43 protein-coding genes and 5 pseudogenes (1 of these 48 cut by a window edge) are annotated in these 47,137 nt (G+C 70.9%); 5 read left to right on the top strand and 43 right to left on the bottom strand.

The annotated features are described in order from the left end of the window. Positions 1-160: 160 nt before the first annotated feature. Complete coding sequence (locus AC07DA_RS11095) at positions 161-319, bottom strand: hypothetical protein (protein ID WP_479126705.1); 159 nt, start codon at positions 317-319, stop codon at positions 161-163. Positions 320-557: 238 nt separating this feature from the next. On the opposite strand from AC07DA_RS11095, the gene AC07DA_RS11090 reads away from it, so the two are divergent. Next, positions 558-1,073, top strand: a complete 516-nt coding sequence (locus tag AC07DA_RS11090; protein WP_479126703.1) for a hypothetical protein — start codon at positions 558-560, stop codon at positions 1,071-1,073. Here the strand turns inward: AC07DA_RS11090 and AC07DA_RS11085 are convergent. The 5 genes and pseudogenes from AC07DA_RS11085 to AC07DA_RS11065 form a co-directional block, all read right to left on the bottom strand. Continuing rightward, a complete protein-coding gene (locus AC07DA_RS11085; RefSeq protein WP_479126701.1) occupies positions 1,015-1,509 on the bottom strand; it encodes a transposase in 495 nt (164 codons plus the stop codon). The two genes, AC07DA_RS11090 and AC07DA_RS11085, sit on opposite strands and share 59 nt — an antisense overlap. Further along, a complete protein-coding gene (locus AC07DA_RS11080; RefSeq protein ID WP_479126699.1) occupies positions 1,506-1,814 on the bottom strand; it encodes a transposase in 309 nt (102 codons plus the stop codon). The genes AC07DA_RS11085 and AC07DA_RS11080 overlap by 4 nt, the downstream gene beginning before the upstream one ends. Positions 1,815-2,724: 910 nt before the next feature. Then, positions 2,725-3,483, bottom strand: coding sequence for a hypothetical protein (locus AC07DA_RS11075; RefSeq protein WP_479126697.1), 759 nt, complete (start codon positions 3,481-3,483; stop codon positions 2,725-2,727). Between the two features lie 235 nt (positions 3,484-3,718). Beyond that, positions 3,719-4,078 (bottom strand): annotated as a pseudogene (locus AC07DA_RS11070) (transposase family protein); the annotation flags it as partial. A gap of 47 nt (positions 4,079-4,125) precedes the next feature. Next, positions 4,126-7,581, bottom strand: a complete 3,456-nt coding sequence (locus tag AC07DA_RS11065) for an NACHT domain-containing protein (protein ID WP_479126695.1) — start codon at positions 7,579-7,581, stop codon at positions 4,126-4,128. 212 nt (positions 7,582-7,793) lie between these two features. Here AC07DA_RS11065 and AC07DA_RS11060 point away from each other — a divergent pair, with 212 nt between their 5' ends. Continuing rightward, positions 7,794-7,958 carry a hypothetical protein gene (locus AC07DA_RS11060; RefSeq protein WP_479126693.1) on the top strand — a complete coding sequence of 55 codons (165 nt, stop codon included), beginning with the start codon at positions 7,794-7,796 and terminating at the stop codon, positions 7,956-7,958. On the opposite strand, the pseudogene AC07DA_RS11055 reads toward AC07DA_RS11060, so the two are convergent. Next, positions 7,915-8,543 (bottom strand): annotated as a pseudogene (locus AC07DA_RS11055) (TetR family transcriptional regulator). The gene AC07DA_RS11060 and the pseudogene AC07DA_RS11055 overlap by 44 nt on opposite strands. Before the next feature lie 108 nt (positions 8,544-8,651). Between AC07DA_RS11055 and AC07DA_RS11050 the strand changes: the two are divergent. Then, positions 8,652-8,886, top strand: a pseudogene (locus AC07DA_RS11050) (transposase); the annotation flags it as partial. Positions 8,887-9,178: 292 nt separating this feature from the next. Here the strand turns inward: AC07DA_RS11050 and AC07DA_RS11045 are convergent. From AC07DA_RS11045 to AC07DA_RS10925, 25 genes and pseudogenes are all read right to left on the bottom strand, one after another. Next, positions 9,179-10,546: a tetratricopeptide repeat protein gene (locus AC07DA_RS11045; protein WP_479126691.1), complete on the bottom strand. Its 1,368-nt coding sequence runs from the start codon at positions 10,544-10,546 to the stop codon at positions 9,179-9,181. Continuing rightward, the gene (locus tag AC07DA_RS11040) at positions 10,543-11,475 is read right to left on the bottom strand and encodes a hypothetical protein (protein ID WP_479126689.1); all 933 of its coding nucleotides are present in this window, start codon (positions 11,473-11,475) and stop codon (positions 10,543-10,545) included. Before AC07DA_RS11040 ends, AC07DA_RS11045 begins: the two co-directional genes overlap by 4 nt. Positions 11,476-11,536: 61 nt before the next feature. Next, positions 11,537-11,737, bottom strand: coding sequence for a hypothetical protein (locus AC07DA_RS11035; RefSeq protein ID WP_479126687.1), 201 nt, complete (start codon positions 11,735-11,737; stop codon positions 11,537-11,539). Between the two features lie 903 nt (positions 11,738-12,640). Continuing rightward, positions 12,641-13,093, bottom strand: coding sequence for a hypothetical protein (locus tag AC07DA_RS11030; protein WP_479126685.1), 453 nt, complete (start codon positions 13,091-13,093; stop codon positions 12,641-12,643). Positions 13,094-13,214: 121 nt separating this feature from the next. Continuing rightward, positions 13,215-13,985 carry a hypothetical protein gene (locus AC07DA_RS11025; RefSeq protein WP_479126683.1) on the bottom strand — a complete coding sequence of 257 codons (771 nt, stop codon included), beginning with the start codon at positions 13,983-13,985 and terminating at the stop codon, positions 13,215-13,217. Then, entirely contained in the window at positions 13,982-14,698 is a 717-nt protein-coding gene (locus tag AC07DA_RS11020) for a ParA family protein (protein ID WP_479126681.1), read from the bottom strand. Before AC07DA_RS11020 ends, AC07DA_RS11025 begins: the two co-directional genes overlap by 4 nt. 242 nt (positions 14,699-14,940) lie before the next feature. Further along, positions 14,941-15,507 (bottom strand): helix-turn-helix domain-containing protein, encoded by a 567-nt coding sequence (locus AC07DA_RS11015; RefSeq protein WP_479126679.1) that lies wholly within the window; start codon positions 15,505-15,507, stop codon positions 14,941-14,943. Then, the gene (locus AC07DA_RS11010) at positions 15,504-16,772 is read right to left on the bottom strand and encodes a helix-turn-helix domain-containing protein (RefSeq protein ID WP_479126677.1); all 1,269 of its coding nucleotides are present in this window, start codon (positions 16,770-16,772) and stop codon (positions 15,504-15,506) included. Before AC07DA_RS11010 ends, AC07DA_RS11015 begins: the two co-directional genes overlap by 4 nt. A 699-nt stretch (positions 16,773-17,471) precedes the next feature. After that, positions 17,472-18,962 carry a peptide MFS transporter gene (locus AC07DA_RS11005; RefSeq protein ID WP_479126675.1) on the bottom strand — a complete coding sequence of 497 codons (1,491 nt, stop codon included), beginning with the start codon at positions 18,960-18,962 and terminating at the stop codon, positions 17,472-17,474. Between the two features lie 6 nt (positions 18,963-18,968). Beyond that, on the bottom strand, positions 18,969-19,793 hold the full coding sequence (locus tag AC07DA_RS11000; protein WP_479126673.1) for an SAM-dependent methyltransferase: 825 nt from the start codon (positions 19,791-19,793) through the stop codon (positions 18,969-18,971). A gap of 38 nt (positions 19,794-19,831) precedes the next feature. After that, positions 19,832-21,091, bottom strand: a complete 1,260-nt coding sequence (locus AC07DA_RS10995; protein ID WP_479126671.1) for a cytochrome P450 family protein — start codon at positions 21,089-21,091, stop codon at positions 19,832-19,834. Positions 21,092-21,093: 2 nt separating this feature from the next. Continuing rightward, the gene (locus AC07DA_RS10990) at positions 21,094-21,438 is read right to left on the bottom strand and encodes an antibiotic biosynthesis monooxygenase family protein (protein WP_479126669.1); all 345 of its coding nucleotides are present in this window, start codon (positions 21,436-21,438) and stop codon (positions 21,094-21,096) included. After that, positions 21,435-21,728: an antibiotic biosynthesis monooxygenase family protein gene (locus tag AC07DA_RS10985; protein WP_479126734.1), complete on the bottom strand. Its 294-nt coding sequence runs from the start codon at positions 21,726-21,728 to the stop codon at positions 21,435-21,437. Before AC07DA_RS10985 ends, AC07DA_RS10990 begins: the two co-directional genes overlap by 4 nt. A 34-nt stretch (positions 21,729-21,762) precedes the next feature. Then, positions 21,763-22,512: an SDR family NAD(P)-dependent oxidoreductase gene (locus AC07DA_RS10980; protein WP_479126667.1), complete on the bottom strand. Its 750-nt coding sequence runs from the start codon at positions 22,510-22,512 to the stop codon at positions 21,763-21,765. Positions 22,513-22,540: 28 nt separating this feature from the next. After that, complete coding sequence (locus tag AC07DA_RS10975; RefSeq protein WP_479126732.1) at positions 22,541-23,257, bottom strand: SDR family NAD(P)-dependent oxidoreductase; 717 nt, start codon at positions 23,255-23,257, stop codon at positions 22,541-22,543. 30 nt (positions 23,258-23,287) lie between these two features. Next, positions 23,288-23,737: pseudogene (locus AC07DA_RS10970) on the bottom strand (SRPBCC family protein); the annotation flags it as partial. Continuing rightward, the gene (locus AC07DA_RS10965) at positions 23,737-24,000 is read right to left on the bottom strand and encodes an acyl carrier protein (protein ID WP_479126665.1); all 264 of its coding nucleotides are present in this window, start codon (positions 23,998-24,000) and stop codon (positions 23,737-23,739) included. The pseudogene AC07DA_RS10970 and the gene AC07DA_RS10965, both read right to left, overlap by 1 nt. A 38-nt stretch (positions 24,001-24,038) precedes the next feature. Further along, on the bottom strand, positions 24,039-25,307 hold the full coding sequence (locus tag AC07DA_RS10960; protein ID WP_479126663.1) for a ketosynthase chain-length factor: 1,269 nt from the start codon (positions 25,305-25,307) through the stop codon (positions 24,039-24,041). Then, entirely contained in the window at positions 25,304-26,590 is a 1,287-nt protein-coding gene (locus AC07DA_RS10955; protein WP_479126661.1) for a beta-ketoacyl-[acyl-carrier-protein] synthase family protein, read from the bottom strand. The genes AC07DA_RS10960 and AC07DA_RS10955 overlap by 4 nt, the downstream gene beginning before the upstream one ends. Next, positions 26,587-27,018, bottom strand: a complete 432-nt coding sequence (locus AC07DA_RS10950; protein ID WP_479126659.1) for a cupin domain-containing protein — start codon at positions 27,016-27,018, stop codon at positions 26,587-26,589. The genes AC07DA_RS10955 and AC07DA_RS10950 overlap by 4 nt, the downstream gene beginning before the upstream one ends. Further along, complete coding sequence (locus AC07DA_RS10945; RefSeq protein ID WP_479126657.1) at positions 27,015-27,386, bottom strand: TcmI family type II polyketide cyclase; 372 nt, start codon at positions 27,384-27,386, stop codon at positions 27,015-27,017. Before AC07DA_RS10945 ends, AC07DA_RS10950 begins: the two co-directional genes overlap by 4 nt. Positions 27,387-27,586: 200 nt before the next feature. Next, complete coding sequence (locus AC07DA_RS10940) at positions 27,587-29,509, bottom strand: AfsR/SARP family transcriptional regulator (RefSeq protein WP_479126655.1); 1,923 nt, start codon at positions 29,507-29,509, stop codon at positions 27,587-27,589. A gap of 338 nt (positions 29,510-29,847) precedes the next feature. Continuing rightward, on the bottom strand, positions 29,848-31,728 hold the full coding sequence (gene asnB / locus AC07DA_RS10935; protein WP_479126653.1) for an asparagine synthase (glutamine-hydrolyzing): 1,881 nt from the start codon (positions 31,726-31,728) through the stop codon (positions 29,848-29,850). Then, a complete protein-coding gene (locus AC07DA_RS10930; RefSeq protein ID WP_479126651.1) occupies positions 31,725-32,264 on the bottom strand; it encodes a PNPOx family protein in 540 nt (179 codons plus the stop codon). The genes asnB and AC07DA_RS10930 overlap by 4 nt, the downstream gene beginning before the upstream one ends. After that, a complete protein-coding gene (locus tag AC07DA_RS10925; protein WP_479126649.1) occupies positions 32,261-32,707 on the bottom strand; it encodes an anthrone oxygenase family protein in 447 nt (148 codons plus the stop codon). The genes AC07DA_RS10930 and AC07DA_RS10925 overlap by 4 nt, the downstream gene beginning before the upstream one ends. A 249-nt stretch (positions 32,708-32,956) precedes the next feature. Between AC07DA_RS10925 and AC07DA_RS10920 the strand changes: the two genes are divergently transcribed. Further along, positions 32,957-34,534 (top strand): FAD-dependent monooxygenase, encoded by a 1,578-nt coding sequence (locus AC07DA_RS10920; RefSeq protein ID WP_479126647.1) that lies wholly within the window; start codon positions 32,957-32,959, stop codon positions 34,532-34,534. Positions 34,535-34,775: 241 nt separating this feature from the next. On the opposite strand, the gene AC07DA_RS10915 is transcribed toward AC07DA_RS10920, so the two are convergent. The 7 genes and pseudogenes from AC07DA_RS10915 to AC07DA_RS10885 form a co-directional block, all read right to left on the bottom strand. Continuing rightward, positions 34,776-36,479 (bottom strand): FAD-dependent oxidoreductase, encoded by a 1,704-nt coding sequence (locus AC07DA_RS10915; RefSeq protein ID WP_479126730.1) that lies wholly within the window; start codon positions 36,477-36,479, stop codon positions 34,776-34,778. Beyond that, the gene (locus AC07DA_RS10910; protein WP_479126645.1) at positions 36,389-37,429 is read right to left on the bottom strand and encodes a methyltransferase; all 1,041 of its coding nucleotides are present in this window, start codon (positions 37,427-37,429) and stop codon (positions 36,389-36,391) included. Before AC07DA_RS10910 ends, AC07DA_RS10915 begins: the two co-directional genes overlap by 91 nt. A 203-nt stretch (positions 37,430-37,632) precedes the next feature. Beyond that, complete coding sequence (locus AC07DA_RS10905) at positions 37,633-39,198, bottom strand: MDR family MFS transporter (protein WP_479126643.1); 1,566 nt, start codon at positions 39,196-39,198, stop codon at positions 37,633-37,635. Between the two features lie 217 nt (positions 39,199-39,415). Continuing rightward, complete coding sequence (locus AC07DA_RS10900) at positions 39,416-40,393, bottom strand: quinone oxidoreductase family protein (protein ID WP_479126641.1); 978 nt, start codon at positions 40,391-40,393, stop codon at positions 39,416-39,418. A 187-nt stretch (positions 40,394-40,580) separates the two neighbouring features. Then, positions 40,581-40,724, bottom strand: a pseudogene (locus AC07DA_RS10895) (zinc-binding dehydrogenase); the annotation flags it as partial. Beyond that, positions 40,697-40,825, bottom strand: coding sequence for a hypothetical protein (locus AC07DA_RS10890; protein ID WP_479126639.1), 129 nt, complete (start codon positions 40,823-40,825; stop codon positions 40,697-40,699). The gene AC07DA_RS10890 and the pseudogene AC07DA_RS10895, both read right to left, overlap by 28 nt. A gap of 79 nt (positions 40,826-40,904) precedes the next feature. Continuing rightward, positions 40,905-42,458: an FAD-dependent monooxygenase gene (locus tag AC07DA_RS10885; RefSeq protein ID WP_479126637.1), complete on the bottom strand. Its 1,554-nt coding sequence runs from the start codon at positions 42,456-42,458 to the stop codon at positions 40,905-40,907. Positions 42,459-42,572: 114 nt separating this feature from the next. Between AC07DA_RS10885 and AC07DA_RS10880 the strand changes: the two genes are divergently transcribed. Then, positions 42,573-43,061, top strand: a complete 489-nt coding sequence (locus AC07DA_RS10880) for a MarR family winged helix-turn-helix transcriptional regulator (RefSeq protein ID WP_479126635.1) — start codon at positions 42,573-42,575, stop codon at positions 43,059-43,061. 163 nt (positions 43,062-43,224) lie between these two features. Here the strand turns inward: AC07DA_RS10880 and AC07DA_RS10875 are convergent, their stop codons facing one another. The 4 genes from AC07DA_RS10875 to AC07DA_RS10860 all read right to left on the bottom strand — a co-directional run. Continuing rightward, positions 43,225-44,862 carry an FAD-dependent oxidoreductase gene (locus AC07DA_RS10875; protein WP_479126633.1) on the bottom strand — a complete coding sequence of 546 codons (1,638 nt, stop codon included), beginning with the start codon at positions 44,860-44,862 and terminating at the stop codon, positions 43,225-43,227. Between the two features lie 64 nt (positions 44,863-44,926). Further along, positions 44,927-45,199, bottom strand: a complete 273-nt coding sequence (locus tag AC07DA_RS10870) for an ester cyclase (protein WP_479126728.1) — start codon at positions 45,197-45,199, stop codon at positions 44,927-44,929. Positions 45,200-45,360: 161 nt separating this feature from the next. Beyond that, on the bottom strand, positions 45,361-46,323 hold the full coding sequence (locus tag AC07DA_RS10865) for a GNAT family N-acetyltransferase (RefSeq protein ID WP_479126631.1): 963 nt from the start codon (positions 46,321-46,323) through the stop codon (positions 45,361-45,363). 164 nt (positions 46,324-46,487) lie between these two features. Then, positions 46,488-47,137, bottom strand: the 3' portion of a protein-coding gene (locus tag AC07DA_RS10860) for an SDR family NAD(P)-dependent oxidoreductase (protein ID WP_479126629.1). Its footprint extends 124 nt past the window's final position; 650 of the gene's 774 nt are visible here — the last part of the coding sequence; its start codon lies off the right edge, out of view; the stop codon is at positions 46,488-46,490.

The raw sequence follows: 47,137 nt of genomic DNA, 5'->3' as shown, positions 1-47,137 counted from the left end.
CCGGTCCGGGAGTAACGGCTCGATCCGCGCCCACTGCGCGTCAGTCAACGGCACAACCGGAACAACGACCGACTGATCCAAACGAAACTGCCTAGCCGATCTGCCCTTGCTGCCTCGCTGCACTATGAGCCGGGGGCCCAGAGAGCCGCGCTCGCGGACCCTATTCGCGCCAGTCGCGCAGCCGGTCCGCGATGTCAAACGTGGTCACTCGCAGGGCCTTGAATTCCTGGATCAACACGATCCACTGCTGCTCAGTGCCGGCGGCCGAGGCGGGCTGCGACGACCTGACCGTGTGCGCGTTCAGCGCCTGCTCTCCCATCCCCTTCACCGAGTTCGCCGAGGAGAACTGCCATGCCGGACCTAGCTGCTGCCCACCGCCCCCCACCGCGCCCCGAAGGCGCTCGGGGGCCTGGCCGCCTTCGTGTGTGTGGCGCCATGACTTCAGAGGTCGTTCTCTTTCCGAACCTCATGTGCAGTTTCCGCTGGTCCGGCATGACATGGCGGCTGGCGCGGGAGTCTCGGTCCGTTGCTGATCGAGATGGCGTGGGGGGTGGCGGATGCCGTCGATGCGGGCGGTGCTGGAAGCGCGGCAGAAGGCCGCGGCGGTGCGGGTGGAGGAACTCGAAGCCGAGCTGGAGCGGGTGCGGGCGGCTCTGGTGGAGGCGGAAGAGGTGCTCAGGCGCCGGGTGATCGGCCTGGAGCAGTATCTGGAGGCGCTGGCCGAGGAGGAGGCGCCCGTCGTGGTGGTCGGCAGAGCACTACAGAAGAAGCCGGTGGGGCCGCGCCGGGCGGTGCCCCACCGGGACAACGCCGCCGGGACCGAGGTGTTGTCGGTGGACTACCAGGCGTTGATGGCCGCCGCGGTGGAGGCGGGAGGCGACGGGCTCGGCGCCCGGCGGGCGGCGGTGGTGCTGGGCTGGGACAGTGCGTCCGCCTCCCGCGTCGAGGGTGCCAGGGCACGGCTGAAGAGGCTGGTGGAACGGGGCTGGCTGGTCGAGGGGAAACCGGGCAGGTTCACGCTGCCCGCGGCGGAGCAGGGCTCTGCTGCCGGGCGGCCAGGCGGCGGCTCATGAGGGTGGTCATCGACCACAGGATGACGGCTTCGCTGGTGTCGGTGCGCCGTTCGTAGTCACGGACCAAGCGCCGGCTGCGCAGGCACCAGGCGAAGGATCTTTCCACCACCCAGCGGCGGGGCAGGACCTGGAAGCCCTGGACGTCGTCACTGCGGCGGACGACGTCCAGGACGAGTCCGAGGTGCACGCTGGCCCAGTCGACGAGGTGGCCGGTGTAGCCGCCGTCGGCCCAGACCCGTGACAGCCGCCGGAAGCAGCCCGTCGCCGCCGGCAGCAGGGTCCGGGCGGCGTCCCGGTCGGTCGTGGACGCCGGCGTGACCCGCACGGACAGCAGCAGTCCGAGGGTGTCGGTGAGCAGGTGCCGCTTGCGGCCGTTGATCTTCTTCCCGGCGTCGAAGCCCCGTGAGGTGAGGGCGACGGTGGCGTCCGCCTTCACCGACTGCGAGTCGATGACTGCGGCTCCTGATCACGGCCCTCAGCCCTGCGGACGGACCCGCGCAGCCGGTCGTGCAGTTCGGCGATCAATCCCGCATCCCGCCAGCGGGCGAAGAAGGCATACACCCGTGGCCAGGGCGGGAAGTCGGCGGGCATCGCCCGCCACTTGATGCCGTTGTCGACGAGGTAGCGCACCGCGTCGATCATCTGCCGGTGGCAGTAGCCCTCCGGCCGCCCGCCCCGGCCGGCCAGCCATCCCGGCACCGGCAGCAGATCCCGCACCAGAGCCCACTCGGTATCGCTCATGTCCGAGCCGTACCGGGGCCGGCGCTCCGGCCTGTCGGCTGCGTTCCCGAACCTGTGGGCGAGACAGTCACACCCAGGAGTGGCCGGACTGGACCCGGCGACCGTGACCACGCGACACTTCGACAACAGGGCCTCTTGCTCCTCGCTGGACTCGACATCCGCGAGCTACCAAGAGGCCCTTCTCTCATGCCTTGGCATCAGCAATCTCACCCGATTCAGGGCCCTGTTCGAGGCCGAACGAGCACGCGAACGGATAGAGAACAGCCAGTAAGCACCACCGCTGTAGTGGGCTTGGCGCAGCCGACCCCTACGGATGAGCGGAAACCGCTGTGGTGCTTCCGGCGGAGTACTGGAGCACGTTGGTTCTTCAGCAGGTAGGGCCGCAGTTGCGCGTGGAGACTGACCTTTACAGAGACCACGGGGGCGATAGCGATGGCGATGCCGGGAGGGAGCCGGCGGGCAAGACGGAACGATGCGTTCCCCAGGGGGGCACAGACCACCCTGGAAAACTCCCACAGAAGCACTGAGTCGGTCGGTGAGGGTGTTGATCACGTACGCGGCGGACATGTGTCAGGCTGCTTCACGCGGGACAGCGCAAGTGGGAGTGCTGCGCCAAGCGGCGTGTGGCTTGGCGCGGACGACGGCACGGTGCTCTTTTTCCCGGTCTCTGCCGGCGTCGATGGGTCCCCGCTCCGGCCGGACGCAGCCAATCCTCAACTGGACGCGGATGATCAAGCCACTTTTGATGCCGCGAGTTGGCTGATGCCGAAGCTTCCGCGCGAGCTGATCGCTGAATATCTCGGCCTGGGCCTTTCGAGACAGTGACGCCTGCCCGCGATCACGGGAGCTTCTGCGTGGCGAAGCTAGCGGTCGGGCAAGTCCGAGTGGCACCGAGCGAGGCGTTGGGTTGCTACGCCTCTCTGTTCTCTAGGCGCTGGAGCTGCGCGATCACGGGCAAAAGTGCCTGTCGGCTGGACGGCAGCAGCTCGTGACACTTCGTTGCGATTTCGCGCACAACCTCATCCTGTACTGCAAGGAGTGCATCGGGCTGCCGGAGAACGTTCGTGGCGGTCGTGAGCTGTTCATCCGTGAGTGCCTTGGCAGCCTCAAGGAGTCGCATCATGCGAGGTAGTGCGTCCAACAAGCTTGGCTGGCTGGCGAGGTCGCTCAGGGTCTTGCGTTGCTCCGGGCTGAGGGCTCTGGCTCCCAGAGCGACCTTGCGTACACCTTCGTCGCCCAGCGCATCAAGCGTCTGAAGGCGTGCGAGCAGGCCCTGGATAGTCTCGCGATCGGCGGCGCCTGACTCCACGTTCTGCAGCCTGATGTTGCGCACACCTAGACGCCGTAGCTCTCGGAGGAGATCCAGCTGTGCCTGGGTGTCGTCTTCGAAGGCAATCTCATCATCGACGAAGTACGAGATGCGACGGTGGAAGTATTCAGAGAGTGCCTTCAGGTGGCGCAGCGTAACGTTCGTGCCGGGCTTGCCCGTCGCCAGCTCCCATAGGTACGGACCCGAGATCGGGACGCCGGTCTGCTCCGAGATCTCGCGGGCCAGAGTGTTCCAGGATGGCGGCTTGCCCCCCTCGGTGGCGAGCCCGTCGCGAAGGGCGGTCAGCTTCTCCGCGAGCGTGCGGGGCGCCGCGCTCTCGTCACCGCCGGTATCGGGCATCGTAGGCCCGCCCTCCTCTCTTGGTCAGGTCTCGGTTGCTCTGGCGCGTATGGACAGTATCAGCCATCTACGCATGTGAATATCACCGTGGGAGCAGGTCGCGTCAAGGCGACCTCGCTAGGCCGCAAGTCGCCGAAGAGGACTAGACCGATAGCCCTCCGTTGGCTGGCACGCCGGGGCAGGGTTGAGGGTAGCCGTCTGGATGGGCTCTCTACGGGTGTTTACCCAATTGGGTCAGGGCCTGGTTGAGGGTCTTCCCGGTGGGACTGAGTTCCAGCATGGATCGTCGGATGCCTGTGGGCAGTCAGGGGCCTCCGCCCTGGGAGGCGACGTCGGCAGGATCAGGACGCCCTGGCGCTCGCAGATGCGGATGATGTGGTGGGTGCGGGCAGCAGCCAGATCGTGAGCCCGGCGCGGCAGCGCGGGTGACAGCCACAGCAGCCGGCCGTCCGGATCGGTGACCACCTGCACGTTCACTCCGTGCCAGCGGTGCTTGTGGGAGTAGTCGGCGCGTGAGGCGCCGACCGGGTCGCACTTGGCCAGGGTGGCCAGACGGCGCCCCCAGAACCTGATCCGGACCATGCCGGCGAAGGGAACCCGTCTCGTAGGTCTTTCTTGTGCCCTGGATGCCCCGGCCCCTGGTCAGGGGCCGCCGCGCCACACCCGTTCGATCTCCTGGAACTCCTCCGCGTACGCCCCCGGCGGCAGCGCCGCGCGCAGGAAGGGGAGGTCGGAGGGGCGGAGCAGGCCGAAGGCCGTGGCGGGCAGGGCGGCGAGGATCTCCGGCACGCGGACGCTCAGCCAGTCGTCGAGGCCTAGCTCTGCTGCGAGGCGGAGGAGGTCGATCAGGGTGGCGGGGCGGGTGGCGGCGTTTTCGGAGAGATCGAGCTCTCTGAGCAGCACGTCGAAATCGCGGACGTCACTCGCATTTCCCGGACGGGTCCACCAGCGCCAGGCGTGGGTGGAGTGGCTCAGGCTGGATATCGCCGGGAGACCCAGGGAGGGATGCGCGTCCTCCCAGAACAAGGTGGCGAAGATGGACGGGGGCAGGTCGGGACGTCCACGGTCCACCGCATGGTGGAGACAAGCCAGGAGCGCCCGCTCCATGGCGTCGGTGAGCTGTACGCCAGTCGCCATCAGCGCGTTCGCCAGACGGACAAGGACGGACCCGAGGTCTTTGTCGGACAGGGCGGGGGCATCCTGGGCCATGTGGCAGAGGACGGTGTGCAGGTAGGGGCCGAGCTCCCCCAACGGGAGGTAGGAGGCGATCTCCAGGCAGTGGGTGTACAGGTGGGGCAGTTCGTCGGGGGCGTACACATCGCGGGTCAGGAGGGCGGTGAGCGATTCCACCGACGATGGGTACGCGAGCGATGCAATCGGCAGCTGGAGCAGCAGCGGGTACGTGACACGCAACAGCGCCTCCGGCTCGAAATCCCTGCCGAACGAAAGCCGCCGGATCAAGGGCACCATGGGATCGGAGGAGAGCCGCTCCTCCAGTTCGTCCGACAGGGGTCTGGTGATCCAGGGCAGGCGCTGGAGCGGAACCGGACCTGTGGTGAGGACCAGCTCCCCTGAGAACCCGTCGGCGTGGAGTGTGTTGGTCAACAAGGCCCAGGACTCGTCGGACAACTGGCTCTGCCACGCCAGGGCATGCCGTCGCCAGTGTTTCTCCACGGAGATGTGGGGGAAGAGTTCAGAGGCTTCCAGGTCACCCCCCGCCACCACTGCGATCAGTACCAGGTTCACCTCGTAGACCGCATCCCGGGACGCCCTTCGTCGCGGCATCGGCGCGTACCGAACGGGCGTGCGGTGTTCCGGATCCCAGCCGGCGGCGCGGAAGAGGCCGATGAGCGCGGGTACCAGGCCGACGTCGACATGATCCCGTGGCCAGGCCGCCAGCATGTCCCGCAGGTTGTTCACGAGCTGCGCCCGGTCCGTCAGCGGCGCGAAGGACAGCAGCGCGTACAGCTCGCCGTCGTCCCGGGGCTCGGGGCTGTCGAGGAGCTGGCGCAGGGCCCCCTCGATCAGCCGGGCGGTCAGATGCTCGCCGAAGGTGGCGTGCATGAACTCGTAGCTGCGCAGCCGTTCGTTCGTGACGACGGCCTGTGCCTCGTGGACGAAGAAGAAGCGCCCGAACAGCAGCCCCGAGCCGTCGCCGTCCGCGTCGAGCGCCCGCAGGGCCGTGTCGGCGTCCTCCCCGCTGATGGCCTGGGCGCCGCGATGGAACATGGACAGGGCGATGACGGACAGCCGGTGCAGTTCCCGGTCGACGGCGGCGGCCTGCTCGCCCGGCGGCAGCGGGCCGTCCTTGTCGACCTGGCGGCGGACGAACTCCCGCAGCAGCCGGTCGTACAGCTCGGTGCGGCTGATCTCCTCGTTCTCTAGCCGGCGCAGGGCGTTGCCGGTCGCGTCGTACAGCGCCAGCATGAGCAGCAGCAGGGGCTGGGCCGCGAGATCGCGGTGGGGCAGGACCACCTCGGGGGTGAGCGGCTGCAGGCCGTGCCGCTGGAAGTGGTCCGCGTTGGTGGTGTTCCAGACGGTGAGCCAGCGTTCGATCTCGGGCTCGGCGAAGGGTTCCAGGCGGATCACCTGGCTGTCGGGCGGGATGTCCGCGCGGTCGGCGACCACCGTGCGGTTCGTCACCAGCACGATCACAGGGCGGCCGAGCCGTGCCTCGCGCTCCTGGAACTCCTTGATCTCCTGCAAGTACCCCCACTGACGTGTCCGGTCGAGTTTCTGGGCCCCGGCCTGGAGCAGTTCGTCGAAGCCGTCCAGCAGGACCACGGGCACGGCGTCGGAGGCCTCGGCCCAGTCCGGCCAGAGCACCGCCCGTCCCGTCGCGCGCAGCAGTGCGTGCTCCAGCTGGGTCTGTACGTCCGCCTCGGCGGGCGTGTGCCGCAGCTCCACCCGCAGTGGGCGGAACTCGGCGGCCGGGAGCCGGGCCTGAAGCAGCTTGGTGAGGAGTGACTTGCCGGCGCCGGGATGGCCGAGCACGATGAGGGGTGCCAGCAGGCCGGCCAAGCCCAGGAGATGAGCGGCGAGGAACCGCTCGATGCCGTTGTGCACGGGCCGTTCGTCCCACCACTTGTCCGAGGCGATGTCGGCGCCTGCCGTCGCGTCCCCCAGGCGGAAACGCGGGGTGATGTAGCCGTCCGCGAGACTGGGGAGGCGGGGACCGGAAGCGTCGAGGGGGGCGATCGGCTCCCGGAGCGCCCCGACAGACGCCGTGTGCCCCTTCCGGCCGGCGAACTCCGACAGGAGATCCTCGAGTCCGGCCAGGCCCGGGGCGGCCGACCGGTCCTCGCCCATCACTTCGGGCATACCCGCCACCAGCGCGAACTCCGGGCATGCCCGGGCGAGCGGGGCGGCCAACTGCCGGTATGTGCGGACGAGGCCCGCGTAGGCCTCCTTCGGGATGGTGAACCTCGGCTGCCCGAAAGGGAAAAGGAAGGCCGGCTGCGTCGCGTCCGCCAGGTCGCGCACCATGCCCAGGACCTCAGAAGCGCTGGAGGAGGTCGCGGCCGCTGCCGCTGCCAGCACCACGCGCGCGGCCTGGATTAGTGCGGCCCGTTCCACGCCGTGTGCCGCGCGTACGCGGGCCGGCACGTGCGCCAGCAGGTCGGCCAGGAGACGAGGCTTGCTCTGGAGGTCGTGGGGCGGAGCCACAAGTGCCCGTGCCACGTCTGTCGGCCTGGTGCGCCCCTCGGGCAGCAGCCGCACCGCCTGCGCGACGCCCATGTGGACGCATTCCGCCACGTCCCGTCCCGGCGTGGGCCTCCGCCCCCTCGCCCCGGCGACCGGCCCGCCCCGTCGGACCCGTCCCCGCACCCCGTCCACCGTCAGCTCCAGCTCGGCGTGCCTGCTTTTCCAGTACTCCAGGTCCGGGTTGATGCCCGGAGGCAGGTCCTCGGGGGCCCGCTCCGCGCACAGGCCGACGATCGCCTGGACGACGTCCCAGTCCGGCACCCTGGGCCGCTGCCCACTCAGCAACTCCGAGACCGAGCTGGTGCTCCCCAGCCCCAGCGCGTCGGCGATCTCCCGCTGCGGCACAAGGCACTCGCGGACCAGACGGCTCAGCGACGCCCAGAAGTCCGCCACGGGACCCGATCGTGCGGTCAACGCTCCGCCCCCTTCGGCGCACTTCGGCGAACGTCTCCGAAGCGTACGGCCCGACCTGCGCCTTTCGCCGGGGGTTCGGCGGGATTCGGGGTTCGGCCCGAGCGGCGTTCCGAGGGGCGATGGTCGTCGTCGTACCAGCCGTTGGCCGTCGTCGTACCAGCCGTCGGCCGCCCGCCCGGGAGGGGAACACCATGACCTTTCAGCTGCCCGCGCTGCTCGCCGCCCTCGTCTTCCTCGCCGTCTACGCCGGCGTAGTACTCCCCGCCGTCTGGTCCCGTCGGCCGGCCCGCCGTTCCGCCGCGCTGGAGGTGCTCACCCGGCTGCTGGACGCCCTGCGGCACCGGCGGCAGGGCTGATCAGGGGTGCCGGGCCGTCCGTGAGGTCGATCAGACGGCAGACCGTCTCGATGTCGATCTTCACCTGGGCGATGGAGGCCCGGCCGGAGAGCCAGGTGACGAGGGCCGAGTGCCAGGTGTGCTCGATGACCCGGATGGCCGAGAGCTGTTCGGGGGTCGGATGGTCCAGGCCCATGGCGTCGAGGATGATCGCCGTCGTCTGCCGCGACACCTGGTCGACCTTCGGCGAGACGCTCCGGTCGGCGAAGGTGAGCGCGCGGACCATCGCGTCGGCCAGGTGCGGTTCCCGCTGCAGGGCGCGGAAGGCGCGCATCAGGGTCTCCGTGACCCGCTCGGCGGCCGTCTCGCCCGCCGGGGGTTTCTTCCGCAGGGTGCCCGTGCATGTGCTCCAGCTGGTCCTGCATGCTGGCGACCAGCAGGTGCACCTTGGACGGGAAGTAGCGGTACAGCGTGCCGAGGGGCCACCTGGGAGGACTCGGCCACCTCGCGCATCTGTACGGCGTCGAAACCGCCCTTGCTGGCCAGCTGGGCGCTCGCGTGCAGGATCCGGCGGCGGCGGGCCTCCTGCCGCTCGGTGAGGGCCATGAAGCGGGCTGTCCGGCAGGCGGTCAGGGGAACAGTAAAGGCCCCTGAACTGCAAGGATGAGGATTGTTGAGGTCCTTGTTCCGGCCACCGCCGGAGGCACTTCCCAGATGAAGCGCTCTATCGGATCCTATCTCCGTGTCCGTGTCCAGGACGACGGCTGCCAGGTCGTCTCCCGGGCCGGGTCGGTCCCGCTCGTTGAAATGGTCCGCAATACCGGTCCTGACCAGGCCATACCCCAGGCTCTGGCTCCGTGGCGGAGACCGCCAGCCGTCCACGATGCAGGCAGGCTGCTCCTGGACGTAGCCCTGGGCGGTCGTACTGGGCGGGGACCGCCTCGCGGACGTCGACCCCGCCGACGCTGATGCGCCAACCTCGACGGCTGCGTCCTCGCTGGTCAGACCCTCGGCTGCCTTGCGCTCGATGTCTTGGCGCACCGGCGGCTTGCCCGGTGAGCGCATCACCGGACGTCCCGTCATCATCGACGCCCATCCGGCAGGCCCGTCCGCGTACCATCGGCCCCCTCCGTATCGAGGTGTTGCGACGCCCCTTGCAATCCACCCGGTGGATGACGTGCCGGGTTACTGCCGGCTGTGGCCCTCGGGTCGCTCACCAAGGGAAGGGGGGCGATGCCTGTTCACCTGTCCGCGCACCATTCGTTGAAGGAGGCGTAGTCGGGTGAGGTGTTTCCGTAGACGGCTGCGACGATACGGAAGAGCGGGTCGCCGGTCGCTGCGAATGCCGTCTCCGCTGCGGGGGCGAGGGTCGCGGCCGTTGTCGCGGGATCGAGGCACTGGAGCCCGTCCGGGTCGAACCAGAGGACGGCGGGCAGTGGGAGCAGGTACTTGAGGGACTCCTCGTCGGCGATCGGGAATTGCCGGCCCACGTCACGGATGAACTGCCGGGTCTGCTCGCTGTCGGGTGCAGAGCGCTGGGCGTGGAACGCGAGGGTGACGAGACACGGTCCGTGGAACTGGGACGGGAGAAAGCGGAGCGCATAGGCCAGCATGTCCTGGGCGTTTGGCTGGTTGCTCCGCAGACGCAACAGCGCTTCGTTGACGGCCAGCCACGGGTCTGCAGGGTCGAGCGAATGAGCTTCGTCGAGGGCCTCGCGCGTGGCCGAGGTGTCCCCGGCGACGACAGCAGCACTGGCTGTTTGCCAGGCAGCGGCCGCGTGTTGTCTGCCTCTCTTGAGGGCGGTGGCACGTTCGCGGATCCACGTTATTGATTCCTCGTCCATATCGGTTCGGCTGGAGTCGGCGAGGATTTCCAGAGCTTCGTCGGGTTTGCCGCAACTCAGATAGGCGGCCGCGGCGACCTCGTCCATGCTTTCCTGGTAGGGAAAGCGCTGTTTCATGGCCTCGTAGGCCTGGATCGTCATGAACGGCACCTTGAGCTGATAGGTCATCACGGCGAAATTGAGGTAGTAGGTGCAGTAGTTGGGTTCGATATCCAAGGCGCGCTGGTGAAGCGCGAGTGCCTCCCCCGGGTCACCGAGTTGCGCCAGCAGGGTCGCAGCTCCCACGAGCGCATGAGTGTGCTCCGGCCTCTGTTGCAGCGCCCTCAGGAAGTGGCGCACCGCCTCCGCTGGGCGCCTGTCCTCCTCGGCGGCTGCGGCCGCGCCGAGCGCGAGGTCGGCAGGATCTGGCTTCCGGGGTGGCAGCAGGGCCTGTGCCGCGTCCTGCACCTCGAACCATCCGCTGTGGGACTGCTCCAGCCAGGAGTCCGGTACGGACGTTCCGAAATAGCGCCGGAACTCGGCCTCGTGGAGCATGCGTGCGGCGGCGTCCTTGGCGATCTGCTGCTGGTCACGGAAGACTTTCATGACATGGAGGGTTAACCCGGACACCGTGTTGGTCAGGGGGTGGACGATCCGCTCGGCGCCCTGCCCGAGGAACGGCCCGACACGGTACCGGGCTCCGCCCAGCATCACGATTTTGCCTTCGTACTCGTGTGGGCCGTGCTCTACCAGATCCAGCAGGGTTTCGTCCGATGCCGCACTCACAAGTCCTCTCCCACCTCTCCAGCGTAAAGCTTCAGATAGAGCGGGCTGCCGACAATTTCCTCCTGTCCACGGTTCAGCAGCACGAACACGGTGTCGAACGCCAGAGCTCCGCCACCCATCAGGAATCCACGGATGTCCGAGGTGATGGCATATTTGCCGTCCACCGTTTCGCTGAAGTACCTCAATGAGCAATCCAGCACAAGACCCGGTCGTGACAGACACGCCAGCCTCACCACATCGACAGCCGGGTCATGGAGCGCGGCTTCGTAGTTCTGAGGCTGGAATATGCCAGCGTGGTGCACGTACTGGGAGACCTTCGGTGGCTGCGCACCATCGAGTTCTGTGATGACCCTCCTCCTGGCGAGCCCCGTCAGCACCTGACGCAGTTGCCTCATGAGTTCGGTGCGGTCGAGGGACCCGCCGTGCAGCAGATGCGGCCTTCCGAAGGTGTCACCGCTTCGGAACAGCGCCTCCACTCCCGGATGTTGCGCATCGAGGTGGGCTGTCGAAGCTGCCATTGTCGCGTACAAACGCTGTACCTTGGAGGCTGACACATAGCAGAAGTAGTCCACGGACGAGACGTCAGAAGGGCTCGCCGTCGGCCTTTCGTCGTCGGCCGCTCGGCCGGCGCCGTTCGGCAGCGGCTGACCGCCGTCCGCGCGAATGCCGTTGCGTTCGTCATCCGCATGCAACCACAGACGGTGGAATTCCCGGACGTCACCGTAGAGGGCCCTCACCACCGGTTCCAGTGACGGCCACCGGGGAACCCTCTCTCCCCGGAGGATCTCGCCCACCGTCGCGTGGCTGACGGCTCGCCCGGTACGCTGGGCGATCTGCCGGGTCGACGGTTTCCCGTTCTCGCGGTGCAGATGCTCAATGCGGCGGTGCAGCAGGTCCGCCGCGCTGAGCCTGGCATCGGTGTCGTCCATCGCTCCTCATTGTGCAGGCCCGGCAACTCGCTCGGTGGTGTCTTCTGACTATTCCTCGACTTCACCCGCGCCAACCGCGCCAGACCCCTGGAAGACGCACCGTGGCATAGGCGCGCAGGATCACGGCCCTTTCCGCCGGAGCGCTGCCGCGCAGTGCCAACACCAGTCCCAGGAGCCACATGGTGAGAGCTAACACCGCGATGATGCCGAATATCAGCAGGCCCAAACCCACCGTGCCCGAAGCGACGACTTGCCGGTACATGCAGGCCCCCTTGATAGCTTGAAGCTGTTGGTATCAAGCATGGGAGACCTTTCGACCCCGGGGCTGATGCGCTGCCAATGCCTTCCACCTTCTGCCACTGTCTTCCACCTGCGCGTCAGACAGGCAATGAGATCAGCCCCCTCTCCTTGTGGCGGTCGGTTGCCCGTCGGCATGGCCGCCGCACTGTGCCGGGGGCGCAGGGCGCTCGGATCGCGTTCGGCGCACAGCATCCAGTGACGGCGAGTGTCACCCCGAGCGACCTGAACAGCGACTTGGGCCTGACGACATCAGCGGCAACGCTCACCCGCCGTACGTACTGGCGCGCCTTCCACCCCACGAGCGGCAGCCGCGCCTGCCCCTGCGGCCGCGGACTTCGAGGCCGGGCCGGCTGGACGTGACAGGCCCGAGGAATGGAGACGTCACCACAGGGTCAGCGGGATTCCCGCTTCTTCCGCGGCACGGATTCTCTCTTCGATGCGATCTTGCGACTCGCCGGCTTTGAGGCCCGCCAGGATCGCCGAAGCGATGGCCCCTGTTCGTCCAGCAGCCCCCCGTACGTCTGCGAGTGGACCATGGGGATTGTGCCGCCGTCGTGACCACTCGGCTCGGTTCTCTGCAGCTGTCCCCAGTCGCAGATGGGCGGGATTCGTGCAGCCGTGGAAGTCACAGGTGTGGCAGATGACAGGATCCTCAGCAGAGGACCATCCCGTCCGGGTGACCACACCGTTGGCCAACTGGTAGGCGAAGAGGTGAGCTGGGACCGTGCCTCTGCGAGACGGCCCCGGCAGGCTGGCGGCGCGGAATGATCCATGGCCGGTTGAGCTGACGGCGCCCAGCCATGGCCAGCATTGACCCGCTGAGCGGACGTAGCACTTGGCCTTGAAGCGGGCGACGATGGTCTCGTCAGTCAGCCAGCTCAACCAGAGATCGGCCGGCAGTCGGATCGGTGTCGGGTATCTCAGAAGGGACAGCTGTTCTCTTCTGGCTGACGCGGTCTGTCGCCCTTCGCCGATGTCCGGCAGCGGGAGTTGACCGGTGTGTTCTGTCATGGTGTTTTGTTGCCAAGCTGCTTGGGGTCAGGCGGGTAGCCCTTGGCCCGGAGCCATGCGTCGAGGGCCAGGGCGACATGTCGCCGTGGGGTATCTCGGTGTCGGCGTTGCAGCGGCGGATGCGCCGTTGGAGCTCAAGGACATCAGGAACGGCGTAGTTCAGTTGCCCGCGCTTGGTGTGCCGGCTGTTGATGACCTTCAGGGTGTCCGGGTGGGGAGCAAGCGGATCATCTTGTGACTCAGACTGTGCTTCAAGCGCGTCGGCAACCGCACGCAGCTGGCCGACATAGGTAGTGAAGTTGTGCACGGAGTGGCTCCCGTGGAGGCGACTAGGCGGCTAGCTAGCCGCCTAGTGGACTAGTGGAATAGTCGCCGAAGGGGCGACCAGCCTTCGTGTTGGCGGGTCGCCCCGATCGACGAGCGGTTCGTCAGAACCCGCGGCGGCTCAACCACTCGTCCACTGCCACGCAGACGATGTCACCGATGGGCAGGTGGTCGAGATCGTTGTCGAGCGCGAAGCGCTTGATCCGCTTCTTGAGCTTCAGCGCCGCAGGAACGGATGCGTCGAGGCTTTCCCGCGTGATGTGACGCTGATTGAGGACCGCGGAAGCCTCTGGGATGTCCTTCGGACGGCCCGCCCCCTGCGTCCACGGCGCACCCTCATTCGATGCTGCCCCTGAAGCAGCCTCGCTCTCGTACTGGTGAGCTGCTGCCCCAGCCCTCATAGGGAATGACGTTCCTTGTGCTGTCGGCGCAGCCTCCCGCACGGCCACTTCGGAGGAGCCATACGCGGGTGCAGGGGGAACGCCCGGCACGGGCTGCGGAGAGGTTTCAGATGCCTCGGACGGTGCCTCAGCAGGAGAGGCCACAGGGGGCGCGCCCGACGTGTGGCCAGCGACTCCATCCGCCTGTGCGGCGATCCGGACCTGCTCTGGAGCCTGCGTCGCGGACGCTTCGTGCGTTGTCGCGGGCGACTCGACTGGGTCGGCAGTCGGCCGCGGCGAAAGGCCACTGTCCGCTGTGGAAGGCGGCGCGAGATCGGTGTCGGCGGGGTGGACCTGCTCGGCATCCAGGTGCTCACGGGTCAGCTCGGCCGGAGGCGGAGGCGCGGCTGCCGTCTTCTGGGCGCCGCCGAGCACGTGGCCCTTCGGACGGGAGCGCCGAGCCGGGGGCTTCAGCTTGTCGTTGTTCTCGGTCACGCTGCGTCCAGCTCCTTCATCAGCTCGGCGTACTCGCTCAGCTCGGTCGGCACTTCGCCGAAGGCCTCCATGTAGTGCGCCCAGGAATGGATCACGGTTTCCGCAAGGGGGAACGGTCCGTCACGGTCCTCGCCGAGCCCCTCACCCTTCGGGGGATTCAGCAGGCTCTCCTTGGCCCTACGGGGCAGGCTGGTGCGGTCGTCCGCCTTGACCAGCGCCACGTGGGCGGTGACGTCACGCTCGTTGCGTGCGGCGGCGCGCTCGGCCTCGTCGAAGGTGGCCACGAGCTTGCGGCGCTCGATCTTGGTGGGGGCGACCGGCACGATCAGCCGGTCCGCCTCGGTAACAGCCTCGTGGAAGATCCTGGCGCTGCCGCCGCCAGCGTCCACCACGATCGCGCCGAACTCGGCGCGCTTGGCCTGGATGTACTCGGCGATGTCATCGAACGGATACCGCTCGACCACCAGGTTCTCCGGGATCTCGAAGCCCTCGGCCTGGGCGACCTTGAACCAGTCGTAGGCGGACTGGCTGATGGCGTCGGCGTCCAGGAGCAGCGTGCGCAGCCCGAGGACCACGGCGTAGTAGAGGGCGATGAACCAGGCCGATGTGGTCTTGCCGGCGCCGCCCTTGAGCATTCCGACGACGACCACAAAGGCGTCCCAGGTGCTGGTCTTTGCTGCTGCCAGCGTCTTCTGGCGAGTGAGCTCGTTCACGTGTGCTTGTACTCCTAGAATGCGAAGTTGAGGGTTTTCGTCAGGCAGCGGCACAAGGCTTTGTGTGGAGCAACTGCCTGACGAGGGGCCTCTCCGGGGTGCCTGCCGTCACGGGCAGGCACCCGGAAGTTGGCGTGATCGCCGGTCCTTTGGGGGAGGACGGGCCGGATGCAGCGATCCGCGTGAGTTCTGCTTGCGCCCACCGCGCTGAGCGAGACGCTCGTGCCTCCGTGTCAGGCCGTTCACGGGACGGTCCTACGCTGACGCTGTCCAGCAGAACCGTGGGGCCGCATCCGAGTCCTGGCCTGGCGCAGGAGCCGGTAGACCGTTGCGGTGGAAAGGTTGTGCTCCGCAGCGAGAACCGACACCGCAGCGCCGTTTTCGTACTTCGTCCGAAGCGCCGCCATCAGCTTCTGCCGCTCTGCGGTCTTCGCAGCGGAACGGATGCGCAGCGTCTCCTGTGCCGTGCGCGGTTTGCCGCCGGCCTCGATCAGCAACTGACGGGCGGCCCGCTTCGTCTTGGCCCCAGCGACAGCCAGTTCCGCCAGAGTGGCGCCGTGCTGTTCGTACAGTCGGCGCAGGTGAGTTGCCAGGCGACGGCGCGCCGGAGCTTCACGCATGCGGCGCGTCTCCCACGAGGTGCGCATCATCGTCCCGGCGCTGCGCAGCCGGTTGATGACCGTGCCGTATGAAAGGCCACTGATTTCCACGAGTTCCTGAACCGTGGATCCGGCCTCGTAGCACTTCCGCAAAGCCGCGGGACTGGTGGGCGGTTGATGGTCGCCCTGTACTGGGCGCTGATCCGTCATGCGGCGGACTCCCATTCTCTGAGTGCGTTCGTGTAGGCGGCGGCAAGCTCGTCATATGAGCGCTCGTCGCGCGGAGTGATGAGGATCAAGCGGCCGTCCGTGGCGATCCGCCACTCCGGGTCCGCCACTCCTGTGGCCGGGTTGGTCACGGCTCCGTGCGGCCCGTGCCACTCAGCGGAGATCTCGTCTGGTCTCACGGCAGGAACCAGCACCGAACGGCCATCACGGACCACCACCAGCGCCTTGCGGTACGCCGCCCTTTCAGCAGCGTGGAGAGCCTTGCGGCTGGCTGAGGTCCCTGTCGTTCCGTACTGGTCGGCGATCCGGTCCCAACCGTGCGCAGGCGTCACTGGGAGGTCGGTAACAGCGTCCGGGTGGCTGTTACCGAACCCTTCCAGGGCCCCGGGGGCGAAGGACCAGGTCTCGCCGGTCTGGTGGACCAAGCCATGCCTCAAGAGCCGGTTCAGGGTTCGGTAGGTGGTTGCCCGCGAGACGGACGCTGTGACGACGAGTTCGCTGGCGGTCTGGTGGGGACGGGCATGCAGAGCACCGATCACCATGAGAGCGGAGCTGCCCAAGGCCTGATGCGTGAAGGCGTCGTGCCCCATGAGGCTGCTGATGACGGTGGAATCGACGTCTGCACCCAATCCAGTCTCAGGGGTGTTCCACTCCCCAAGTGCCGGGTCGGGGGGGCACTGAGTGGTACGAGATCGAGACTCGGGTGACTGAATGGCAGCACCAGGTCCGTCGCCGAGGTACCAGGTCGATCCTTCCCTGCCTCGTCCGACCTTCAGCCGGCGCAGCCATCCTGCAGGCACGAGAACGCTTTCGTAGGCCTTCCGCAGGGTCTGCCGCGATACTCCGGCCTCTTCAGCTGTCTGACGTTCGCTGGCCGCGTGCAGGCGGCCACCGGCGATCTCCGCGAAGTTCAGGTGGGCACGAAGCACACGCAGCGCGGTCCTGCCTCGCTCGCCGCGCCATGGGGTGGTCTCGATACGGGCTCGCAGGGCCGCGAGGTCCTCGTAGGACTGCTCGCGTGACTCGACCCGTGCCGTGCTACTGACCGCTGCGCAGGCGTTGTCCCAGACTCGACGGATGTACGACAGAGCGCGAGCCTGGCCCGAGCGCTGCGCTATGTGCTGCGGATGCCTACCGCCCTCGTGGTCCGGGTGCATGAGGAGTTGTGTGAGCTGATCAAGAGTTCCTCCACAACGTGCGACGTGGCAGGCGATGGCGGCGGTGATGCGGTGCCCGTGCTCGGACATGCCCTGGCGGTCACCGCAGCGTACGACCGCTCCGTCACGGTCGAGCTTGCTGTAGCTGCCGGCGGCGTAGCGACCAGTGAGGTCTCCGAGGAGGACCAGGTCGGCGGCGGCCGGAGGGAGGTGGGCGAGTCCCAGGGGCTTGGTGTGACCGCCTCTGACTGCCTGTGGATGCGGTTTTCCTGGACGCGAAGCCTTCTGTGAGTGCTGCCAACGGGGTACGGCGTATGGCATTCTGGGGTCGTCTCGCGAAAGACATGGACGCCACCGGGGCCCGCTAAAACCACGGGTGGTGTCCGGAACCGACCTCCAATCGGTGCCAGCGAAGAGCCTCCAGGATGGCCGTCCTGGAGGCTTTCGTGTGCCTGGCTCCGGTGGAGGCAGGCATCCCCATCGCGGCTCGACCGGGGAGACCGTGAAGGAGTCGGAGTCGTCGGCCTGTCCGACTCCGGACTCCCGGGTCGCTCAGGCGGCAGGAGCAGAGGGGTTGCCTCTGGCTGCCTCTGAGCGACCCGGGTCGATCCGGGGTCGAATCAGAGCGATTTCCTCTGACTGCCTCCGATCGCCTCTGCAACCCGTCCTAGCAGGTCACAGCCGGTTCGCCCCACAAAGCCGCAGGTCAGAAGGGTGCTTCTGGAGAACCCGGCGTACAGCCCGACTCGTCTGCCGCTCCTGCCCCGCCGTGGCCGGCCGGCCCGCCTCCTACGGCACGAGCAACCCCCGTAGCCGCGCAGCGTCGAAGGCGACCGCCGCGCCCACCGCCAGCACGAAGGACCCGAGCAGCAGGAAGTACGCCGCCGGTGACAGCACGGTGGTGAGTCGGAACAGTTGGCCCCCCACCACCACACCCACGGCACCGAACAGGCCGTTCACCGCGAGCAGGCGGCTGGTGCTGCCGGGCGGGGCGACCGTGGCGGCCAGCGCCAGGCCGGCCGGGGCCAGGGCGGTCTCGCCGCAGGAGTAGAGCAGGTAGACCAGGAGCAGCCAGTGCGGGCCCACCCGGCCGTGCTCGGCGAGTCGGGCCGCGACGGCCATCAGCAGGAAGCTGACACCGGCGGCGACCAGCGCGCCCGCGAACTTGACGGGTACGTCGACACGGGGCCCCGCCCGCGGCCAGAGCCGGGCGAGGAACGGGGCGACCAGCAGGACGAACAGCGGGTGCACGGACTGGAACCAGCTGGCCGGGACCTCGAAGCCGAACAGGTCCCGATCGGTGTGCCGCTCGGCGAAGAGACTGAGCACCGAGCCGCTCTGCGCGAAAATCATCCAGAACGCGGCGGAAGCAGCCATCAGCGCGGTGAAGCCGGTCAGCCGGCGCCGGTGGGCCCCTCCCGGCGCGTGGGTGCGGCGCAGGGAGCGCAGATACCAGAAGGGGAGTGTGACCGTGGTCAGGCCGAGCACGGCGAGCACCGCGGTGAGGGGCAGTAGCCCGCACGCCGCAGGCACCACGAGGAGCGCGGCCACCGCCGCCGTGACCCAGGCGGCGCGCCGGAGCACCGCGGCGGCCTCGGGGCGCGGCACCGGGCTGGACGGACGCGCGCCCACCTCGCCGTAGCGGCGCAGACCGCAGACGAACTGGGCCAGGCCCGCCGTCATGCCGAAGGCGGCCGCCGCGAAGCCGAGGTGCCAGGCGACGCGCTCGGCCAGCAGGCCGGTGACGACGGGGGCGACGAGGGCACTGATCTGGATGCACATGTAGAAGAGCGAGAAGGCCGCCTCGCGGCGGCCCTCCCCGTCCCCGCTGACCCCCGCGACCATGGCCGCCATGGCCGGCTTGACCAGGCCCGTTCCCGCGACGACCAGCAGCAGCCCGGCGCAGAGCGCGCCCGGCACCGGCACCGCGAGCACCGCGTGGCCGCAGGTGATGAGCACACCGCCGAGCAGCACGGCCCGGCGTGCGCCCAGGACCCGGTCGGCGAGCCAGCCGCCCGGCAGACCGGCCATGAAGGTGAGCGACATGTAGGCCGCGAAGACCGCGGTGGCCGACTGCGGTGCCATGCCCATGCCGCCGCGCGTCTCCGGGGCGGTCAGGTAGAGGACGAGGATCGCCGCCATGCCGAAGAAGCTGAACCGCTCCCACAGGTCAACCGCGAGCAGCGTGCCGAAGCCGGGCCGGCGGCCGTCCCCTGCCCGTGCCGCGGCGGCGGGGGCGGGGAACGGCGAGGCATCCGCCGGGGTGAGGGACGTGTCCACCGGAGGTCACCCGCCCGGCTTCAGAGCCACCCCGGCCAGCATCGCGAGTTCCGGGTCGGGGGACTCCGCCGGTTCCGGACGCCACAGCGGGGCCCGGACCACGCCGGGGCTCACCAGCTCCCAGCCCTCGAACAGCGCGGCGAGTTCCCGGTTGTCGCGCCAGATGACCTGGCTCACCGCGCCCCGGTACTGCTCGGCCGCCTCCGGCGCCGCCCTCGGGACCTCCTCCGCTCCGGCGTGCGAGATCACCAGGGCGCTGCCGGGTGCCAGCCGCTCGGTGTACCGGCGCACCAGGGCGAGCGGATCGTCGCCGTCCGGGACGAAGTGCAGGACGGCGGCGAGGATCAGCGCGACCGGCCGGTCGAAGTCGATCAGCCGGCGGGTGTCCTCCGCTCCCAGGATCTCCTCGCACTTGTACAGGTCGCCCTGGAAGACGGCCGCCCGGGGCTCGTCGGCGAGCAGGGCCCGGCCGTGCGCGACGGCGACCGGGTCGATGTCGACGTAGACGACCTTGCTGTCCGGGTGGGCGGCGAGGGCCACGTCGTGCACGTTGCCCTCGGCCGGGATGCCGGAGCCTATGTCGAGGAACTGCCGTATGCCGAGCGCGGCCAGCTCGCGTACCGCGCGGCGCAGGAAGGCCCGGTTGGCCCGGAGGGTGGCGGGGAGGCCGGGGTTGCCGGCCGCGACCTTGCGGGCGAGTTCCCGGTCCGCCGGAAAGTTGTGGGTGCCGCCGATCCAGTGGTCGTAGACGCGAGCGATGCTCGGGGTGTCGATGTCGACTTCCGGCGGGGCCCAGGCGGGGCGCTCGGGTCGGGTGTCCTGACGTTCCACGGGTGTCTCCTCCAGTAGGGGCGGGGCGGGGTCGGCACTCACGCCGTGAACACCGGGAGCTCTTCGAGGCCGCGCATCATCAGGCTGCTGCGCCAGCGCAGGCGGCCCGGGTCCTCGGCGAGCCGGAGCCCGGGGAAGCGCGCGAGGAGGCGGCTGAGCACGATCCGCCCCTCCAGCCGGGCGAGCGGGGCGCCCAGGCAGTGGTGGATGCCGTGGCCGAAGGCGACGGAGGCGGTGTGGGCGCGGGTGATGTCCAGCCGGTCCGGGTCGGGGTAGCGGGCCGGGTCCCGCCCTGCGGCACCGAGCGAGATGGTCACGAACTCGCCCTCGGGGATGACCACCGAGCCGACCCGGACGGGTTCGGTGGTGAACCGCCAGGTGGCGTTGGTGACCGGACCGTCGTGGCGGAGGAACTCCTCGACGGCCGCGGGCCACAGCGACTCGTCCGCGGCGAGCTGCTGCCGCACCCCGGGGTGGGTGAGCAGGGACAGGGCGCCGTTGCCGATGAGGTTGACCGTGGTCTCGTGGCCGGCCACCAGCAGCAGGAACGCCATCGAGATCAGCTCGTCGGACGACAGCCGGTCGCCGGCGTCCTGTGCGTGCACCAGGTCGGTGAGCATGTCGTCGGCCGGCTCGGCCCGCTTGTCCTCGATCAGCGCCTCCAGGTACGCGATCACCGACGCGCTGGCTTCGCGCACCTCGTCGGTGCCCGCGCCGGAGACGAGCAGGTTGGACCAGCGACGGAAGGCGGCCCGGTCGTCCGGGGGCACTCCTAGCAGCCAGCAGATGACCGTGAACGGCACCGGGAAGGCCAGCGCCTCCATGAGGTCCGGCCGCTCGTGCCGGGCCATGGCGTCCAGCAGTTCGTCGGTGAGCCCGGTGATGCGCGGCCGCAGGGACTCGACCCGGCGCGCGGTGAAGGCCCGGGCGACGAGCCGGCGCAGCCGGGTGTGGTCCGGCGGGTCGCTGTCCAGCATGTGCACGCTGAGCACGTGCGGGAACTGGCTGCGCTCCCCGGACTCCGCCAGGAACTCCCGCTGCTTGTCCGGATCGGCGAAGTTCCGCGGGATGAGGTCCCGGCCGATGCGCATGTCCTTGCTCAGCCGGGGGTCGGCGAGCAGTGCCCGGGCGTGCTCGTATCCGGTGACCAGCCAGGTGCGCAGGCCGTTCGGCGTCGTCACGGGCACGGCGGGCGCGGCGCGCCGCAGCCCGGCCAGCGCCTCGTGCGGGTTCTCGTGGAAAGCGGGGGTGAACAGGTCGATCGGCGGGGCGGTTCGCCCGGCCTGCGTGCGCGCCATGCTCAGACTCCTTCCGTGACGTCGGCGGCGGCCCGGTCCCCCGCGTAGCTGGCGAGCTCCCGGTAGATCTCGAAAGGCCGCTCCCGGCCCGTGTCGCGCAGCGGCCGCAGCGGTGCGGTCTGCTCCTTGTGCGCGCAGCCGCTCTCCCAAGCGGTGAACGCCTCCCAGTCCGACCAGCGGCTGACCACGACGTAACAGCGCGGATCACCGACGGCGTGCAGCAGCTTGTTGCCGAGCAGGCCGGCGGTGCCGGTCATCCGGCGGCTGGCCTCGTGGTACGCGGGCAGCACGCGGTCCGGGTCGTCGCTCAGGTGGTAGAGGACGACCTCGATGGCGCCGCCGGTCACGACGCGGCGCCGGACAGGGCGGCGACCACGTGCATGGTCGTCATGGAGCCGCCGCTGCGGTACGGGTGCAGCTTCTGGCGGTGCTGCAGATGCCGGTCGCTGGTCTCGAACTCGCGGAACAGCGGCTCGTTCGTCCAGTCGCTGACGATGTAGTAGACGCCCTCCTCCTCGGTGCTGCGGGACAGCCACTGGCCGAGGTTGGCGGGGTGGGTGGTGACCGAGTCGCCGACCTCCAGCCACACCCTCTCGAAGTCGTTCTCCATACCGGGCTTGATCTGCATGCGCAGCATGACCCGGAAGACCTTCCCGGCGCTCTCGGGCACGTCAGATCCCCCCGTCGACGTTGAGGGTCTCGCCGGTGACGTAGGCGGCGGCGTCGGAGAGCAGGAACAGCACCGGGCCGGCGAGCTCCTCGACGGTACCGAGGCGGGCGAGGGCGGTCTTGCGGGAGTACGTGGCCCGCAGTCCGTCGGCGCGGTCGGCGGGCATCGCGGCGAAGGCCTCCGTCTCGATGACGCCGGGGGCGACGACGTTGACCCGGATGCCCTGCGGGCCGAGTTCCTTGGCGAGGGAACGGGTCAGCCCGATCATGGCTGCCTTGGCGGCGGTGTAGTGGGCGCGCAACGGGATGCCCGCGGCGGCCCCGCGCGAGCCGATGTTGACCACCGAGGCGCCGGTGCCGAGCAGCGGCAGCGCCTGCTGGATGATCCGGTAGGCGGCGGTGAGGTTGGTGTCGAGGATCCGGGACCATTCGTCGGCGGGCAGCTCGGCGAACGGGATGTGGCTGATCACGCCCGCGTTGTTGACGATCCCGTCGAGCCGGCCGAAGCGGTCCCCGGCCTCGCCGACGAGGCGGTCGGCCTCGGCGGTGTCGCCGAGGTCGGCGCGGATGACATGGTGGTCGCCGACCGTCTCCTTCAGCGCGGCGGTCAGGCTGTCGACGGCCTCGCTCTCCTGCCGGTAGCAGGTGAGGACGTCGGCGCCGGCCCGGGCGGCGGCGAGGACGATGCCCCGCCCGATGCCCCGGGTGCCGCCGGTGACGAGCAGTTTCCTGCCGTGCAGTGCGATGTCCACTGGGTTTCCCTCCATGACTGGCCGCAGCTCAGACGCAGCCGTCGACGTGGATGTTCTGGCCGGTGACGTATCCGGCGTGGTCGCTGATCAGGAACAGCACCGTGCGGGCGATGTCGTCGACGGTGCCGAGCCGGCCGAGCGCGGTGAAGGAGGCGAAGGCGGCGCGCTGCCGCTCGGCCTCCTCGGCGGGCAGTTCGTCCAGTGCCTCGGTGGCGATACGGCCGGGAGAGACGGTGTTGACGCGGATGCCGCGCGGCCCGACTTCCCGGGCCAGCGAGCGGGTCATGCCGACCAGCGCGGACTTGACGGCGGTGTAGTGGACGCCGCCGGCCATGCCGATGAAGGCGACCGTGGAGCCGATGTTGACCACCGAGGCGCCGGCGCCGAGCAGTGGCAGGGTGCGCTGGGTGACCAGATGGGTGGCGGTGAGGTTGCCCTGGAGGGTGGCCGCCCACTCGGCGGGTGAGAGGTCGGCGTACGGCTGCGGACGGAAGGCGGCGGCGTTGTTCACGACGGCGTCCAGTCCGCCGAGGCCCGTCTCACACGCGGCTGCCAGCCGGTCCACGTCCGTCGCGTCGGCGGCGTCGGCCCGCAGCACCTGGTGCTTGCCCGGAGTGCCGGCCAGTTCCTCCTCCAGGGTGGCGACGGCCGGGCCGGGGGTGCGGTAGCAGGTGACGACGTCGGCGCCGGCCCGGGCCGCGGCGAGGACGATGCCCCGCCCGATACCGCGGCTGCCTCCGGTCACCAGGACGCGCCTGCCCCGCAGTTGCCGTCCGGCCCGGGCCGCGGTCTCCACCTTGGCCTTGATCAGGCGCATCTGGACGGTGGTGTTGCGGTTGAGCCTGGCGGTCATGGCGGCGTCGTCGACCGGAGCGTCGGGCTTCATCGCGAAGTCCTGGATCCAGCGCATCCGTACGCCGCCGGGCACCTGCTCGTACTCCCAGCGGATGTTCATGTACCGGAAGGGGCCGGTCTCGACGCGGCGGGCCACGACGGTGCGGGTGGCCGGGTCGGGGGTGCGCTCGGAGACCCAGCTCCAGACCGTGCCGTTCTCGTCCGGGTGCAGGGCGAGGCGGAAGGTGACCGTGTCACCGTCCCGGCCGAGGATCTCGGCGGAGGCGTACTCGCTGAACAGCCGCGGCCAGGCGGCCACGTCGTTCGTCATCGTCCACACCAGGTCCATCGGTGCCTCGACGACGACCGCGTTGTCGGTGTGTCCTGCCATCAGACGCGGACCTCCGTGAGCCGGGCCCGGACGTAGGCCAGGGCCTCGCGCGGGGTGTGGGTGTGCGCCAGGTCGCCGTCGGGAATCTGGATGCCGTACTCGCGCTCGATGCGGTTGACGAGCTCCAGCAGGGCCAGGGAGTCGTAACCGAGGTCGGCGAACGCGGTGTCGGCGAAGTGCTCGCCGTCCAGGTCGGTCTGCTCGTCGACACCGCCGCTCGCGCGCAGGAGCCGCCGGATGTCGTCGAAGGTGAACTCCGCCATGAGTTACTGCCTTTCGTACGTCGTGGGTGGTGGGCCGGTCACTTGGTGCGGACGTCGCGGTCACCGGCGCCGAGGACCAGCGCGGAGGTGAAGCCGCCGTGGCCGCGGGCCAGGACCAGGGCGGTACGCGGGTCGGTCTGGCGAGGCCGGTCGAGGACGAGGTCGATCTCGCAGCCGGGGGCCGTCCTGCCGAGCCCCGCGGTGTGCGGGACCACACCGGCGCTCAGGGCGAGCAGCGCGGTCGCCACGTCGAGCGCGGCGCCGCCCGCGTACAGGCGCCCGGTGAGGGTCTTGGGAGCGGTCACCGGTACGCCGCCGGGGCCGAAGACCTCGGTGATGGCGCGGGCCTCCGCGAGGTCCTCGGCGGGGATGCCGCAGGCGTCGGCGAAGACCACGTCGACGTCACCCGGGGCGAGCCCGGCGTCGGCGAGGGCACGCCGGACGACGGACGCCTGCACGGAGTGGCGGGCGGTGGTGCCGTCCGCGGCGGGGTCGAACCCGGCCGCGTAGCCGAGCAGTTCGCCGTAGGCCGGGACGCCGCGGGCACGGGCCGCCTCGGCCGTCTCGACGACGAGGATGGCGCCGCCCTCACCCGGGACGAAGCCGGAGGCGGCCGCGTCGAAGGGCAGGTAGGCCCGGGCGGGGTCGTCCTCGGTGGACAGCCGCCCGCTGGACATCTGCGCCACCAGGCCGTACGGGCAGAGCGAGGCGTCGGTGCCGCCGCTGAGCACGAGCCGGGAACCGGTGTCCAGCAGCCGCCGCGACTGGCCGAGGGCGTCGAGACCGCCGGCCTGCTCACCACAGATGACCCCACAAGGGCCGCGCATGCCGTGCCGGATGGAGACCTGGCCGGTGGTGGCCGCGTAGAACCAGGCGATGGACTGGTAGGCGCCGACCCAGGAGGAGCCCTTCTGGTAGAGGTTCTCCATCTCGTGCTGCCCGAACTCGGTGCCGCCCGAGGAGCTGGCGGTCACGACCGCCATCTCGTACTCCGGCAGGTTCGCCGGGTCGGCGGCGGCGTCCGCGAGGGCGTCCTCGGCGGCGGCCAGCGCGAAGTGGGTGAAGCGGTCGGTCTGTGGGACGAGCCGTCCCGGCACCTGTCCACGGGCGCGGAATCCGGGCACCTCGCCCGCCACCCGGACGGGGTAGCCGGTCGGGTCGAAGCGGGTGATCCGGCCGAGGCCGCTCTTGCCCGCGAGCACCGACTCCCAGTGCCGGGCGGCGCCGATCCCGGTGGGCGCGACCACGCCGAGGCCGGTGACCACGGACCGGCCGCGGCGGCCGGGACGTATGCCGGAGGCGCTCATGCCGCCTCCCCGAGCCCGGACGCGGGCCGCCCCAGGACCATCGCCGTCTGGAAGCCACCGAAGCCGCTGCCCACGCTGAGCACCCGGTCCATGCGGTGTTCACGGGCCGTCACCGGCACGTAGTCGAGGTCGCACTCGGGGTCGGGGATGGACAGGTTGGCCGTCGGCGGCACGACCTGATGGCGCAGGGCCAGGGCGCAGGCGGCGATCTCCAAGGAGCCGATGGCGCCCAGCGAGTGCCCGATCATCGACTTGATGGAGCTGACCGGTACCTCGTGGGCCCGCCGGCCGAGACTGCGCTTGAACGCGGCGGTCTCGTGCCGGTCGTTCTGCTTGGTGCCCGAGCCGTGCGCGTTGATGTAGTCGATGGCGCCGGGGTCGAGCCGCGCCCGGTCCAGGGCAACCCGGATGGCCTCGGCCATTTCCCGGCCGTCGGGCTTGAGGCCGGTCATGTGGAAGGCGTTGCTGCGGCCGGCGAAGCCGAGGATCTCGGCGTACACGGTGGCGCCGCGGCGCCGCGCGGACTCCAGTTCCTCGATCACCATGACGGCGGAGCCTTCGCCCAGGACGAAACCGTCGCGCCGTCCGTCGAAGGGCCGGGAGGCGTGTGCGGGGTCGTCGTTGTTGGCGGTGGTGGCCTTGATGGCGTCGAAGCAGGCGGAGGTGATCGGTGACAGCGGGGCGTCGGTGGCGCCGGCCAGCACGATGTCGGCCGTGCCCTCCTCGATCAGCTGGACGCCGTGTCCGATGGCGTCCAGGCCCGAGGTGCAGCCGGTGGAGATCAGCGCGACCGGACCCTCGGCGCCGGCCTGCCGGGCCACCTCGACGGCGAGGGTGCTGGGCACCATGTAGCCGTACAGGTGGGGGACGCCGTAGCTGTGGTCGACCAGCCAGTCGCGGCCGCCGTCGGACAGGACCGCGTACTCCTCCTCCAGGCCCATGGTGCAGCCGACGGCGCTGCCGATGCTCACGGCGACCTTCTCCGGGTCGGCGCCGGGCAGTTCGATGCCGCTGTCCGCGACGGCCTCGCGGGCGGCGACCACTGCGAACTGGCCGGCCCGGTCCATCCGGCGGGTCTGCTGGGGGGAGAGCCCCGCGGCGAGCGGGTCGAAGTCGCACTCGGCGGCGACCTGGGAGCGGAATCCGGCCGGGTCGAACAGGCTGATGCGGCGGGTGGCGGTGCGGCCGGCCGTGAGCAGGTCCCAGTAGGCGTCCCGCCCGATCCCGCCGGGTGCGACGGCACCCACCCCGGTGATCACCGCTCGTCGGTGCGGCGCCGTCATCGGCCCGCTCCCACGTCGGGGTTGCCCGCGGACGCGTCGAGCGGCTGCTCGGTGTCGACGTGGCCCAGTTCGGGGCGGGGTGCGAGCGGGGAGAGGTGGAAGACCGCCTCGGCCGGTACGGACCCGGTGTTGACCAGGCGGTGGCGCACCCCGATGGGCACCAGCAGGGAGTCGCCGGGGCCCAGCTCGACCGGGGCGCCGCCGTCCAGCGTCATCTCCAGACGGCCTTGCACCACGTGCAGGAACTCCTCGGAGTACGGGTGGTAGTGCTCGGTGACGTGGTGGCCGGGGGCCAGCCGCAGCACTCCGCCGAAGCCGGAGGTGCAGCCCACGGTCCTGGGGCTGAGGGTGACGCGGATGTCGCCGCCGCGCTTGGTGTTGGCGGCGACTTCGTGCGCCGAGACCCGGGTGGTGGCGGGGGCGCTCATCGGGCACCGCCCAGGTTCGCCGAGCGCGGGGCGCTGGTCCGCGGGCCCTGCTGCGGCGTCCAGGAGTAGAAGGGCACGGCCATGGCGTCCTTGGGTTCGCGCCAGTCGGGGTCGTAGGGCGAGATGAACTCTCCGAGCCGGGTGTTGATCTCCTCGTAGAGCGGGTGGCTGCGCGCCTTGTACAGGTTCGGCGCGATGTCCTGGTCGGCCTCCACCAGGTGGAAGTACAGGTTGTGGAACGCGAACAGCGTCCGCCTCGACACCCCCACCAGATGCGGCAGTTCCGTACGGTCCGAATCGGCGAAGACCTGCGCGACGCCCTCGGCGTCGGCGAGGTCCATCCTCGCCACGATCAGCGTGCGGTGCACGATGCCCTCCCGGCTTGTCGGTTCTGTGTTCACCCTGGTCGGCGGGGGTCGAGACGCCCTCGAGGGCGCCTGGAGAACCGCTGACGGGCCCCGGTGCGGGGGCCGTGGCCGGGCGGACCGCCGGGGGAGGGGAAGCTCACGGCAGCGCGAAGGCCCGCCGCACCCCGGGTGCGGCGGGCCTTCGCGTGCGTCGTGTCGCTCTAGCGGACGCCCGCCCGCTTCATCAGCGTGACGCGGGAACCGGTGCGTCCGACGACGCCCGAGGAGGCCGTCCGGCTGACCGGTACCTCATTCCCGGACGCGCCCCGCAGGAGCAGGACCAGGGCCTGCCGGGTGAGCCGGGGCACGGCGTACAGCAGTTGGGCGTCCGCCGTCAGGTGCTCTTGGACGAGGTGGACGTCGACGAGGTACTCCAGGAGCGTCTCGGCGTCACCGATGCCGGGGCGCAGCCGCGCCACCACCTCGTCGAGGCTCCACCGGGGCCGCTCCCGCTGGAGCAGCAGGCGCAGCAACTCCTGGGAGGAGGCGGACAGATGCCGGTAGCTGGCGGCCACCGTGGTCATCAATGACTGTGTGCCCGCCGGGAGTTCGAGGAGCATGCGGTGGTTGCCGCGCAGCCGCAGCGCCAGCCGGGCCGCCGACCAGCCGGGCCGCGCGGTGAGCCGGCCCGCCACCGCCCTGATCGCCAGGGGCAGTCCCTCGCACTGCCCCATGAGCTCCTGCACGGCGGCGGGGTCGTCCTGCCGCGAGCGCTCCCCGGCGACCCGGTCGTAGAGCCGCAGGGACTCCTCGGCCGACAGGGCGGGGAGGACGATCTTGCGGCCGGTGGAGAGGCTGTGCGCCCGGTAGCGGTTGGTGGCGATCACCGCGCATCCGGAGCCGCCCGGCAGGACGGCACGGATCTGGGAGGCGGTGAGCACGTCGTCGACGACCACCAGCACCCGGCGGTCCGCGGTCCAGGTGCGGAAGAGTCGGCTCAGCTCGTCGAGCCCGGCGGGCTGCTTCTCGCGCTGGATGCCGCAGGCGGTGAGGCAGGCCGACAGCACGTCGGCGAGCTGCTGGGAGCCCTCGCCGACGGCGGACAGGTCGATGAAGAGCTGTCCGTCAGGGAAGCGCGGGCGCAGCCGGTGCGCGGCGCGTACGGCGAAGGCGCTCTTGCCGACGCCGGGCGGACCGTGCACCTCCACGACCCGCATGCCGGTGCTGGCCCGGTCCTTGCCGAGGAAGGTCTCCAGCTGGTCCAGTTCGCGTTCCCGTCCGACGAAGTCAGCCCCGTCGGGGGGAAGCTGGGCCGGACCGGGCACGAGCCGGCGCACGCCGGGTGCGGTGTCCGCCTTGGCCGTGGCGGCCGGTGACCTGGTGAGGTGGCCGCGGTCGGCGAGCACCTCCTGGTGGAGCCGCTGGAGCTGAGCGGAGGGCTCCAGGCCGAGTTCCTCGACGAGATGGCTGCGCAGGGTGCGGAAGGTGCTGAGGGCGTCCGGCCGGCGTCCGCAGCGGTGCAGGGCCCGCATCAGCTGTCCCGCGAACGCCTCGTGGGTGGGGTGGGCGCGGAAGGCCTCCGACAGCTCGTCCAGCATGGCGTGGTGGCGGCCGAGTTCGAGCTCCAGGGAGAAACGTTGCTCCTGAACGCTCTTGCGGCGTTCCTCCAACTGGGTCGACCAGGCCGACAGGCGGCGTCCGGTGCTGATATCGACGAGCGCGCCGCCCTGCCACAGGGAAAGGGCGTTCTTCAGGGTGCGGGCGGCCTCGTCCGCGTCGCCTCGGCGGAGTTGTGCCATGCCCTGTTCCGCGACTTGGTCGAACCGGTAGGCGTCCACCGAGTGCTTGGGCAGACGCAGTTCGTAACCGCCCACCCTGGTCAGGAGTGCGGGGCAGCCGTGCGGTGGACGGGAGCCGAAAGGCGCGCCGTGCTGTCCGGTGACCAGCAGCAGTCTGCGGCGCAGCTGATAAATGTAGGTTTGCAAGGTGGTCAGCGCGCTGAGCGGCGGGCGGTCCTCCCACAGCTCTTCGCAGAGCTGGTCCACGCTGACCAGCGAGTTGGCATTGAGCACCAGCAGGGCAAGCACCTGACGCAGCTTGGGAGCGGACGGTGTGACGTCCTCTCCGTTCCTGCGTACTCGCATGGAGCCCAGCAGACCGATCTCTATCACTGCATTCCCCCTGAGTGCGCCGCCCGGGTGGGGTGGCGGCGGTTATCGGTTGTTCACCTTCCTGCGTCGCTCGTTTTTTAGCGAAACATGCCTGGTCTGGATATGCGGAAAGATTGCATTCCTTTTACCAGGTCGTTCAGCGGAAAAAGAAGTTGAATCCAGCAAAAATTCTGCGGGCGCCCCGGGGTGGAATAGGGAACTCCACCTCTGATCAATTGCCGCATTTTCGTTCCTCTGTCAGGCATCCTATGGTGCTGCGCACATGGATGACAAGATGCACATTTCCTCCGAGGTGTGGCGTTCCGCACGCCTCACGGAGTCAGCTCGACCCGGTACTCCGCCAGCCAGGTGTTGAGCTGCAGCACCATCTCCATGCTCGCCCGCTCCACCCACGCGAACGCCCCGCGGGGAGCCGCCGCCGCGCCCAGCGCCGCCCGGGTCGCCCCGGCGTCCAGCAGCGGGGCGACCGGTGCCGACCGGTCGGCGGCCACGTCCCCGAAGCGGTGGCGCACGAACTCGCCGTAGGCCGCCTCCTGGACGGTCGGGTAGGCGCTCTTGGGCCGGTTGAGCACCCGCTCCGGCAGCAGGTCGGCCACGGCGGCCCGCAGCAGGCTCTTCTCCCTTCCGTTCACCCGCTTCAGCTCGGCCGGCACGTTGTACACGTACTCCACCAGCGCCCGGTCGCAGAACGGCGGGCGCAGCTGCACCCCGTGCGCCATGCTCATCCGGTCGGCCCGGTCCAGGTGGGTCGGGGCCCAGCGGGTCAGAGCCAGGTACGTCACCTCGCGTGCCCTGCGCTCGGCGGGGCCCTCCCCGGCCAGGTGCGGGACCTCGGTCAGCGCGTCGCGGTAGTGCTGGTCGGCGTACTCCATGAAGTCCAGCTCCTTGCGGAGCGTGCGGTCCACCAGCGAGCAACCGAGACCGCCCGCCGCGGCGTCGTGCCCGCGCTCGAAGGAGACCCACGGGAAGGTCGTGGAGTTGCTGTGGTCCGGGTCGTACGCCCAGAAGTAGCCGTTGAACACCTCGTCGGCCGTCTCCCCGGACAGCACGGCGGTGATGCCGGCGGCGCGCAGGGCCCGGAAGAACAGCAGCAGTGAGACGTCCATGTCACCGAGCGGGGAGGGCGCGTCCTGGCTGCGCAGAGCGGCGGCGTGCGTCTCCGGGTCGGCGAGCGCCGCCGTGTCCAGCAGGATCTCGGTGTGCTCGGTGCCGATGTGCTGCGCGGCCAGGGCCGCGTACGGCGCGTCAGGGGTGGCGCGCATGGTCGGGTGCGGCTCGAAGTTCTCCGCGTAGCCGGAGAAGTTCACCGAGAACGAGCGCAGCACGTCCCCGGCCGCCCGCCGCTCGCGGGCAGCGAGCGCGGTCAGCGCGCTGGAGTCGATCCCGCCGGAGAGCATCGCGCCGACCGGCACGTCCGCGCGCAGATGTGTGGCCACCGCCTCCGACAGCAGCCGGCGCACGGTGGCGACGGTGGTGTCCGGGCCGTCGGTGTGCGGCCGGGCGGGCAGCGACCAGTACCGCCGGTGACCCGTCCCCGGGGCGCGCACGGTCATGGTGTGGCCGGGCAGCACCTCGCGCGTGCCCCGGAAGACCCCGGTGCCCGGCTTGCGGCTGTGCGCGAACAGCTCCCTCAGCCCGTCGCCGTCGACGACCGGCCGTACCGCCGGATGCGCCAGCAGCGCCTTGGGCTCGGAGCCGAAGACCACCCCGGACGGAGTCAGGAAGTAGCACAGCGGCTTCACCCCCAACCGGTCGCGCACCAGCAGCAGTTCCTGCCGTCGTACGTCCCACACCGCCAGGGCGAACAGGCCCTCAAGCCGCTCCGGGAACGCGGCGCCCCACTCCAGGTAGGCGTGCAGCGCCACCTCCGCGTCGCCGCCACCGGTGAACCGGTGCCCCCGGGCGGTTAGTTCGCCGCGCAGCTCGGTGTGGTTGGTGACGGCGCCGTCCAGGGTCAGCACGGCCACCGGGTTCCCGGCCTCCGACTCCATCACGGCCGGCTGTGCCACGTGCTCGGGGTGCCCCGGGTCGAGCAGGGCGAGCCGCCGGTGAGCCAGCGCGGCGTGCCCCTCGATCCACTCGCCGAAGCCGTCGGGGCCGCGGTGCGCGAGCTCCGCCGCCATCGCCCGTACGGTGGGCGCCTCCGGTGTCAGGTCTCGCTCGAAGTCCACCCAGCCGGCGATTCCGCTCATCGTGGGATCCTCTCGTTCGCTGCGTCTGAAGTGGGGACGGGTGCTGTGGGGGCACCGCTCTGCGCCGGGAGGTGGGTCACCTCGACCAGCGACAGCCCGTGTCCGGTCACGGCCGCCCGGAACTCGTCGATCCCCGGTGCTCCTTCGCCGCGAACCGCGATGCCGAGCCGGCGCGGGGCCGCCTCGCCGTAGCGGCGGTACAGCTCCAGATAGCCGTGCGCGGTGCGCTCGGCGTCGTCGACCAGCGCGAACCGCACCGGCCGCCGCTGCCCGCGCCAGGTCAGCTCGCCCGCCGAGCCGCCCGCGAAGTTGTGCCGCCAGCCGCTGCCGGTCGCCACCACCAGCGCGCCGGCGAGGGGATGAATCCCGGCGGGCACGGTGTACGGCCGTCCGCTGCGCCGTCCCGTGAAGTGCAGCAGCGCGAGCCGCTCGGCCAGCGGACCGGGCGCGGACGCGGACAGCATCTGCCGCATCCGGGCGTCGGCCGCGGCCCGCTCCTCGCCCCCGGGCAGATCGCGTACGACGACAGGGCTCACGACACCACCACCGCGGCGGCCGTCAGCGCGCACCCCGCGATCGCGAGGCAGGTGCGCACCAGGTGCCAGCCGCGCCAGGCCGGACGGGGATCCCGCCAGCCGGGGCCCAGGTCCTCGGGCCGGGTCCGCTTGACGACCCGGTTGATCGGCACGTTCCGGGTCTGCGACACCACCGCCACCCCGGCCATGCACAGGGCGGCGACCGCGAACAGCACCCGGGGGACACCCGAGGCCCGGATCGCCAGCCCCACGTCCACGGCGGTGGAGCCGGTGACGATGAACGGCATGATCCGGTCGTAGCGCCTGCCGAGCAGGATGTGCGTGGACACGTACCGCTCCGGTGTCATCGCGATCAGCGCGGGCATCACGCTCACCGCGACCGCGAAGAGCACCCCCGCCACCAGGCCGGTGCCCGTCAGCACCAGCACACTCAAAGCCTCCACCACCGCTTCCGCCCTCCTTCGAACCGTGCGGCTCCCCAGGGTCTGTCCTCGGCCCCGTCATGGGCCCCTGTTGGGCCCGCGGTCGGCTCGAACGTGTCAGCCACTCCTCGGACGCCACTCGAATCCGCCTGGGAGCGTGTCCCTGCGCGGGCCTTCCGTTCGCCCGCGCCGCGAGCCGGGTTCGAGGTGCGGGGTGTTGCATCGGCCCGCCGGAAACGAACGCATCCCCACCACTTCCGAGGAGCCGGTATGGCGGACGAGACGACCGAAGTACTCATCGTGGGCGGCAGCATGGTGGGCCTCGCCCAGGCCCTGTTCCTCGCCCGGCAGGGCGTCCGGCCGCTGCTGGTGGAGCGGCACGCGGAGATCTCGGCGCACCCCCGGGCGCAGGCCGCGAGCCCGCGGACCATGGAGCTGCTGCGGGCACTCGGCCTGGAGGACGCGGTGCGGGCGCGGGAGAACCCGCACGCCCAGTACGGCGACATCCTCCAGGCGGAGTCGCTCACCGGCGCCGAACTCGGCCGCTTCGACGGCCCGTTCCGCCACGACCCGAACGACGTGGGCACCACCGGCTGGACTCTGATCGGGCAGGATCGTCTCGAACCGGTCCTGCGGGACCGGGCCGTGGAACTCGGCGCGGACATCCGGTTCGCCACCGAGATGACGGGATTCACCCAGGACGCGGACGGCGTCACGGCCGTCCTGCGCGACCTGGTCGACGGCTCCGAGCGGACGGTGCGGGCGCGGTACCTGGTCGCCGCCGACGGCTCACGGGCACCGATCCGTGCCGCGCTCGGCATCGGCCACCACGGGCCGGGCGTGTTCGGCCGGCAGATGAACATCGTCTTCCACGCCGACCTCGACCCGTACGTGGCGGGACGCACCTTCTTCCTCTGCTTCGTGAGCACCCCGACCGTCAAGGGCGTCCTGGGCAAGCTCGGGGGCGCCGACTCCGACCGGTGGGTGCTCGCGCCGAGTCTGCCGCCCGGCGCCGACCACCGCGCCTACGGCACCGATGACTGCGTGGAGCTGGTGCGGGCCGCCGTGGGCGTACCCGATCTGCCGGTCGCGGTGGAGTCGGCGACGAGCTGGGAGATCGCCGCGTGGGTGGCGGACCGCTTCCGCTCCGGGCGGGTGCTGCTGGCCGGTGACTGCGCGCACGTGATGCCGCCCACCGGCGGGTTCGGTGGCAACATGGGGATCCAGGACGCGCACAACCTGGCCTGGAAGCTCGCGCGGGTGCTGCGGCAGGAGGCGGGCCCCGGACTGCTGGACACCTACGAGCAGGAGCGGGCGCCGGTCGCGGAGTTCACCGTCGACCAGGGAGTCATCCGCTACCTCCAGCGCAGCGGCCTCGACGAGGCGGCCGCGGCCCGGCACCGCCCCGAGACCACGGTGCTCTTCGGCCACGTGTACCGCTCGGACGCCGTCATCGGCGAGCCGGGCGACGACGGCACCTCCGTGGTCGAGGACCCCACCGCCCCCAGTGGCCGCCCCGGCACCCGCGCGCCCCATCTCCCCCTGATCCGACAAGGCAAGGAGATCCCCCTCCACGACCTCCTCGACGGCGACTTCTGGCTGCTCGCGGGCCCGGACGGCACCACCTGGCAGGGAGCGGCGGCGACGCTCGGCCTGTCCTTCCACCGGGTGGGCACGGAGGAGACTCCCGCCGTGGTCGAGCGTTTCCTCACCCGCTACGGCGTTCGGGAAACGGGGGCGGTACTGCTCCGGCCGGACGGGTTCATCGCGTGGCGTGCCGACGGTGCGGTGAGTGATCCCGCCGGGTCGCTGACGGCGGTGCTCGACGCGGTGCTGCGGCGTGCGTGAGCCTTCGGCGCGTTGGGCTGGGCCGCCGGGCGGCCGCGGCGTCGTAGTGGCTCGTCGCGCAGTTCCCCGCGCCCCCTGACGCACGCTGCGCCTGCACACGACGGCCGCGGTGCTCCGAGAAGGAGCACCGCGGCCGTTTCACCGGGGGATGTGACGCCCCCACAGGGGCGCGGGGAACCGCGCGACCGGCCACAGCCGGCCCGCAGCCGCCCGACGACTCTCCGAGGCACCCCTGCGGCGCCTACACCCGGTCGAGGATCCCCCGCAGCGCAGCGATCGCCGCCCGGTCGGAAGCACCGCTGCGCCCGGCGGTCGTGCGCCAGCCGACGAACCCGTCGGGACGCACCAGAACCGCGCCACCGGCCAGCAGGCCGTACCGGCGGCGGAAGGACCCGTCCGGGTCCCACAGCCGGGTGCCGCGGCCGATGCGAACGACCCGCAGGCCGACCCCGAGCCGTTCGGCCTCCTGCTCCACCGCCCCGGTCCACGGGCCCGCCTCCTCGTCCACGAGCAGGGTGAACCCGCCGCCGTACAGGTCGATGACCGACACCGGCCCGTCGGGACCGTCGAGCCGGAGGTGGGGGGCGCGTGCCCCGGGCCGCGCGCCGGGATGCTCGGGGTCCTCCACGATCGAGTCGGGCGCCCCCTCCTCCACGGCGAAGGCGCCGGAGCGGTAGCAGTACCCGAACGTCACGGTCGTCTCGTCCAGCAGTTCGGCGGCGACCTCCTGGTACTGCTTCCCCTCTCGCACCGCGAACCGCAGCATCGCCTGTCGGACGGTCTCCTCGGCCACCGGCCGCCGCTCGGCGTCGTAGCTCTCCAGCAGTCCGGGCCCGGCCGTGCCGGACAGCACCAGGGCCAGCTTCCAGGCCAGGTTGTACGCGTCCTGGATGCCGGTGCTGGCGCCGAAGGCCCCGGTGGGCGGCATGACGTGGGCGGCGTCACCGGCGACGAACACCCGGCGGGTGGCGAAGGTGTCCGCCACGCGTGCGGAGATGTCCCACGCGGGCATGTCCACCGACTCGATCTTCAGCGGTAGATCGGGCACCCCGACCGCGGCCCGCACCAGGGCGGTGCAGCGCTCCTCGGTGAAGTCCTCGGCGCGCTGGCCGTGTTCGGGGAAGAAGGAGACGTTGATGACCCAGCGGCGGTCGTTGTCGATGGGGATGATCGTGCCGCGAACCTCGGGGTTGTTCACGTACGCCGCGATGATCCGGCGGCCGCGCAGCGCCTCGGTCAGGTCGGCCTCGAAGAAGAAGCTGACGAGGTTGGTGATGGTGCCCCGGCCGTGCGCCCCGATGCCCAGCATGGCGCGCAGCGGGCTGCGGCTGCCGTCCGCCGCGATCACGTAGTCGGCGTGGATCCGCCCACTCGCCCCGGTGGCCAGGTCGGTGGTGCTGACCAGGACGCCCTCACCGTCACCCGCGTCCTGCCGGATCGCGTCGACCCGGGTCGAGAAGCGGACGTCCGCGCCCGCCTCGACGGCCCGCTCCCGCAGGATGGGCTCCAGCTGGTTCTGGTCGATCAGTGTCCACTGGGTGGGGCTGATCCGCCCGATGTCCTCCGGGGATGCGTTGGGCATCCGCACGCGTTCCTTGCCGGCGAGGCTCTCGACGTGCACCAGGTCGGTGTTGCCGGAGATGGGGGAGCACCCGGCGCGTACCCGCTCCTCCATGCCGACCGCGCGGTACAGCTCCATCGTGCGCGGGTTGATGGCGCGGGCCTTGGGGTGCGTGGAGGTGTCGGGGTGGCGTTCCACCAGGGTGGCGGAGACGCCGTGGTGGGCGAGGAAGACGGCCGCGGACAGTCCGGTCAGCCCGCCTCCGACGATGAGCACAGGGGTCCGGTGCGGCTTCATGCTGCCTCCTTGTGGGCGGTGACCAGGGTGTGGGTGCCGAGCAGGGGCTGGGTGTCGCCGTCGGTGAAGCCGGCCCCGCGCAGCCAGGCACGGCAGTCCGCGACCCGGTACTCGGAGCCGTCGGGGCTGACCAGCCGCATGTGCAGACTGCTCAACAGCCGTTCCGGGTCGCTGCGGTCGTCGTCAATCATCCGGTCGTAGACGAGGACCGTGCCGCCGGGCCGCACCGCCTCGAAGACCCGGCCGAGCAGCTCGCGCCGCCGGGCGGTGTCGAAGCCGTGCAGAATGTGGCCGAGGACGACGACGTCGGCCGGCGGGATCGGGTCGGTGAAGAAGTCGCCGCCGGCGAAGGCGAGCCGGTCGGTCAGACCGAGGCCGCCGATGTGCTCGGTGAACAGCGGCCGGGTCCGCTCCAGGTCGAAGCAGATCGCGCGCAGATGCGGATGCGCCCGCACCAGCACGGCCGCGAGGTTGCCGCGCGCGCCGCCGAGGTCGACGAACGAGGAGTTGCGGCTCCAGTCGAGACGCCGGGCGATCTCTGCGCCCATCCGGTCGCTGTACGCGTCGAGACCGGCCAGGAAGCGCTTCATCTTGGCGGGGTCCTTGTGCCGGTCCCCGACGAAGCCGCCCTTGTCCGGGTCGAGGTGCTGCGGCTCGCCCGAGCGCAGTGCCTCGGTGAGCCGGCCCCAGGTGCCGTACAGCGTCTCGTTGGTGAGCTCGATGAAGCCGCCGAGGTAGGAGGAGGAGGCAGGCACCAGATAGGCCTGCGCCAGCGGGGAGTTGCGGTAGCGGTCCTCCTCGCGTTCCAGCAGACCGAGACCGACCAGGGCGTCCAGGAAGTCCGCCACCAGGCGGTGGTGGGTGCCGGTGCGCCGGGCCAGCTCGGCCGCGTCGGCGGGGCTCGCGGCGAGCGCGCCGAACACGCCGAGGGTCACGGCGCTGTGCAGCACCTTGGCGGCGCAGTCGGCAATGGTCAGCCGGATCAGCGGTCCGGGGTCGACCGCCGGGGCCGTCTGCGGGTCTTCGGTCGTTGTCACACGAGCCTCCTGGTCTGCCTCTGCCTGTGTCTGTGTGGGTGTCTCGGCCTGGGTCCTGCGTCGTACGGCTGTGCAGTGCCGACGATGGCCGGGAGCCGTCGATTCGGGCTCGAAGGGCGCTGAAGGGGGCCGGGCACGGCGGCGGACGTGCGCGAGCCGCCCTCCCGCACGGGAGGGCGGCTCACGGGCAGCGGTGGAGCGGGTCAGTTCTCCCCGGCGGCCTCCTCGTGGCCGTGGTGGTCCTCGTCGCGCAGTGGCAGGTTCTTCATGGTCAGGGCGGCCAGCAGGCCCAGCAGGAGGACCGGTACGGCCGTGAGGAACACGGGTGTGAGCGCGGCGGCGTAGGACTGCTCCACGGCGTTGCGCACGGGCTCGGTGAGCCGGTCCAGTGTCTCGGTCGAGTTCAGCGCGTCGGGGTCGATGCCGCGCAGTGCGTCCGCGGGCGTCCGCTCGGCGATCTCCTCGGTGAGCCGGTTGTAGAAGATGGAGGCGAACAGCGAGATGCCCACGGTGGTGCCGAGCTGCCGGGCGAAGGCCACCGTGGCGTGGACCGCGCCGATGTCGCCGCGCGGCGCGGTGTTCTGCGCGGCCATGGTGAGCACCTGCATGTTCAGCCCGGCCGCGACACCGAAGACGAGCATGTAACCGATGACCACGGCACGGGGGGTCCCGGTGTCCATGGTGGCCAGCAGCAGCGCTCCCGCGATGCCGACGGCCATGCTGAGCACGGGGTACCACTTGTAGCGCCCCGTCCTGGTGATGGCGGCGCCGCTGACGACGGAAGAGGCGACCAGGCCGAACATCATGGGCAGCAGCACCACACCGGACAGGGTGGGGCTGGCGCCGGTCACCACCTGGATGTAGATCGCCAGGAAGTTGACCGAGCCGAGGAAGACGATGCCCGCCGCGACGCTCACCAGCACGCTGACGCTGAACGTGGAGTCGCGGAACAGGTGCAGCGGGATGACGGGTTCGGCGGCGCGGCGCTCGGCGGCGACGAACGCCACGGCGAGCAGCACCGCTCCCGCGGCCAGAGCGAGGATCCGCCAGTCCAGCCACTCGTATTTCACCCCGCCCCAGCTCGCGGCCAGGGTGAGCGCGACGATCGAGGCGCTGAGCAGGACGAAGCCGGTGTAGTCGATGCGCGCGGGCCGGTCGGCGCGGGGCAGGTGCAGGCTGGTGGAGACCAGCACCAGGATTACGATGCCCACGGGCAGGTTGATCAGGAAGACCCAGTGCCAGCTCAGCAGGTCGGTGAGCGCCCCGCCGACGGCGGGCCCGGCCAGTGCGGCGAGCGCGAAGACGATGCCGAAGAGGTTGAAGTACTTCGCGGCCTCACGCGGGTTGAACAGTTCGCCGATGATGGCGAGCACGGAGACGAAGAGACCGCCGGCGCCGATGCCCTGCAGGGTGCGGAACAGGATGAGCTGATCCATGGACTGTGCGGCACCGCTGAGCGCCGAGCCGGCGAGGAAGAGCACGACGGTGATCAGGAAGATCTTCTTCCGGCCGAAGAGGTCGCCGAGCTTGCCGTAGACGGGGGTGGTGACGCTGGCGGCGATGATGTAAGCGGTCGTCACCCAGGAGAAGACGTCGAGGCCGCCGAGGTCCCCGACGATGCGGGGCAGCGCGGTGGCCACGATCTGCGAGTCCAGCATGGCCAGGAAGACGGCCAGCATGCAGGCGGTGATGACCGGTCGGATACGGGTCTGGGGCGGGGAGCCGACCGCGGTGAGCGGGCTGTCGGTCCCCGTGGTGCGGGAGGGCACGGTGAGTCGCCTTTCGGGCTGGAGTGGGTGCCATCCCCGTCCCGCCGACCGTGGCCGGCGTCGTCTGCGGTGGGATCCGTCGGGGGATCGCTGTGGTCTGCGGTGAGTGCGCCGTACGGCACGAGAGCTCTCGTGCCGTACGGCGGGTGGCCGGCCCCGAGCGGGGGATGGTCGGGACCGGCCACGTCGGCCGGGAGGCGGCGGGACGCCGGTCCCGTCAGGGGACGAGGACGATCTTGCCGAGGTGGGCCCGCGCCTCCATCAATTCGTGTGCCTTGACGGCCTCGTCGAGACCGAGCCGCTCGTGCACGATCGGGCGCACCTTGCCGGCGGCGATCATGTCGAGCAGGTCGCGCTGTCCCGCAGCGATGGCCTCGGGCTTGTTGTAGAGCATGGCGTAGAGGGCGAACCCGGCCACGGTCTTCATCCGGCTGAGCATCAGCGGGTGGACGGGCTGGATGTCACCGCTGGCCGAGCCGTAGAAGACCAGCCGCCCGAACTGGGCGGTCAGGGCAACGCTCTTGGGGAGGATGTCGCCGCCGACGGTCTCCAGGACCACGTCCACGCCACGGCCCTCGGTCGCGTCCCGGACCTGATCGTCCCAGTCGTCGTCGGTGTAGTTGACGGTGACGTCGGCACCGAGGTCCCGGACGAAGTCCAGCTTGGCCTGCGTACTGGCGGTGGCGATCACCTTGCCGGCGCCCATCGCCTTGGCGATCTGCACGGCGAGGTGGCCGACGCCCCCGGAGGCGGCGTCGATCAGGATGGACTCGCCGGGCTTGAGCTGACCGGACTCCTTGATGGCGTGGTACGCCGTCTGGGCCGGGCTGGGCAGCAGGGTGGCCTCGGCGGCGTCCATGGTGTCCGGGATGGTGATGGCCCAGGCCGCGTCGGCGGTCACGTAGTCGGCGTAGGCGCTGTGGTCGACGTCGACGACGACACGGTCCCCCACGCGGATGTTGGCGACGCCCTCGCCGAGCGCCTCGACGACGCCGGCGACATCGCCGCCGGGGGCGCCGGGCAGCGTGGCGTGGCCGCCGATCGGGATGCCCTGACGGCGCTGGACCTCGGCGAACGTGACGCCGACGGCCTGGGAGCGGATCAGCACTTCGCCCGGTCCGGGCTGCGGCTTCTCCGCCTCTTCGACACGCAGCACCGAGGGGGCGCCGTGCTCGTAGTGGCGGACGATTCGCATGGTGTTCTCCCAACTAGGAGGTGTTGTCGAGCTGCGGACCAGTCGTCGCGCGGCTCCGCCCAGGGATCCGGGTTGCATGGGGTGGCTGCCCGGCGGCAGGTACATCCGCCGTGCGTCTCCATTACATGCAGTACAGCATGCATTTGTCAAACCGCACATCAATGATGTGATGCATTGGGTGAGGCTGTCAGGGAATGAGCACGCCCCGGCCGAGCTGGGAGCGGGACTCCATCAGCTCGTGCGCGGCCGCGGCGTCTTGCAGCGGCATCTCGGCGTGGACGACGGGACGCACCTTGCCGGACGTCACCATGTCCAGCAGTTCCCGGGCGTGACGGCGCGGTCGTCGAAGACGTCGGCGACGTCGATGGCCGGCAGCTCGCCGCCCGCGGCGCCGTACACCACCGTCCGCCCGAACAGGGCGGCGCGGTTCACGGAAGTGTGTGTGGGAAGGGCCCCGTCGGTCGAGGGAGGTGCGGGGAGGTCCCTCGGTCCGGCTGGACCCGGCCCGTGATCAGACGGTGCCGAACCAGGTGGTGACGGCCGCGGTCAGTGACTCCCGCAGCTCCGCCTCCGGCATGTCCCGGTCGGCGGCCCAGGCGACGTAGCCGTCGGGGCGGACCAGCAGCCCGGCCAGGTGCGGCTCCTGGGCGCACTCCGCCCGGACGTGCTGCAGCCGGCCCGCCCAGGACACGCCGGCGGCCCACTTTTCGTACACCTGGCTGATCTGTGCGTCGCCGCTCAGGTCGAGCAGCACACCGGTGCCGCGCTTCAGGTACTTGGGCAGGGGGTGGACGCCGTCCTCGGTCCTCAGCTCCAGGTCCCGGGCGAAGTCGCCGAGCAGCCGGTGCTCCGGGCCGTCGATCGGGTAGCGGACGGTGACGCCGCTGAGCATCTCGGCGAGGTACCGGTTCACCTGCTCCTTGCGCATGAGGTCGGTGAAGAGCTCGCGCAGCGGGGTGACGTACGGGTCCGGGTTCATCAGCGCGATCTGCGCCCGGGTGTTGGCCAGCACCTTGCGGGCCGGCGCCTGGCGCTCGCGGTCGTAGCTGTCGAGCAGGCCTTCGGGGGCCCAGCCGTGCACCGCGGCGGCGAGCTTCCAGCCGAGGTTGAAGGCGTCCTGGAGGCCGAGGTTGACGCCCTGGCCGCCGACCGGGAAGTGGGTGTGGGCGGCGTCGCCCGCTATCAGCAGCCGGCCCTCGCGGTAGTGGTCGGCCTGGCACGCGGAATCGGTGAAGACGGACAGCCAGCGCGGCGCGTGCGCGCCGAGGTCGTCGCCCCAGATCTCGCGCAGGCTCGCGGTCAGCTCCTCCAGGGTGAGTTCCGCGCCGGGCTCGCGCTGCGCCGCGAAGTCGAACGTGGACACCCGGTGGTAGGTGTCGTCGAGCGGCACACAGAACAGCAGGCCGCGTTCGGTGCGCTCCATGCCCATGGGGGCGTTCTCGCGGTCGGCGAGGATCACGTCACCGAGCCGGGCGGTGACCCGTCCGCCGGTGCCGGGGAAGGCGATGCCCGCCTCGCGGCGGACCAGGCTGCGGCCGCCGTCACAGCCCACGGCGAAGCGGGCGCGCAGGGTGTAGGCGCCTTCGGGGCCGGTCACCTCGGCCTCGACGCCGTCGTCGTCCTGGCGTACGGCGGTGACCTCGTGACCCCGCCGGATCTCGGCGCCGAACTCGGCGGCGCGCTCCTCCAGCAGGCGTTCGGTCCTGGTCTGCTCGGAGAGCAGGGCGTAGCCGTGCGCGCTGTCGAGGGTGGAGAAGTCGACCCACTCGTCCAGGCCGGCGAAGTGGCCGTTGTTCCAGGAGCGAGCGCCCTCGCGGAACCGTTTGAGCAGGCCGCGCCGGTCGAGCGACTCCAGGGACCGGGCGTGCAGCCCGAAGGCCTTGGAGTGCGGGGTGCGCTCGGGCAGCCGTTCGAGCACGACCGCTCGGACGCGGGAGATGCGCAGCTCCGAGGCGAGCAGCATGCCGACCGGACCACCGCCGACGATCAGCACGTCGAAGTCGACGTCGGTGTCGTAGGTGGTCTCGAAGTCGCGGTCGGACGCTTGGGGCAGGGGGTGGGACACGGGAGCCTCCAGGAGAAATATGTGTTCACGCACAGGTATATGCTTAAAGTCATGCAGTGGATTGAGAGCATACAGATGCTCGTCTGCCCTAATCAACTCGCTTAGAATGCGGCCATGGACACTTCGACTCAGCCCTCGCCGCGGGCAGCGGATCTGCTCGACGCCGTCGGCCCCGCCTTCTCCCGACTGCGGCGCGCACAGGTGCTGAACGTCGAGAAGCAGGTGTCCCGCAAGGACTTCACCAGGACGCTGGTCCTCAACATCGTCCAGGACGGGCCCGACCATGAGGGCCAGGAGATCACCGTCGGTGTCGTGGGCGAGCGGCTCGCCGTCGACCCCTCCGTGGCCAGCCGGATGGTGTCCGACTGCATCAGTGCCGGCTACCTGATCCGTGCGGCCTCCCAACGCGACGGCCGCCGTACGATCCTCCAGCTCACGTCGGAGGGGCACGAGACGCTTGCCCGCTTCCGCCGCCACCAGCGCGCGGCCTTCGAACGCATCACCCAGGACTGGCCGGAGGAGGAGCGGCTGGAGTTCGCCCGGCTGCTCATCAAGTACGTGGACTCGGTGGGCGAGTTGCAGCAGGACTCCGGCTCCGCCTGACCATCCGCCCGGGTCGGCGCCGCCGTCCCGCGTGCGCCGAAGGCGCGCCCGCCCGCGGCAGGAAGGGGACGGGCGTCCGGGCGCCCCCCGCCCCGCCCCACGACGGACGCACCCTGGGCGTTGCGCGTCCCCCGGCCACAGGGGCGGACGCTCCGTGCACCTCTCACGCCCGGGCGAGCACCCCCCGGAGCACCGCTTCCAGCACCGCCGTCTCTTCGCGACCGGGGTCCGCGCCCGCCGACCGCCACGCGACGACACCGTCCGGCCGCACCAGTACCGCGCCGTCCGGGCGCAGACCGCCGTAACGCTCGGCGAAGGCGCCGTCCGGGTCGGCCAGCGTGCCCGCCCCGCCGTCCGTGCCCGGCACCACCCGGCGGGTCACGACTTTCAGGCCCAGCCCGGCGGAGGCGGACACCGCGGCCGAGATCCACTCCAGGCCCCGCTCCCCGGTCAGCAGGACGAAGTCCCGCCCGAACAGGTCGAGCGTGGAGAGCGGTTCGCCGCCCCGAGACAGCAGCACGTACGGCGCCCGGGTCCCCGGCTCCCCGCGCAGCGCCCGCGGATCGGAGGCGACGGGCAGACCGGCGCCGCCCGGCTCCGCGACGACCGCGGCGGAGCGGTACGCCTGGCCCGACGTCACCGTCACGGCGTCCGCCACGACGGCGCGCTGCTCGGGGGTGGCGGTGCCCGAGCGCACGGCGAGCTGGAGGGACCCCTGCTCGGCCGTGTAGGCCGCCACAGGCCGCCGCTCGGCGTCGTACGTGGCCACCAGGCCGGGACCCGCGACGCCGGCGACCACCAGGGCGAGCTTCCAGGCGAGGTTGTGGGCGTCGGCGATACCGGTGTTGGCTCCGTAGCCCCCGGTCGGTGGCACCACGTGTGCCGCGTCCCCCGCGAGCAGCACCCGCCCGTGCACGAAGCCCTCGGCCACCTGTTCCGCCATGTCCCAGGGGAAGCGCGAACGGATCGTCACCTCGGTCCCGGGCGCTCCCACGGCCGCCCTCACCAGCGCGGCACAGCGGTCGTCGGTGAAGTCCTCCAGGCTCTCGCCGTCCTCGGGCCGGTACCCGACGATCAGCGTGCCCCCGGTCAGGGCGTCGTCGTGCACGAGGATGCCGGTGACCTCGTCGTTCTTCACATGGACCACGCTGTAGCGGCGCTCGCCGAGGACCGGGCGCAAGTCCGCGCCGAACGCGATGCTCACATGCCGGGACAGCACCCCGCGCCCCTGCCTGGGCACCTTCAGCGCCTCCCGAACGGTGCTGCGCGGCCCGTCACAGGCCACCAGGTAGGAGCTGCGGAAGGTACGGGTACCGGCGTCGTCGGCGAGGACGGCGGTCACCCCGTCCGGGTCCTCCGCGAAGGACAACAGCTCGGTAGCGAAGCGGAGGTCGGCGCCCAGCTCCTCGGCCCGGGCCCGCAGCAGCGGCTCCAGCCGGTCCTGCGGCAGCAGCAGCAGCCGGGAGGGCGTGAGGTCGGCCAGGTGGTCGTCGCCCTCCAGTTCCTCCTTGCTGAACAGCATCTCCCCGGCCAGCGAGGTCACCCCGGCGCGCGTGCGGTGGGCGGCGAATCCCGCCGCCTCCCGGACGGCCGCGTCCTCCACGCCGGCCTGTCGAAGGAGCTCCCCGGTCCTGGGGTAGTAGCCGACGGCCCTCGGGTGGACGGAAGTGCCGGGGTGGCGCTCCACCAGGGTGCACCGGACTCCGTGCCGGGCGAGGAACAGGGCGGTGGACAGCCCGACGAGGCTGCCGCCCACGATGAGTACGGGTGCGCTGTCGGAAGGGTCGGAAGCGGTGGTCATCGCACAGTCCTTCTCTGGGGTTCGGGCCTCGGACATCGGCTGACGGAACGGACGTCGGTGCTGCTCACGGGGCCGGCAGCCCGGCCCGCCCAGGGCCAGGTAGTCCACGACCTCCCCAGTGCTCCGCGACTCTGCCGCGCTCGCCGGCCAGGGTGCCGGTCCAGGTGACGAAGACCGTCACCAGGTCCCCGGCGGCGACGATGCGGTCCACGGTGGTCACCAGGTGGGGAAACACGGCGATGTTGTCCGCGAAGAACGCCCTGAACGTGTCGGGCCCGTCCGGCACCCCGTCCGTCCGCATGTCGTGGTGCCGGTAGTCCTGGTTGTCGGCCACCAGGTGGCCGATGCCGGCGTGCAGCTCCGCGGCGTTCGCGGTAGAGCGTCTGGCACAGCCCGCGGACCAACTCGGCGTGGTGCGCGCGCTGCCCGGCGGGGATCACGGTGGGCATGGGGTCCTCTCGGCTCGGGAACGGGGGAGCATCGGGGGAGGGCGACCGCTCAGGCCCTGAGCGCGTACGTCGACCAGTGGGAGTCGGCCTCGAAGCCAAGCTTGCGGTTGAGCGCGACCACGGCCGTGTTCGCGGTGTCGTTGAAGACCTGGAACAGCGCCAGACGGCTGTTCTCCCGGACGGCGCCCAGCACCAGTTCGGCCTTCAGCCAGGTGGCCAGGCCGCGCCGCCGGTGCCGCGGCAGCACCAGCGTCTCGCCGACGTCCGCCATCGGACCGCCGCGCACGAACGCGGTGGCGTACGCGACGATCGCGGTGCCCCGCTCGGGCAGCGCCGCCACCACATGGGGCCGGTGCCCCGCCCGTTCCGCCTCCGCTTCCCGCGCCCGTACGTCGTCGGCGGAGGGACGCCGCACCCGGGCCTGGCCGTTGACCCGTTCCTCCAGCGCGCTCCAGGCCCGCGCGTAGGACTCCACCAGGTCGTCGGGGCAGGGCCCCTGCCACGCCACCAGCCGGTACCCGGGCACCGGCCGGGCCGCCGTGGCCCGCAGCACCGCCCGGGCGGGGCCTCCCGCGCGCAGCCGCTGGCGCACGCTCTCGCCGACGAGTTCCGCGCCGAGCTCCGCCGCGAAGCGCTGACCGGCCACTGCCCTCGGAGCGTCGGCCAGCAGCAGGTCCCGTCCCCGCTCCCGCAACGCCGCCAGCCCCGCGGCCGCCAGGGCCCGCCCGGCACCAAGCCGCCGGAAGCCGGGGAACACCCACAGTGAGCCGTGCCCCGGCCCGCCCGGATCCCCCAGGTCGAGCCCGAGCTTCAGTACCCCGGCCGGGGTGCCGCCGTCGTACGCGGCGAGCACGATCCGCTCGGTTCCGTGCCGCCGCTGGAACAGCCGCGCCAGCAGGGCCTCCGTGACCGGCGGATCACCGGGCAGCTCCAGGCTCATGGTCTCCCGGAACCCGGGAAGCAACGCCGCGAGGGTCGCCGGCTCATCGCCGTCGAGGCTACGAATGTCCATGCCTCATACGGTGGCCCGGACGTCTCGAAGCACCGTCGAGGACAACTCGACACCCGGTACCGGCACGGCAAAAGGGATGGGCCCCGTCGCCTCCCCGACTGAGCGGAGAACGAAGGGGCCCGGTGACGCGCGGTGGGCGAGGTTGCCCGGGCGGACGCCGGCCGTCAGGCGCCGCCCGTCACGCGGAGTGTCTCGCCGTTGGTGTTGCCGTTGGCGGCCGAGCCGAGGAAGACGACGGCCCGGGCCACGTCCTCGGGCGCGGACATCCGGCCCGACGGCAGCGTCCTGCCCTTCTCCTCCAGGAAGCCCGGGGGCATGTGCGCCCGCACGGTCTCGGTGCTGGTCTGCCCCGGCACCACCATGTTGACCAGGATCCCCTCGGGGCCCAGCTCCCAGGCCAGGCTGCGCATCAGCCCGAAGAACGCGGACTTGCCCGCGCCATACGCCCCCGTCCCGGCCTTGCCGGTGTCCGCGAGGCCCGCGCCGATCAGCACGACCCGGCCCCACGGCCGCCCGCGCATCCACGGCAGCACCGCCTGCAGCGTGTGGAACACGGCGTCGACGGACGTGCGCAGCACCTCCTGCCACTGCTTCGCCGGCACGTCCTCGAAGCGGGGCACCGGCTGCCCGGGCCGCGGGATCGCCTCGCTCCAGACCACCGCGTTGGCCACCAGCACATCGATGCCGCCCCACTCCTCGGCGACCCGCCCCACCGCGTCCCGTACGCACCGCTCGTCCGCGAGGTCGTAACGCACCACCAGCGGTGTCCCGCCCGCCTCGCTCACCAGGCGTGCCGTTTCCCTGGCCCCGTCCT

The organism is Streptomyces sp. NPDC044921, from assembly GCF_056432865.1.
The sequence above is the reverse complement of the archived record's forward strand: the minus strand, read 5'-3'. Positions and strand labels throughout refer to the sequence as shown.

Excerpts from the sequence above, each read along its gene's own strand:
- AC07DA_RS10950 (WP_479126659.1), bottom strand. The coding sequence starts at position 27,018 with ATGAGCGCCCCCGCCACCACCCGGGTCTCGGCGCACGAAGTCGCCGCC.
- AC07DA_RS11010 (WP_479126677.1), bottom strand. The coding sequence starts at position 16,772 with ATGTCCGAGCACGGGCACCGCATCACCGCCGCCATCGCCTGCCACGTC.
- AC07DA_RS10995 (WP_479126671.1), bottom strand. The coding sequence starts at position 21,091 with ATGGCGCGCACGCAGGCCGGGCGAACCGCCCCGCCGATCGACCTGTTC.
- AC07DA_RS10960 (WP_479126663.1), bottom strand. The coding sequence starts at position 25,307 with ATGAGCGCCTCCGGCATACGTCCCGGCCGCCGCGGCCGGTCCGTGGTC.
- AC07DA_RS10900 (WP_479126641.1), bottom strand. The coding sequence starts at position 40,393 with ATGCGAATCGTCCGCCACTACGAGCACGGCGCCCCCTCGGTGCTGCGT.
- AC07DA_RS11090 (WP_479126703.1), top strand. The coding sequence starts at position 558 with ATGCCGTCGATGCGGGCGGTGCTGGAAGCGCGGCAGAAGGCCGCGGCG.
- AC07DA_RS10875 (WP_479126633.1), bottom strand. The coding sequence starts at position 44,862 with ATGACCACCGCTTCCGACCCTTCCGACAGCGCACCCGTACTCATCGTG.
- AC07DA_RS11060 (WP_479126693.1), top strand. The coding sequence starts at position 7,794 with ATGACCTTTCAGCTGCCCGCGCTGCTCGCCGCCCTCGTCTTCCTCGCC.
- AC07DA_RS11095 (WP_479126705.1), bottom strand. The coding sequence starts at position 319 with ATGGGAGAGCAGGCGCTGAACGCGCACACGGTCAGGTCGTCGCAGCCC.
- AC07DA_RS10865 (WP_479126631.1), bottom strand. The coding sequence starts at position 46,323 with ATGGACATTCGTAGCCTCGACGGCGATGAGCCGGCGACCCTCGCGGCG.
- asnB (WP_479126653.1), bottom strand. The coding sequence starts at position 31,728 with ATGAGCGGAATCGCCGGCTGGGTGGACTTCGAGCGAGACCTGACACCG.
- AC07DA_RS10920 (WP_479126647.1), top strand. The coding sequence starts at position 32,957 with ATGGCGGACGAGACGACCGAAGTACTCATCGTGGGCGGCAGCATGGTG.
- AC07DA_RS11075 (WP_479126697.1), bottom strand. The coding sequence starts at position 3,483 with ATGCCCGATACCGGCGGTGACGAGAGCGCGGCGCCCCGCACGCTCGCG.
- AC07DA_RS10965 (WP_479126665.1), bottom strand. The coding sequence starts at position 24,000 with ATGGCGGAGTTCACCTTCGACGACATCCGGCGGCTCCTGCGCGCGAGC.
- AC07DA_RS11040 (WP_479126689.1), bottom strand. The coding sequence starts at position 11,475 with ATGGACGACACCGATGCCAGGCTCAGCGCGGCGGACCTGCTGCACCGC.
- AC07DA_RS10940 (WP_479126655.1), bottom strand. The coding sequence starts at position 29,509 with ATGCGAGTACGCAGGAACGGAGAGGACGTCACACCGTCCGCTCCCAAG.
- AC07DA_RS11015 (WP_479126679.1), bottom strand. The coding sequence starts at position 15,507 with ATGACGGATCAGCGCCCAGTACAGGGCGACCATCAACCGCCCACCAGT.
- AC07DA_RS10880 (WP_479126635.1), top strand. The coding sequence starts at position 42,573 with ATGGACACTTCGACTCAGCCCTCGCCGCGGGCAGCGGATCTGCTCGAC.
- AC07DA_RS11035 (WP_479126687.1), bottom strand. The coding sequence starts at position 11,737 with ATGTACCGGCAAGTCGTCGCTTCGGGCACGGTGGGTTTGGGCCTGCTG.
- AC07DA_RS10955 (WP_479126661.1), bottom strand. The coding sequence starts at position 26,590 with ATGACGGCGCCGCACCGACGAGCGGTGATCACCGGGGTGGGTGCCGTC.
- AC07DA_RS11080 (WP_479126699.1), bottom strand. The coding sequence starts at position 1,814 with ATGAGCGATACCGAGTGGGCTCTGGTGCGGGATCTGCTGCCGGTGCCG.
- AC07DA_RS10985 (WP_479126734.1), bottom strand. The coding sequence starts at position 21,728 with ATGCTGCGCATGCAGATCAAGCCCGGTATGGAGAACGACTTCGAGAGG.